The organism is Streptomyces curacoi, assembly GCF_001513975.1.
Lineage (GTDB): Bacteria > Actinomycetota > Actinomycetes > Streptomycetales > Streptomycetaceae > Streptomyces > Streptomyces curacoi.
Map to the genome: position 1 here is coordinate 417082 of NZ_KQ947990.1, position 56865 is coordinate 473946.

Below are 56865 nucleotides of genomic sequence, written 5' to 3' on the forward strand. Positions count from 1 at the left end.
ATCTTCGTGGTGTACGAAACCGTGTCGTTCGGAGTGGGAAGGTGAGTGACAGTGATGGCCGAGGCCGCAACCGCGCGTCGCAGTCGGATCACCCCTGAGCGCGAGGCCGAGTTGTACGAGGCCGTGCTCGACCTGCTCCGAGAGGTCGGCTACGACGCCCTCACCATGGACGCCGTGGCCGCGCGCACCCGGTCCAGCAAGGCGACGCTCTACCGCCAGTGGGGCGGCAAGGCCGAGCTGGTGGTGAAGGCCATCCGGCACAACAAGCCCGGCAAGGACGTCGGCAAGGTCGACACCGGGTCGCTCCGCGGCGACTTCCACGCGCTCATGGCGCATGCGGACGACGCCGAGATGGAGCAGAACAGCGCGCTGATGCGCGGGCTGGCCATGGCGATGCACGCGAACCCGGACCTCCACCGGGAGTTCCGGAGCCAGATCGTCGAACCGGAGATCGCGGAGTTCCGCCGTGTGCTGCAGCGCGCGGTCGACCGGGGCGAGGTCCGTCCGGACTGCCCGGCGCTGGACTTCGTGGTGCACATGATGCTCGGCGCCTTCGTGACCTGCACGATCCTCGACGAGAGGCCGCCGACGCGGGCCTTCCTCACCTCGTACATCGACGCCGTGGTCCTCCCCGCCCTCGGCGTGCCCGTCAACTGACGCATCCCCTGAGCAAGCCCTCCACCTGACGTATCCGCTCACGTCGTCGGGCTGATCATCCCTGCCCTGAAACAACCCCACGACTGACCGGGAGACGCCCTCGTGGCCACATTCCTGTACAAACTCGGCAGGCTCGCCTTCAGGCGACGCCATTTCGTCGCCCTGATATGGGTCGCCTTGCTCACTCTCGCCGGTGTGGGCGCGGCCAGCGCGCCCGCCGCGGGCACCACGTCCTTCTCGATCCCCGGCACCGAGGCGCAGAAGGCCTTCGACCTGCTGGAGCAGCGCTTCCCCGGCATGAGCGCCGACGGCGCCACCGCCCGGGTCGTCTTCAAGGCGCCGGACGGCCAGAAGATGACCGACGCCGCCAACAAGGCGACCGTCGAGGAGACCGTGAAGGAGCTGTCCGACGGCTCCGAGGTGGCCTCCGTCGCCGACCCGTACACCGCGCACGCCGTCAGCAAGGACGGCACGATCGCGTACGCGTCGGTGCGGTACGAGGTCTCCGGCATGGAGCTGGAGGACGCCTCCCGGGAGGCCCTTCAGGACGCCGCGCAGGACGCGCGGGACGCCGGGCTGACCGTGGAGGTCGGCGGTGACGCGCTCCAGGCGACGCCCGAGACCGGCACCACCGAGATCATCGGCATCGCGGTCGCCGCGGTCGTCCTCGTCATCACCTTCGGCTCGCTGATCGCGGCCGGGCTCCCGCTGCTGACCGCCCTGATCGGCGTCGGTATCGGCATCTCGACGATCACCGCCCTGGCCGGCGCCCTGGAGCTGGGTTCCACGACCTCCACGCTGGCGATGATGATCGGCCTCGCGGTCGGTATCGACTACGCCCTGTTCATCGTCTCCCGCTACCGCGTAGAGCTCGCCGAGGGCCGCGAGCGCGAGGAGGCGGCCGGCCGGGCCGTCGGCACCGCGGGCTCGGCGGTGGTCTTCGCCGGCCTGACCGTGGTGATCGCGCTGGTGGGCCTGTCGGTCGTCAACATCCCGATGCTCACGAAGATGGGCATCGCGGCGGCGGGCACGGTCGTGATCGCGGTGCTCATCGCGCTGACGATGGTCCCGGCCCTGCTCGGATACGCGGGGCGCAAGGTGCGGCCCGCCGGCAGGAAGAGCCGGTGGATGGGCGGCAACCGGGCCGAGAAGAAGACGGCTTCCGGTACGGCCAAGCCGAACATGGGCACCCGCTGGGCGAGCTTCGTCGTACGCCGTCCCGTGGCCGTCCTCCTCCTGGGCGTCGTCGGCCTCGGCGCGGCGGCCGTCCCGGCGGCCTCCCTGGAACTGGGCCTGCCCGACGACGGCTCGCAGCCGACGTCCACGACCCAGCGCCGGGCGTACGACCTCCTCTCCGAGGGCTTCGGCCCCGGCTTCAACGGCCCGCTGATGGTCGTGGTCGACGCCAAGGGCAGCGACGACCCGGACGCCGTGTTCAAGAACGTCGGTGACGACATCAAGGGCATCAAGAACGTCGTGACGGTGACGCCGCCGGCGCCCAACAAGGCGGGCGACACGGCGACGATCACGGTGATCCCGGACGCCAAGCCGTCCTCGGTGACGACCGAGAACCTCGTGCACGCCATCCGCGACAAGGGCGCGGAGGTGAAGGCCGAGACGGACGCGACCGTGCTGGTCACCGGCTCGACGGCGATGAACATCGACGTCTCCGAGAAGCTGAACGACGCGCTGCTGCCGTATCTCGCCCTGGTGGTCGGCCTGGCCTTCCTCCTGCTGATCGTGGTCTTCCGCTCGATCCTGGTCCCGCTGAAGGCGGCGCTCGGCTTCCTGCTCAGCGTGATGGCGGCGCTGGGCGCGGTGGTCGCGGTCTTCCAGTGGGGCTGGCTCGCGGGCCTCATGGGCGTGGAGGAGACCGGCCCGGTGATGTCCATGATGCCGATCTTCATGGTCGGCGTGGTCTTCGGCCTGGCGATGGACTACGAGGTGTTCCTCGTGACGCGGATGCGTGAGGCGTACGTCCACGGCGAGAAGGCGAACCAGGCCGTGGTGACCGGCTTCAGGCACGGTGCCCGGGTGGTCACGGCGGCCGCGGTGATCATGATGGCGGTGTTCGCCGGCTTCATCGGCTCCAGCGAGTCCATGGTCAAGATGATCGGCTTCGGCCTGGCGATCGCGGTCTTCTTCGACGCGTTCATCGTGCGGATGGCCATCGTCCCGGCGGTCCTCGCCCTGCTCGGCAAGAGGGCCTGGTGGCTGCCGAAGTGGCTGGACCGCGCCCTGCCGAACGTGGACGTGGAGGGCGAGGGCCTGCGCACGGACGCCGACGCCAAGAAGGACGCGGACCCGGACGAGGACCGCGCGCTGGCTCGCGTCTGACCGGCCGCCGACGCAAGCTGGCCGGCCGGTGAGGGCTCCCGTGGGGACGGGGTGCCCTCACCGGCTTCTTTCTGCGGGCGCCTTCGCACAAACCCAGTCGCATGCCCCGTACAACCACCGCTACCGTGCCCCGCATGACGACAGCCGCCACTGACGCCAAGGACGAGGGCTGCGCAGCCCACCCCCGTTTCGCCGAAGCCCTGCACGAGCTGGGGCTCGACGACCTGACCGCCCGGATCCGCCGCTTCCCGGACGCCACCCGTACCGCCGCCGAGGCCGCCGCGGCGATCGGGTGCGAGCTCAGCCAGATCTGCAAGTCGCTGATCTTCGCGGCGGACGGGGAGCCGGTGCTGGTCCTGATGGACGGGGCGTCGCGGGTCGACGTCGAGCTCGTCCGGGAGGAACTGGGCGTCCAGCAGGTCACGCGGGCCAAGGCGGACGTCGTACGGGAGACGACCGGCTATGCCATCGGGGGCGTACCGCCCTTCGGGCACCGTACGCGGACGCGGGTGCTCGCCGATCGGTCGCTGCTGGAGCACGACGTGGTGTGGGCCGCCGCGGGCACTCCGCACACCGTCTTCCCCATGGCGCCCGAGGCGCTCGTCGCCCACGCCGGCGGCACCCTGGTGGACGTGCGCGAGCGGACTTCGTGACCCCGCTGGTCACCGCCGCGGTCCTGCTCGCGGCCGTCACGCACGCCAGTTGGAACGCCATCGCCCACCAGATCACCGACAAGCTGGTCGGGTTCACGCTCATAGCGGGCGGCGGGGTGCTGATCGGGCTGGCCCTCGCGCCCTTCGCGGCGTTCCCGGCGGCGGAGGCGTGGCCGTATCTCCTCGCGTCGGCTCTCGTCCACGTGGTCTACTTCGCGCTGCTCATGAAGTCCTTCCGGCTGGGTGACTTCGGGCAGGCCTACCCGATCGCGCGCGGCACCGCTCCGCTCGTCGTCGCCGTACTCGCCGCCGTGTTCGCCCACGAGGTGCCCGACGGGTGGGCGGCGGCGGGAATCGCCCTGTCCTGCGCGGGACTTACCGGCGTCGCCCTCTGGGGCCTGCGCGGGCACCGGCCCAACTGGGCGGCGATCGGCGCCGCTTTGGCGACCGGGCTGAGCATCGCGGTGTACACCCTGCTCGACGGGCTGGGGGTACGCGCCTCCGGGACGTCCGTCGGCTACATCGCGTGGCTGATGGTGGTCGAGGGCCTCGCGATTCCGGCGTACGCGGTCTGGCGCTGGCGCCGGGAGACGGTCGCCGTGCTGCGGCCGTTCGCCGCTCTGGGGCTGCTGGGCGCGGCGCTGTCCGTCGCCGCGTACGGGCTCGTCCTGTGGGCGCAGACGAAGGCGGAGCTGGCGCCGATCGCCGCGCTGCGGGAGTCCTCGATCATCGTGGGGGCCGCCATCGGGGCCGTCTTCTTCAAGGAGCGCTTCGGGGCGCCCCGGATGGCGGCCGCGGCGCTCCTGGTCGTGGGGATCGGGATGATGCTGCACGCGAGTTAGCCGCGGGCAGGCTTTTCGTACCGGCCGGGCGGCCGGCCGTTCGCCGGCCGCCCGTGACCTTCGGTGCGTCAGAGGCGCTCGGTCAGAAGGCGCTGTTGCTGCAGCCCATCTTCGAGCCCAGGTGGTTGCTCTGGCTGCCCGCCGGACCCTCGCCGTTGAGCCCGTTGCCCAGCACGCCGTTGAGCACCCCGACGATGCCGAGGACGTCGATGTTCAGGTCGTGGGACTTGCACTGGGTGCTCTGCTGGACCTTGATGTCGTTGCCCCGGCCGTCGGCGTGGGCCGTGCCCGCGCCCAGGAGCCCTACACCGCTGAGGGCGGCGACCAGGACTGCGGCCTTGCGAAGCTTGTGCATGTCATCTCCGGTGGAGTGAGGTGGATGCGACGTGAAGCGTCGACTCCTTACGATTGAGGGAGATTAAGTAAGAATTGCCCCAAATCATCCTGCGGCGCGCCGAGTTTCGACGATCTTGCACCGGGATGATGCTGCGCCGGACCTGGTGTGAGCAGGTCAACGGCCCCTGAACGGTGCTATCCCCGCCGCGCGACGCCCGACAGGTCGTGCGCCGTCACGCTGTTGCGGTCGCTGACCGAGCGGCCCAGGGCGTGGTGGGGCCACAGCCCCGCGGCCACCCGGCGGCTGCGCTCGCTCCACTGGCGGGCCGCCAGGCCGCCGGCCTTGTAGTGGTTGAGGGCGTAGCCGCCGGAGTGGATGCGCAGCAGGGTGAAGCCGCCGGGGTACTCCTTGGCGGCGGCGACCTCCTGCTGCGTGACATGCGGGGCACGCGGCAGCACGGTGCGCTTGTTGCGGTGGGTGTGGCCCGCGTGATGGAGGAAGACGCCCGGCGCGGACGCGTAGGCGTCGAGGACGGCGCGGGCCTGGCGGCGGTCCAGGCACTGGCCGCGGGTCACCGGGAAGACCGAGTCCCGCACGGTCAGCGGATGGTGGCCGAACACCAGCGTCGGCTGGTCCGGCTGCTCCCGCAACCGCGCCCGGAACCATGACAGTTGCTCCGGCCCGAGCCCGCCCGAGTCGGCGCCGTTGCCGCTCTTGACGTAGGTGTCGAGGCCGATGACGCGCAGCCCGCCGAGGTCCTGGGCGAAGTAGCCGGGCCCGCGGCCGTCGAGGAAGGCGGTGTGGAAGGCGCCGTCCGGGGAGCGGTCGTGGTTGCCGCGTACGACGAAGTAGTCCCGCCCGTGGGTGCCGAACCCGTCCAGGATCCGCCGTGCCTCGTCGAGGTCACGGGCCGCGCCGCCCGCCGAGATGTCGCCCCCGGCCAGCAGCAGGTCCGCCCCGCGCCGCCGGGCCTCCTCGACCAGGGCACGGCTCATGACCTCCGGGTAGGGCGCGCGCCCCGGCTGCTGCGGCACCCCGCGCAGCAGGGGCAGACCGCCCACCAGACCGGCGGTGGTCTCGCCGAGGTGCAGGTCGTTGCAGAGCGCGACCGACAGCAGGTGCCGGCCGGGCGGGGGCTGCGGGGTGGTGAAGGAGTACGGCCCGCCGCGCGAACCGAGCCCGAACGCCGACGTGCCCACCGCGTTGCCGCGCACCAGGTGCAGCGGGGTGGGCGTGGCGGCCACGCCCCGTGAGCGGGCCTGGTAGTAGTACGTCTGCCCCGGCTCCAGATCCGTGAGCTCGACCTGGTGATGGGCGGTCGGCCCGTCCTCGGCCGCGACCCGGTTGAGCCGGGCGGGATGGGTGCCGTAGACGACCTCGCCCTCGGTGATCGCGGGGAGTGGATGGCCCAAGCCGTCGTCCGTGCCCGGTATCCCGGTGTACCAGGTGATGATCGCGCGGTCCTCGGTGAGGGTGACCAACTCCAGGTTCACCGCGGTCAGGTCGTCGGGGTGCGGTGAGCGCGCCCGCTGCACGGCGGCGGCCGTCCGCAGCAGGGCAGGGGCGAGACGGGCACCGGAACGCAGCACCTCGCAGGGGCCGGGCAGGGCCGACAGGGCCGACAGGGCCGCGAGGGCGGGGAGGTGGGCGGAGAAACAGCAGCGCATGTCCTCGATGTGGCCCGGGGCGGTTAACGGGGGAGGTGGCGGTGGCGGCGGGGCCAGGTCCGGTGCGCGACATCTCCACGGAACGCGACATCTCCATGGAAGCAGGGCGAAGGCGGTCACCGAAGCGAATGTGCCGAGTCTCACTGATCCCAAGTTGCGGTCTTTGCCCCCGCTGCGACCGTCTTCGCTCCGCCACTACGGCCGTTCCCGCTCTCCCACTACGATCAGGTGAGCGAGAGCACACCGAGGGGGCGGGTCAGTGACGGCGCTGAGCGAGGGGTCGGACACCGGAGTCGGCGGCGGGGCACCGCTGGAGCCCGACCGGATCAAGCATCTGGAGTTCATCCAGGCGACGATCACGCGGCTGGGGACCAACTCCTTCCTGGTGAAGGGCTGGGCGCTGACCCTGGCCGCCGGTCTGCTCGCCCTCTCCGCCAGCCGGCTGAGCTGGCACATCGCGACCGTCGGCGTGCTGCCGCTGCTCTGCTTCTGGTACCTGGACTGCTTCTTCCTGCGCCAGGAGAGGGCCTTCCGCCGGCTCTACGACGACGCCCGGCAGCCCGACAGCACGGTCGAGGTGCTGTCCATGAACGTGCGGCCGTACCTGGCGCAGATGCCCTGGCCGGAGGTCTGGGTGACGCCGACGCTGCTGCTGTTCTACGCGCCCCTGCTGCTCGCCGACCTCGCGCTGCTCGCGCTCGCCCTGTAGGGCCCCGGCCGCGAACTCACCGCCCCGGACGGCCGATCGCCGCGCAGACGCGGGCGGCGAGGGCGTCCGCCGCCGGGTCGTCCTCGTCCCGGAACCCGGCTCCCTTCGGGGGCCAGATGGGACCCATCGGGTCGCCGGGCCGGCGCGGTACGAGATGCACATGGGTGTGGAAGACGGACTGTGAGGCGGCCGCGCCCGCGGAGCTGATGACGTTCATGCCGTCGGGCCGGAGGACCGCGCGCAGCGCGCCGCCCACCAGCAGCACGGTGCGGAAGAGGTGCTGAGCCGCCGTCTCGTCCATCGCCCACAGGTCGGCTGAGTGCGCTCTGGGCACCACGAGGGTGTGCCCCCGGGTCGCGGGCGCCAGCGGGAAGAAGGCGAGGGTGTGCGCGTCCTCGTACACCACGCGCGCCCCGCCGGTGCCGGCGGCGATCTCGCAGAAGGCGCAAGCCTGTTCACGGGCGTCCATGGATCTTCCCTGTCGCTCTAGGGTGTGCGGCGTGGGCGGCATCTTCATCAACTACCGCAGGGGCGATCACGAAGACGTCGTGCGGGAACTGTACGACCGGCTCGAACAGTATTTCGGCGAGGACCAGGTGTTCCGGGATGTCGCGTCCATCGTGCCGGGGCAGCGGTACCCGGACACGCTGCGCGCGCGGGTGGCGGACTGCGAGGTCCTGCTCGTGGTGATCCACGAGGGCTGGACGGACACGCGGGACGAGTCGGGGACACGGCGGCTGGACCGCCCGGACGACTGGGTCCGCCAGGAGATCGAACAGGCCCTGGGCGCCGGCCGGACCGTCATCCCCCTCCTCCTCGACGACGCCGAACCGCCGAAGCCGACCGAACTCCCGTCCGGCGCCCGCGACCTGGCGCACCGCCAGGCCCAACGCCTGCGCGTGCGACGGTTCCGGCACGACCTGAACGAACTGGTCGCCGTACTGGAGTCCCGGGTGGCGCCGACCTGGCGGCCCGTCCCGGCACCACCGCAGCGCGCCGTCCCGGGCGGCGGCAGGTGGCCGACCGCCGGCACGGCGGTGCTCGCGGCCGGAATCCTCCTCGGCGTGCCCGCGATCGACTGGGGCGACGGCTGGGTGACGGCGGACGACCTTCCGTTCCCGCTGTACGCCGCCTCGTGGTCGCTGCTGCTGATGAGCGCGCCCCTGGTGGCGGTCGGCGTGGTCCACGGCCCGCTGTGCCGCCGTATCGACGCCTGGGAGCGCGAACTGCACAAGGTCAAGTACCGGACGTACCTGGGGCAGACCTGGCCGGTCGCCATGGCGGTGGCTCTCGTCTCGGTGATCGGCGGCCTCTCGGCGCAGGGCGAGGCGGGGGCCCTGGCGTCCTGGGGCGTGGTGCTGTGCGCGATGCTCGGCGTGGCTCGCGGGACCGCCACCCTCATCCGGCTCCAGCGGCGGGACAGGGACCTGTGGACGAGGTGGCCGCAGGAGCTTTCCAACCGGGTGTCCCGGCAGGAGCTGCGGCGGGCGGTCGTACGCCTGGAGGTCCGGATGAGCGGGTGGGCGCGACCGCTGTCGCGGGAGCAGCGGGAGAAGGCCGCGTGGGAACTCGCCGAGATCGGCCGTGCGTCGGGGCGGATGGCGCAGGAGGCCGCGCGGGCCCGCATGGGCTGGCTGGTCCAGGACCACCCCGTCCGGCTCGGCTGCTACGTCCTGTGGCTGACGCTGACCGCGGCGCTGTTCCTGGCGGCGGGGCTGGCCTACCGCGCGGCGGGCCTGGGCACGGTGCGGCTCTACGCCGCCATGGCCGGCGCGGTGCTGATCGGCGCCGCGATGTCGCTCGGCACCATGGAGATCTCCTACCGCCGGCAGCGCCGCACACGCACCGAACTGGTACGGGAAGTCGCCGAGCGGACCGGCCTGCTGGCCGGACGGCTGACCTCCCTGAGCTCGCCTGCCCGCACCCGGCCGTCCGCCCCCGCCCCGCGGCCCGAGGAGTTCGCCGAACCCGACTAGTCGGCGACGCCCTGCGAGGCGCACCCTGGAAGCAGAGATTCCGGAGGTGATCGTCATGATGCACACCGCAGTGGGATGGCATGTCGAGCTGGAGTTCCTGGAGGACGACCAGCACACGCGGGCGGTCGCGCTGGTGCGCCTGCCAGACGGCTCCGAGGTTCGGGCCCACGGACACGCCACTCGGCACCACACGGACGCGAATCAGCCAAGGGTCGGTGAGGAGATCGCCGGCGCCCGGGCACTGAACGAGCTGGCGATGCAGCTGCTCACCAAGGCGCACGGCGAGATCGACGCGGCGTCCGGGCGCACCTCGCACCCGATCCACGTGTGAGCCGGTACGCCCGGCCCGCCTAACCGTCGAGGGAGGCTCGCACCGCCCTTATCAGCCCCTGCGCCCTCGGATCCGCCGTCACCGTCTTGCGGAAGCCGTTCGTCACATAGCCGAACGCGATCCCCGCGTCCGGGTCGGCGAAGCCGAGGGCGCCGCCGCGGCCGGGATGGCCGAAGGAGCCCGGGCCCAGCAGGGGGGACGCGGTGCCGTGCAGCATGTAGCCGAGGCCGAAGCGGGTGCCCACGACCAGGACACGGTCCGGGCCCGCCGACTCCTCGGCCCGCGCCAGTTCCACCGTCGCCGGGTCGAAGAGCCGTACGCCGTCGACCTCGCCGATCAGCGCCGCGTAGAAGCGGGCCAGACCGTCGGCCGTCGCGATGCCGTTGGTCGCGGGGAGGGCGGCGGCGCGGTAGGCCGGGTCGTTCTGGTCGGGGAACGGGGTGATGGCGGCGAACGCGCGGCGGGTGAGGGAGTCCGGGTCGTCGTAGGCCGCGGTGACCGAGCGCTTCGGACGCGAGCGCAGCCCGCCCGCCGGCTCGGGCCCCTCGACCCGGCCGGTACGGCCCACCCGGCCCGCCTCCGACTCCGGCAGCCCCAGCCACAGGTCGGCGCCCAGCGGAGCGGCGATCTCGGCCGCGATCCACTCGCCGGCCCACCGCCCGGTCACCCGCCGCACCAGCTCGTCCAGCAGCCACCCGTAGGTCAGCGCGTGATAGCCGTGGTCGGTGCCCGGCTCCCACACGGGGGCCTGCGCGGCCACCGCCTCGGGTCCGCGGTGCGGGTCCAGCGCCTCCTCGGGCGTGAGCGGACGGTCGAGGACCGGCAGCCCGGCGCGGTGGTTCAGCACATGCCGCACCAGCAGCCGCTCCTTGCCGTGCGCCTTGAACTCCGGCCAGTACTCGCCCACCGGCGCGTCCAGGTCCAGCTCCCCGCGCTGGTGCAGCAGCAGGAGTACGGCCGCGGCGACGCCCTTGGTCGCCGAGCGCACGACCTGTGCGGTGCCCCTCAGCCACGGCTGCGTGCCGTCGACGTCCTTCGCGCCGGCCCACAGATCGACGACCCTGCGCCCGTCCCGGTACACGGCGAGGGCCGCGCCGCGCTCCCCGAGCGAGCTGAAGTTCCGTACGAACGCTTCCCTGACCGGCTCGAAGCCCTCGGCCACTGTGCCGTTCACGTCCACGCCCGTACTCCCTCCGCGACTGTCCCGTGCGCCTTCGACAGCCATCCCAACACGGCCGTACGGCCTTGGATTCCGTTGTGTGGCCGACGTCTCGCTAACCGAGCAGGATCGTGACGTCGATGTTGCCGCGGGTCGCGTTGGAGTACGGGCACACCTCGTGCGCCGCGTCCACCAGCTTGGCCGCCAGGTCCGCGTCCAGCACCGGCAGCGAGACGCTGAGGGCGACCGCGAGGCCGTAACCACGGTGCTTGTTGGGGCCGATGCCGACCTTCGCGGCGACCGTGGAGCCGGTGAGGTCGTAGCCCTCGCGGTTGCCGACCAGGATCAGCGCGTTGTGGAAGCAGGAGCTGTAGCCGGCGGCGAAGAGCTGCTCGGGGTTGGTGCCGTTGCCGTCGCCGCCCAGTTCCGGGGGCATCGCGACCTTCAGCTCGATCTGGCCGTCCTGGCTGGTGACATAGCCGTCCCGGCCGCCGTGCGCGGTGGCCTCGGCGACATACATGATCTTCGTCGGACGGGTGTCCGGCGCGGTGCCGTCGGCGGTCATGGCTGGCCCTCCCCCAGAAGCCGTATCAATGTGCGCCTCCGTCACGCGGGCGCACAAGTACATCGTGCACAAGGTACTTGCCGGTAACGAAGCTGCCGTTACCAGGGGGTGGAAACCGCGGGTAACCGGGTCAGCGGGCGCGGTGCGCGGCGGCTTCCGCCCGGTCCGCCAGCCGCCACAACTCCTCGCGCAACCGGGCGACCTCCGGCTCACCGAGCTGCGTCGCCGCGAGCAGCGCGCCGGGCACGCATGCCGCGCGCTCCCGCAGCTCCAGCCCGCGCTCCGTCGGCGCGACGAGCACCGACCGCTCGTCCCGCGCCGACCGCTCACGCCGTACCAGGCCCGTCGCCTCCAGCCGTTTGAGCAGCGGGGAGACGGTGCCGTAGTCCAGCCGCAGCGCCGCCGCCAGCTCCTTCACCGTCGTCTCGCCGCGCTCCCACAGCACCAGCAGGACCAGGTACTGCGGGTAGGTGAGCCCGAACTCGTCGAGGAGCGGGCGGTACGCGGCCGTCACCGCGCGGTGGGCGGCGTACAGCGCGAAGCACAGCTGCTCGTCCAGCAGCGGTGAAGCGCCCTCCTTCGCGGGCTTCTCGTTCGTCACGCGCCCATTGTCACGGAGCGTGGATCGAAGCCGAAGGGCAGCTCCAGGCGGTGGGCCCGCATCAGCCCGTCGTCGGAGAGCAGCTCGCCGGTGGGCCCGTCCGCGGCGATCGTGCCCTCGCTCAGGATCAGGGAGCGCGGGCACAGCTCCAGGGCGTACGGCAGGTCGTGCGTGACCATCAGGACGGTCACGTCCAACGAGCGCAGGATGTCGGCGAGTTCGCGCCGTGAGGCCGGGTCGAGGTTGGAGGACGGCTCGTCCAGCACGAGGATCTCCGGCTCCATCGCCAGCACGGTCGCCACCGCCACCCGGCGCCGCTGGCCGAAGGAGAGGTGGTGCGGGGGGCGGTCCTTGAATTCCTGCATGCCGACCTGCCCCAGAGCACGGTCGACACGCTCCTCCAGGTCGGTCCCCTTGATCCCGGCCGCCGCCGGCCCGAACGCCACGTCCTCGCGCACGGTCGGCATGAAGAGCTGGTCGTCCGGGTCCTGGAAGACGATGCCGACCTTGCGCCGGATCTCGGCCATGTTCTTCCGGTCCACGGGCAGCCCGGCCACCCGCACGCTGCCCACCCCGCCGCTCAGGATGCCGTTGAGGTGCAGCACGAGGGTCGTCTTGCCGGCGCCGTTCGGCCCGAGCAGCGCGACCCGCTCGCCGCGCGCGATGGAGAAGTCCACGCCGAACAGGGCCTGGTGGCCGTCGGGGTAGGCGAAGGCGAGGCCGGAGACCTCCAGGGAAGCGGAAGCAGTGCTCACAGGGTCCATCCCAACACGCAGACGACGAGGGCGGCGAAGGGCAGCGCGAGGGCGTACGACCACTGCGCCCGGGACGCGGTCACCTCGTCGATCACCGGCATCGAACCGGCGTACCCACGGCTGACCATCGCCAGATGCACGCGCTCGCCGCGCTCGTAGGACCGGATGAACAGCGCCCCCGCCGACTTGGCGAGCACGCCCCAGTGCCGGACGCCCTTCGCCTCGAAGCCGCGCGACTCACGGGCGATGCGCATCCGCCGCATCTCGTCGGTGATGACATCGCCGTACCGGATCATGAAGGACGCGATCTGCACGAGGAGCGGCGGCAGCTTCAACCGCTGGAGGCCGAGCAGCAGTTCACGCAGCTCGGTGGTGGAGGCGAGGAGGACGGAGGCGGCGACGCCGAGGGTGCCCTTGGCGAGCACGTTCCAGGCGCCCCACAGCCCGTTGACGCTCAGCGACATGCCCAGCACCTCGACCCGCTCGCCCTCCGCCACGAACGGCATCAGCACGGCGAACGCCACGAACGGCACCTCGATCAGCAGCCGCTTGAGCAGAAAGCCGGCGGGCACGCGCGCGGCGTACGCGACGAGCGCGAGCAGCACGGCGTACAGCCCGAACGCCCACATCGCCGCCCGCGGCGTCGACACCACGACCACCACGAACGCGAACGTGGCGGCGAGCTTGGCGTGCGGGGGCAGGGCGTGCACGGGCGAGTGCCCGTGCCGGTAGAGCCTGTGCGCGTGCCCGGCGCCCATGTCAGACGCCGGCGCTCGTGGGCGAGGTGTCGGCCCCCTCGTCCGTACGACGCCTGCGCACCGCCCAGAAGACCGCGCTGCCCGCGACGACCGTGACACCGACGCCGATCACGCCGGCGAGGCCGCCGGACAGACGGGCGTTGTCGATGTCCTTGACGCCGTAGTCGGCGAGCGGGGAGTCGGCGGTGGCGTGCTCCTCGGCGGACTCGGCGAAGCCCTTGTCCTCGGCGACCTTCTCCAGACCGTCGGGGCTGGCGGAGGCGTAGAAGCTGACGAACCCGGCGAGGACGAGGGAGGTGACCAGGCCGCCGATCCACAGGGTGCGGCGGGAGGCGCGGGCCGCGGCAGGCTGCCCGGCCGCGGGCGCCGGAGCGTCGACGAGTTCGTCGCCGACCCGCAGTTTCAGCGGCCGGCGCAGATCACGTGCGCCGTACACGAGGTCCGGCCGTACGGCGATGACGGCGCCGACCGTCAGCGCGGTGATCGCCGCCTCGCCGATGCCGATCAGCAGGTGGACGCCGACCATGGCGGTGGCGACCTTGCCGATCGACACGTCGGTGGTGCCGCCGATCCAGAACAGGAACGTGAACGCGAGCGCCGCGGCCGGCACCGACACGAGCGCGGCGACGAAGGAGGCGGCGGTGATCGACCCCCGCGTCCTCGGCAGGACCTTCACCAGGAGACGGAAGACGGCGTAGGCGACGACGACGCCGACGACCGCCATGTTGGTGATGTTCACGCCGAGCGCGGTGAGGCCGCCGTCCGCGAAGAGGACACCCTGCATGAGCAGGACGACGGAGATGCACAGCGCGCCGGTGTAGGGGCCCACGAGGATCGCGGCCAGGGCGCCGCCGAGCAGATGTCCGCTGGTCCCGGCCGCGACCGGGAAGTTCAGCATCTGTACCGCGAAGATGAACGCGGCGACCAGACCCGCCAGCGGCGCCGTCCGCTCGTCGAGCTCACGGCGCGCGCCGCGCAGGCTCACGGCGACGGCGGCCGCGGCGGCCACTCCGGTCGCGACCGAGGTGGGGGCGTCTATGAATCCGTCAGGTACGTGCACCGTTCGATGATAGTGGCTTAATGCGAACGGCTTGCAAGAGCGAGGAGCTTGTGTATCGCACAGGTGAGATACGCCGGTCCCGGGCGGCGCTTTCCGGAAGATATGCGACATTGGAGGGGGAGCGGAGGCACAGCTTTCGCATAGGTCACGCAGCGTAAGGGGCCTGCCGATGTCTGCAGTCGAACAGTACGCGCGAGCCCATATCGTCACGGACGCGGACATCCTGGCGGAGGAGCAGGACGCCGTGCCGGTCATCCTGCGCTACGACCCCGAGATCGACCCCCGCTCGGTGCGGGTGCGGTTGCCCGGCCGTGAGGCACACGAGTGGACGTTCTCGCGTTCCCTGCTGGAGCAGGGGCTGCGCGCCCCCGCGGGGAGCGGAGAGATACGGGTGTGGCCGTGCGGACGGGTGCAGGCCGTGGTGGAGTTCCACTCCGCGCAGGGGGTGTCGGTCGTGCAGTTCGAGACGAAGGCCTTGATGAGGTTCCTGCGGCGGACGTATCTGGCCGCCGCACCCGCGCGGCGCTGAGACTCAGCCGCCCGTCTTCAGCAGCGCCGCCACGATCGGCCCCGCCGTCTCCCCACCGTGGCCGGCCGCCTGGACCACACCGGCCGCCGCCAGGTCGCCCCGGTACGCGGTGAACCAGCCGTTCGGCTTCTTCTGGCCGTCGACCTCCGCCGAGCCGGTCTTCGCGCCGACGTCACCGGTGACCCCGGACATCGCCTCGGCCGCCGTACCGTAGGCCGCCGTGTAGGCCATCAGTTCCCGCAGCTGCGACAGCGTGGCCGTGGACATGGTGCGGGACGCCGTCGCCGGCTGCCGGCCGTCCACCTCCGGCGAGACCAGGTACGGCTGCTTGAAGATGCCCTCCTTGACCGTCGCCGAGACCGACGCCATGTTCAGCGGGTTCATCCGCACCCCGCCCTGGCCGATGAGCGAGGCCGCCATCTGGGCCTGCGACTGGACCGGGACGGAGCCGTCGAAGGTGGGGACGCCGACGGACCAGTTGTTCAGGGAGAGCCCGAAGACCTGCTGGGCCTGCTTGGTCAGGCTGTCGTTGTCCAGCTCGGGGGCCTGGCTGATGAAGGCCGTGTTGCAGGAGCGGGCGAAGCTCGCCTTGAACGTGCCGTCCTTGATCTCGAACTTGTCGTCGTTCTGGAACTTCCACCCGCCGTAGGTGAAGTACTTCGGGCAAGGGTGCTGCTTGTCCGCCGACGCCAGGCCCTTCTCGATCAGCAGCGAGGAGGTGATGACCTTCATCGTGGAGCCGGGCGCGAGGGAACCCTGGAAGGCGGTGTTGAAGCCCTTCGAGGAGTTGGCGACCGCAAGGATCTCGCCCGTCGACGGACGCAGCACGACCACCGACGCCCTCGACCTGGCGGCCACCTGCTTCTCCGCCACCGCCTGCAGCGTCGGGCTCAGCGTCGTCTTCAGCGTGCCCGATGTGCCCTTGCTCAGCTCCAGCAGGGTCTTGTCGGACAGCTCGGCCTTCCTGGACTGCTCGCCCCGGACCACCTGGAGCTCGACGCCCGCCTTGCCGCCGGCCTTCTCGCCGTACTTCTCGCGCAGCCCGTCCAGGACCGAGCCCAGCGACGGGTACTCGGCCTCGGTCAGGTCGCCGCCGTCCCGGTCGAGCGCCTTGACCGGCGGGGTGCCGGACTCACCGGTGACGAGCCTGTCGCCGTCCTTCAGGTCGGGGTGGACGACCGCGGAGTGCCACTCGACGAGCGGCTTGCCGTCCTCGGCCCGCCGGACGACGGTCAGCGCGCTGTCGTACGCGAGCGGCTTGCTGATGCCCTTGTAGGACACCGTGGCCGTCACGGAGAAGGGGACCTTGTCGCCGGTGCGGGTACCGGCGGTGAGGGTGACGTCCTTGATGTGGGCGTCCTTGGTGTAGCCGGTCAGCAGGGTCCGGGCGGCCTTCGCGTCGTCCGTGGCGGTGGCCGCCTCGGACACCTTGCCCTGCTGCCAGGCGGTGAGGAACGTCTCGGCCGCGGAGGTGACCTCCTTGGCCGACAGCGGGCCGGTCCTGACCTTCTTCGCCTTGTCGTCGGCGGAGGAGGCCGCCGTCTGCGTACGGTCCTCGGCCGCCGCTCCGCCGCCGTACAGGGTGTAGACGCCGAAGCCGGCGCCGCCGATGACCACGGCGATCATCCCGCCGAGCACGGCGGGGTTGGTCTTCCGTCGCTCGGCGACGCGCTTTCTGTTGCCCACTGCTTTCCGTTCCCTCGCGAAATCCCAGGGGTCCCCGCCGCCCCGCTGCCCTCACGCATAACGACGACGCCCACCCTAGAGTCCCGTCCTGTGGAGGGTGAGTTCAGCCGGACGCCCGTAGCACGTCTGCGACAATCGGCCCCGCCGCGTCGCCGCCGTGGCCGCCTCCCTGGGACATGGCAGCGGCCGCCACATCATTGCGGAAGCCGGTGAACCAGCTGTCGGAGGTCTTCTGTCCGTCGACCTCGGCGGACCCGGTCTTGGCGCCGATGTCGCCGGTGAGCCCGGCCATGGCGCGGGTGGCGGTGCCCTGGGGCTGGGTCGCGGTCAGCCGCATCATCTGCTTCAGCTGGGCGGCGGTGCTCGACCGCAGCCCCTGGGCGGTGGCCAGTTCCCGGTCGTCGAGGTCGGGCGAGACCAGATACGGCTGCCGGAACTGACCCGTGATCGCCGTGGCCGTCACCGAGGCCATGTTCAGCGGGTTCATCTGGACATCGCCCTGGCCGATGGCGTTGGCCGCGCGGTTGGGGCCGCCGGAGGCCGGGACGCTGCCGTCGAAGGAGGTGATGCCGGTCTTCCAGTTGTCCCCGCCCAGTCCGAACCGCTCCTCCGACTCGGCCGTGAGCGAGGCGTCCGAGAGCGGATCCTCGTCCACGAGCTTGATGAAGGCCGTGTTGCAGGAGCGCATGAAGCCGTTAGCGAGGGTGGCGCTCGCGGTCTCGTTCGGTTCCAGGCCCGGGAGGTTCCGGAAGGTCTGGCTCTGCCAGGTGGCGGTCGGCGGGCAGGGGGCGGGGCCGTTCATCGAGGTCACGCCGTTGTCGATGAGCATCGCCGCGGTGATGATCTTCATCGTGGAGCCCGGGGCGACCTTGCCCTCGAAGGCCGCGTTCCAGGTGTCGTCGCGGTGGTTCGCCACCGCCAGCACCTCGCCGGTGCTCGGCTTGAGGGCCACCACCGAGGACTGGGCGTACCGCTTCACCGCCTTCTCGGCCGCCGCCTGCACGCCCGCGCTGAGCGTGGTCTCCAGCTTGCCGGGCCGGCCCTCGGAGAGGGTCAGCAGCGAGGTGTCCGGCGACTCGTCGGCGTGCCGTACCGCCAGCTCGATGCCGGGCTCGCCGCCCGCCTTGGCGCCGTACTTCTCGCGCAGCCGGTCCAGGATCGGGCCGAGGGAGGGGTACTTCTCCTTCGTCAGCACGGTGCCGTCGCGGTCGACGGCCTCGATGGGCGGGCTCGCGGCCTCGCCGGTGACGAGGGTGTCGCCCTTCTTCAGCTGCGGGTGGAGCACGGTCGGCCGCCAGTCGACCAGGGCCCGCCCGGTGGTGAGCCCGCGCACCACCGTCAGCCTGCTCTCGTAGCTGAGCGCCTTGGACTTGCCGCCGTAGGACACCTTGGCGTCGACCTTGAAGGGCACGGTGGCGCCCTTGGCCGTGCCGGGCGTGATCTTCACGCCGGTGATGTGCGCCTGCTCGCGGTAGGACGTCAGCACCGACACGGCGGCCGCGTCGTTGTTCGTGTACGCCGCCGCCCGCGCCGACTCCCCCTTCTCCCAGGCCGCGAAGAACTTCTGCGTGGTCTCCTCGACCTCGTCACCGCTCGGCGGCCCGCTCTTCGGTGACGCCGCCCCCGTCGCCCCACCGCCGTTCAGCGCGGACACGATGTTGTACGCGCCGTACCCGGCACCGCCCACCATCACGGCGAACACGCCGCCTATGACGGCGACCTTGACCCCCTTGGACATGCGTCCCCTCCCCGTTTCGTCTCCCGCACTGTAAGTGGCATGAGGGAAACCTGTGGAAGGTGTTTTCTTTTTGTTGGCGGTTTGTGGGTGTGGGAGTGGCCGAGGAGTGCCCGCGGAGGCGATCGGACATGACTGAGCGCTGTGACCGGCCCGACCGGCCGGCCACAGCGCTCAGCGGAAGACGCCCCTCACACCCCTCAGAGGACGCCGAAGGGGTTGATGCCGAGGAGGGCGCTGGTGGGAGCCGCCACCGCCAAGGGGATGACCCCGGGCGGGTAGGCGCCCGCGTACGGGTACACCAGGTACTGCGTGCGCTGGGGAGTCGCGTCGCGGGCGTCGGCGGCGGCGACGGTGGAGGCCGACATGACCGCCGCACCGGCGAGGGCGATGACAGCAAGTGTCCGTTTAGTCAGGTTCATACCTGAATGAACGATCACTGACTCCACCTGTTACGCAGCTAGACCCAGGTGTCCAGCCACATCCGCGACCGCCACTGGTCGATGGGGATCGCCGTGCCCGTGTAGATCGGCCAGAAGTAGATGAAGTTCCAGGCGATCAGCAGCACCAGCACACCCGCGCCCGTGGCCCCCGCCACCCTGCGGGTGTCGCCGGCGCGCGGTGGGCCGATGATCGCGCCGAGGAACATGGCCACGGCCAGGCAGAGGAAGGGCAGGAAGACGATGGCGTAGAAGAAGAAGATCGTGCGCTCCTGGTACAGGAACCAGGGCAGATAGCCGGCCGCCACACCGCAGGCGATGGCCCCGGCCCGCCAGTCGCGGCGGAAGAACCAGCGCCACAGGACGTACAGGACCGCGAAGGCGGCCACCCACCACAGCAGCGGTGTGCCGATCGCCAGCACCTCGCGCGCGCACTTCTCGCCCGCGTCGACGGGGCAGCCGTCCTTGCCGGGCAGGGGCGACTCGTAGAAGTACGACACCGGGCGGCCGTCGACGATCCAGCTCCACGGGTTGGACTGGTAGGTGTGCGGGGAGGACAGGCCGACGTGGAACTCGTACACCTGGTGCTCGTAGTGCCACAGGCTGAGCCACCAGTCGGGGAACAGCCAGGACCAGTCACTGCTGCGGCCGTCGGCGGTCGCCCAGTTGCGGTAGTAGCCGCCGGTGCCGTCCGTGGGGGAGAGGATCCAGCCGGTCCAGGACGCGAGGTAGGTGACGATCGCCACCGGCACGGTCGCCAGGAAGGCGAGGCCCAGGTCGTGCTTGACCACCGCCGCGTACGGGCGGGAGGCGCCGGCGACCTTGCGGGCGCCGACGTCCCAGAGCACCGTCATCAGGCCGAAGGCGACCAGGAAGTACAGGCCGTTCCACTTGGTGCCGATGGCCAGGCCCAGCATCAGGCCGGCCAGCCAGCGCCAGGGGCGCCATCCGAGGGGCAGGGTGTCGCCGATGTGCGCGTCGGGGCGGACCCGGCCGTCGGGGTCGGCCGGCAGCGCGGCGGCGAGTTTCGCCCGCGCCCGGTCCCGGTCGATCACCAGGCAGCCGAACGCGGCCAGCACGAAGAACATCAGCACCCCGTCGAGCAGCGAGGTGCGGGCCATCACGAAGGCCAGCCCGTCCACCGCCATCAGCGTGCCCGCGAGACAGCCGAGGAAGGTGGAGCGGAAGATGCGGCGGCCGATGCGGCACAGCATCAGGACCGCGAGCGTGCCGAGCAGCGCCGTCATGAACCGCCAGCCGAACGGGTTGAACCCGAACATCAGCTCGCCGAGCCCGATGACGTACTTGCCGACCGGCGGATGCACGACGTACGCCGCGTCCGTCGGGATCTGGACCTGGTCGCCCAGCTTCAGGACCAGATCGTTGGCGTTCTTGTCCCAGCTGACCTCGAAGCCGCGGTGGACGAGCGCCCAGGCGTCCTTGGCGTAGTACGTCTCGTCGAATATCACCGCCTTCGGGCTGCCCAGGTTCCAGAACCGCAGCACCCCCGCCAGCAGCGTCACCAGCAGCGGCCCGCCCCAGCCCGACCAGCGCGTGATCCGCTCGGCGAGCGGGCGCGAGACGCCGAGGAACTGCCACATCCGCGGGCTGGGCCGGACGTACGGCGGCACGAGCCGGTCGCGTACGTCGCTTCCGGCCGCCGCCGTGTAGCCGAATCGGCGCAGCCGCTGCTGCCACGACGGCCGCTGCTCCTGCGGTGCCTGGTCCTGCCGGGTGTCCATGGAGGACGCGGTACTGGTCACCGCGCCATCGTAGGGAACACGTCTGTGGGAGTCCCGTGGATGCGCCCTGCGAGGATGGAAACGTGACAGGAACCCTTGTTTTGGCAGGCACCCCCATCGGCGACAGCGCGGACGCCCCGCCCCGGCTCGCCGAGGAACTGGCCGGTGCGGACGTCGTCGCCGCCGAGGACACCCGCAGGCTGCGGCGGTTGACGCAGGCGCTCGGGGTGACGCCCAGAGGGCGGATCGTGTCCTACTTCGAGGGCAACGAGTCGGCGCGGACGCCGGAGCTGGTGGCGGAGCTGCTCGGGGGCGCGCGGGTGCTGCTGGTGACGGACGCCGGGATGCCGTCCGTGTCCGACCCCGGGTACCGCCTGGTCGCCGCGGCTGTCGAGAAGGACATCCGGGTCACGGCCGTACCCGGCCCGTCCGCCGTGCTCACCGCGCTCGCGCTGTCCGGGCTGCCCGTCGACCGGTTCTGCTTCGAGGGGTTCCTGCCGCGGAAGGCCGGGGAGCGGCTGTCGCGGCTGCGGGAGGTCGCCGAGGAGCGGCGCACGCTCGTCTACTTCGAGGCACCGCACCGCCTCGACGACACGCTCGCCGCGATGGCCGAGGTGTTCGGCGCCGAGCGGCGGGCCGCCGTGTGCCGGGAGCTGACCAAGACGTACGAGGAGGTCAGGCGCGGCGGGCTCGGTGAGCTGGCCGCCTGGGCGGCCGAGGGGGTGCGCGGGGAGATCACCGTCGTGGTCGAGGGGGCGCCCGAGAAGGGGGCCGAGGAGATCGGCGCCGAGGAGCTCGTGCGGCGGGTGCGGGTGCGGGAGGAGGCGGGGGAGCGGCGCAAGGAGGCGATCGCTGCGGTGGCGGCGGCGGCCGGGGTGCCGAAGAGAGAGGTCTTCGACGCGGTGGTGGCCGCGAAGAACGCGGGGGCGTGAAGTGCCGTGTGAGCAGGGTGTATCTCGGCTGAGCGGGCGCCCCATGGCCGGGTAAAGCCGAGCGGCCGTTGCGGCAAGGAACGTTCAAATGGGCCCAAACACTCGACAGGTCACGTGCGTCGGCCCCGGCCGCGGAGTCCACTGGACGACGGGACGCAACCCGTTCCACCAGCGGACCACAGGAGCTGGCATGAGTGAGAACGCCAAGCAGAGCACCGGCCTTCGCAGCGCCGCGACCGCCGTCGTCCACGAGTCGTATTCCTTCGCCTGCATGCGGTGCGGGCACGGCTGGGAACAGTCGTACGAGATAGAGCACCACACCGACGGCGAGGGCCGTGAGTTCGTGATGTACGTGGCGGACGGCCAGGTGGTTCCGTCCCCGTTGAGCCGGCCCATGTGCCAGAACTGCGGCGGCCACATCGTGCGGATCATGCGTCCCGGGCAGGTGTCCTCCGTGCAGAACTCCCTGCACCGCCCCCGCCCCATCCCCAGCCAGCGCGAGCCGGAGCCGACGACGGCAGAGCCCCGCGACCACCACTGGCATCTCTCCGACCTCCTGCACGTCTTCCACCGCAAGGCGAGCTGAGCCGAGCGCCGGCTGAGCGGGCATGCCCCTTTCGTAGGATCGGGGCATGCCTTCGAACGCCTCCGACAAGCACGCGGCCCCGCCCCTCCCGGAACCGCTCCGGGCGCCGGTCGCCGACTCCCACACCCACCTCGACATGCAGTCCGGCACGGTGGAGGAGGCGCTCGCGAAGGCGGCGTCGGTGGGGGTGACCACGGTCGTGCAGGTGGGCTGCGACGTACGCGGCTCGCAGTGGGCGGCCGAGACGGCGGCGCGCTACGACGCCGTGCACGCGACCGTCGCGCTGCACCCGAACGAGGCCCCGCGGATCGTGCACGGGGACCCCGACGGCTGGTCGCGGCAGGGCGCGCGGGAGCCGGGCGGCGCGCGGGCGCTGGACGAGGCGCTCGCCGAGATCGACCGGCTGGCCGCGCTGCCCCAGGTCAAGGGCGTCGGCGAGACCGGCCTCGACTACTTCCGCACCGGGCCCGAGGGCAAGGAGGCACAGGAGGCGTCCTTCCGCGCCCACATCGAGATCGCCAAACGGCACGGCAAGGCCCTCGTCATCCACGACCGCGACGCCCACGCGGACGTCCTGCGCGTCCTGAAGGAGGAGGGGGCGCCCGAGCGGACGGTGTTCCACTGCTACTCGGGGGACGCCGAGATGGCCCGGGTGTGCGCCGCCGCCGGCTACTACATGTCCTTCGCCGGCAACGTCACCTTCAAGAACGCCCAGAACCTGCGGGACGCGGTGGCCGTGGCCCCGCTGGAGCTGCTCCTGGTGGAGACCGACGCCCCCTTCCTCACGCCGGTCCCGTACCGCGGACGGCCCAACGCCCCGTATCTCATTCCGGTCACGGTGCGTGCCATGGCCGCCGTGCGCGGCATCGACGAGGACACGCTGGCGGCGGCCCTCGGGTCGAACACGGCACGTGCCTTCGGTTACTGACGGATAACCGCCGGATAACGCTCGCCGGGTTCCCCTCACTCCGTTTCGACACGCTGAGTAATCGGGTGACTTTGGAGAGTAATCACCGCTCCGCTAGGTTCTGTGGGCCCGAAACGGACCCCTCCGCTGGAGCGTGTCGTCGTGAGCAACGCGCAGTTCGAGACATATGGCCCGAGTCGGGCCCACGAGCCCCCGGAGTACGGCGGCTTCGACCCGTACAGCGCAAAGACGCTGGGCTACGGGGTGCCGGGGGCGTACGACACACGCTCCGGGCTGTACGAGACGCGGACGGAGACGTACGAGACGCGCACGAACACATATGCGACGGGCACGTACGGGACCGGCCGGGAGGCATACGAGGACACCTACCGGCCCGCGTACGAGGTGGCCGAAGGGGCGCGCCGGCCCGGCGGGCGCTCCGGAGCCCGGCGGCGGGCCGCGCCCCGGCACAAGGCGCGGTCCGCCGAGCGGGCGGACGGGCCCATGCGCCGGCTCGTCCCGCAGGCGCTGGTCGTCGCGTTCCTCGCGGGCGGAACGACCGCCTTCGTCGCGAAGGACAAGGCGGTCGAGCTGAGCGTCGACGGCAAGCAGCGCACCCTGCACACCTTCGCGGACGACGTCACGGAACTGCTGGCCGAGGAGGGCGTCGAGGTGGGGGCGCACGATGTGGTGGCGCCCGCCCCGGGCGCGGTGCTCAGCAACGGTGACGAGGTCGCCGTGCGCTACGGGCGGCCCGTACGGCTCACGCTCGACGGTCAGCGACGCCAGGTGTGGACGACGGCGCACACGGTGGAGGCCGCGCTCAAGCAGCTGGGGGTGCGGGCGGAGGGGGCGTATCTGTCGACGGCGCGCTCCCGGCGCATCGGGCGCGAAGGCCTCGCTCTGGACGTGCGCACCGAGCGCACGGTGACGATCATGGCGGACGGCCTGGCCCGCACCATCCGAACGAACGCGGCGACCGTGCGCGAAGTCGTGGAACAGGCCGGTATCACCCTGCACGGACAGGACACCACGTCCGTCGAGCCCGAGAGCTTCCCGCGGGACGGTCAGACCATCACGGTCCTCAGGATCACCGGCAGGAAGGAGATCCGCGACGAGGCGATCCCGTTCGCGGTGGAGCGGGTCGACGATCCCTCGGTCTTCCGGGGCACGGAGGTCGTCGAGCGGGCGGGGCAGCCCGGCCTGCGGCGGATCACGTACTCGCTGCGCACGGTCAACGGTGTCCGGCAGAAGCCGCGGCGGATCAAGTCCGAGGTGGTGCGGGAGCCGCAGACCCAGGTGGTGAAGGTGGGCACGAAGCCGCTGCCGACGTCCGTGCGCGGTGCGGATCACCTGAACTGGCAGGGGCTGGCCGCGTGCGAGTCCGGGGGGCAGCCGGACGCGGTGGACTCCTCGGGGACGTACGGGGGGCTGTACCAGTTCGACGCGCAGACCTGGCGGAGCCTCGGGGGGAAGGGCCGGCCGCAGGATGCTCCGGCGGCGGAGCAGACGATGCGCGCGAAGAAGCTGTTCGTGCGGCAGGGGGCCAGCCCCTGGCCGCACTGCGGGGCGCGGTTGCACGGGTGACCCCGGCCGCTCGCTCGCCCGGCGTCGGTGCCGACGCCGGGGCGGTGCGCAGCCCGGCGGCACGGGGGTGTGTCCTGGCCGCGGGACGGGAGCCGACCCGGCGGCGCGACCAGCGGCAGGCCACGGCTGCACGGCGGGGTCCTGCCGCCCCGTACCCTTGTCGCCGTGAGCAGCAGCCCCACCCCCGACGCCCTTCTGGGCCCCGCCGACGTCCGAGAACTCGCGGCCGCCCTGGGCGTACGCCCCACCAAACAGCGCGGCCAGAACTTCGTGATCGACGCGAACACGGTCCGCCGTATCGTCCGCACCGCGGAGGTCCGCCCCGACGACGTGGTCGTCGAGGTCGGTCCGGGGCTCGGCTCCCTGACCCTGGCCCTGCTGGAGGTCGCCGACCGCGTCACCGCCGTCGAGATCGACGACGTGCTGGCCGCCGCGCTCCCCGCCACCATCGCGGCCCGCATGCCCGAGCGCGCCGACCGTTTCGCGCTGGTGCACTCCGACGCGATGCAGGTCGCCGAGCTGCCGGGCCCGCCGCCCACGGCCCTCGTCGCCAACCTCCCCTACAACGTGGCCGTCCCGGTCCTCCTGCACATGCTGGAGACCTTCCCGAGCATCGAACGCACCCTGGTCATGGTGCAGTCGGAGGTCGCCGACCGCCTGGCCGCCGGACCCGGCTCCAAGGTGTACGGCGTGCCGTCCGTGAAGGCCAACTGGTACGCCGAGGTCAAGCGGGCCGGTGCCATCGGGCGCAACGTCTTCTGGCCGGCGCCGAACGTCGACAGCGGACTGGTGTCCCTGACCCGGCGCGCCGAGCCGATCAAGACCACCGCCTCCAGGCGCGAGGTGTTCGCCGTCGTCGACGCCGCCTTCGCCCAGCGCCGCAAGACGCTGCGGGCCGCGCTCGCCGGGTGGGCGGGCTCGGCGGCGGCCGCCGAGGCGGCGCTCGTCGCGGCCGGGGTCTCGCCGCAGGCGCGCGGAGAGGCCCTGACCGTCGAGGAGTTCGTGCGTATCGCGGAGCACAAGCAGCACCGCAGGGAAGACGACAAGGAGTCGGGTCAGCAGTGAGCGTCACCGTCCGCGTCCCCGCCAAGGTCAATGTCCAGCTCGCGGTGGGCGCCGCCCGCCCCGACGGCTTCCATGACCTCGCCAATGTCTTTCTCGCCGTGGGCCTGTACGACGAGGTCACCGTGACCCCGGCCGACGAGCTGCGCGTGACCTGCGAGGGGCCGGACGCCGACCAGGTCCCGCTCGACGTCACGAACCTGGCGGCGCGGGCGGCGATCGCTCTCGCCGAGCGCCGTGGGATCGACCCCGCCGTCCACCTCCACATCGCCAAGGACATCCCGGTCGCCGGCGGCATGGCGGGCGGCAGCGCGGACGGCGCGGGCGCGCTCCTCGCCTGCGACGCGCTGTGGGGCGCGAACGCCTCCCGCGAGGAACTCCTCGATATCTGCGCCCAGTTGGGCAGCGACGTGCCGTTCAGCCTGGTCGGCGGGGCGGCCCTCGGCACCGGGCGGGGCGAGAAGCTGCGGGCGCTGGAGGTGGGCGGCACCTTCCACTGGGTGTTCGCGATGGCCGGCCGCGGGCTGTCGACGCCCGCCGTCTTCCGGGAGTTCGACCGGCTCGGCGAGGGCGCGGACATCCCCGCGCCCGTCGCCTCCGAGCCGCTCCTCGACGCCCTCGCGAAGGGCGACCCCGACGCGCTCGCCGCCGCCGTCTCCAACGACCTCCAGCCTGCCGCCCTCTCCCTCTTCCCGGAGCTCGCCGACACCCTCGCCGCCGGCCGTGCCGCGGGCGCGCTCACGGCGCTCGTCTCCGGCTCGGGGCCGACCACCGCGTTCCTCGCCCGCGACGCCGAGTCGGCGGCGGCGGTGGCCGAGACGCTGCGGTCGTCCGGCATGTGTCGCGCGGTGCGCACGGCGTCGGGGCCCGCGCCGGGGGCCACTGTCGTGCGTGCCGCCGGAGCGTGACGCCGTACTCACAAGTAGGCGTTCTTCGCTCGATCTCCACACGGAAGTACTGCACCGGCAGTACGCGGGGGACAGGTGGGGCGGTTAGGGTCGGTTGACGTTTCAAGCGTCGGCCCGGGCGTTGAGCCCGTGTGCGCCGACGCCCGTCACATGCACTTCTGGAAGGCGTACTTCCGTGTCCGAATCCCCCACCCCCACCCAGCTGTCTCACCGTAGAAAGCGCTCCCTGTCCCGGCGCGGCGTGATCGCCGCCGGCGGGGCGGTGGCCGCCGGGGCCGCGCTCACGCCGATGGTGTTCGCGTCCACCGACTCCGGCGCGACGGACAACTCCGGCTCCGGCTCCGGCGACTCCGGTACGACGCCGGAGAAGTTCCCCGCCACCCGGACCGAAGCCGCCACCGGCACTGGCAAGGCCACCACCGCCTTCGCCGCCTCCTACGTCGCCCTGCGCTGGAGCGGCACGCAGGACGGCGCCGGTATCCGGTTCTCCGACGGTGACGCCGCCCCGGGCACCTGGCAGCAGCTGACCGCCGGCTGCGCGACCGTCGACGGCGGCGGAACGGCCCTGGTCGCCGCCGGCAACGCCACCGCGTACCAGCTGAAGACCCCCGCCGGGGCCAGCGGCGTGCACTCCCTGGCGATCGACACCACCGACGGCCCGAACCGCACCTTCAAGGTGCCGAGCGAGCCGACACGCGTGCGTGGCGTGCGCTACCTCTCCCGCCCCGCCTGGGGCGCCGACGAGTCCAAGCGCTACAAGGACGGCCAGGTCAACTCGCCGGAGAAGTACTACGCGCTGCAGACCATCACGGTCCACCACACCGCCACGCCCAACGACGACCCGGACCCGGCGGCGACCATCCGGGGCATCTACGAGTACCACGCGGTCAGCCTGGACTGGGGCGACATCGGCTACCACTTCCTCATCGACGAGGCGGGCAACGTCTACGAGGGCCGCTACTCCGGCGACGACGGCATCCCCGCCTTCAACCCGGACGGCGACCTCGTCACCGCCTTCCACACCGCCGGCTTCAACTCGGGCAACCTCGGCATCGCCCTCCTCGGCACCCTGAACGACCGCGGGCCGACGGACGCGGCCAAGGCCTCGCTGATCCGGCTGATCAAGGTGATCTCCCGCTTCAAGGGCCTCGACCCCGCGGGAAGGACCACCTTCGTCAACCCGGTCAACGGCGTCACCAAGGACGTCGACACGGTCAGCGGCCACCGCGACTGGCTGGAGACGGAGTGCCCCGGCCAGACGATGTACGACCTCCTCGCCGAGGTCCGCACGGCGGCCGCCCGCCGCTGACCTGTGCGGGGATCGGTCACCGACCGGCGCACATTACGCTGGGAGGCTGACCGATCCCCCGGGGCAGGAGAAAAATGGCCGTCAACCTGGTCAATGTCGAGAACGTCAGCAAGGTGTACGGCACCCGTGCCCTGCTCGACGGTGTGTCGCTCGGCGTCTCCGAGGGGGACCGCATCGGTGTCGTCGGGCGCAACGGCGACGGCAAGACGACCCTGATCCGGATGCTGGCCAAGCTGGAGGAGGCAGACACCGGCCGGGTCACCCACTCCGGCGGACTGCGGCTCGGAGTGCTCACCCAGCACGACTCGCTCGACCCCGAGGCGACCGTCCGGCACGAGGTCATCCGGGACCTGGCCGACCACGAGTGGGCCGGGAACGCCAAGATCCGGGACGTGCTCACCGGGCTCTTCGGCGGGCTCGACCTGCCGGGCTTCCCGCAGGGCCTCGACACCGTGATCGGCCCGCTCTCCGGCGGCGAGCGGCGGCGCATCGCGCTCGCCAAGCTGCTCATCGAGGAACAGGACCTGATCGTCCTCGACGAGCCCACCAACCACCTCGACGTCGAGGGCATCGCCTGGCTCGCCCAGCACCTGCGGGAGAGGCGGTCGGCGCTCGTGTGCGTCACGCACGACCGGTGGTTCCTCGACCAGGTCTGCACCCGCATGTGGGATGTCCAGCGCGGCGACGTCTACGAGTACGAGGGCGGCTACTCCGACTACGTCTTCGCCCGCGCCGAACGCGAGCGCATCGCCGCCACCGAAGAGGTCAAGCGGCAGAACCTCGTCCGCAAGGAGCTGGCCTGGCTGCGGCGCGGCGCCCCTGCCCGTACCTCCAAGCCGCGCTTCCGGGTCGAGGCGGCCAACGAACTCATCAGGGACGTCCCGCCGCCCCGGGACAGCAGCGAGCTGATGAAGTTCGCCTCGTCCAGGCTCGGCAAGACGGTCTTCGACCTGGAGGACGTCACCGTCCAGGCCGGTCCCAAGGTGCTGCTCAAGCATGTGACCTGGCAGCTCGGGCCCGGTGACCGGATCGGCCTCGTCGGCGTCAACGGAGCGGGCAAGACCTCGCTCCTGCGGGCGATGGCCGACGCGGCGCTGACCGAGGGCGAGGCACAGCCGGCCGGCGGGCGGATCGCCGTCGGAAAGACCGTCAAGCTCGCCTACCTCTCCCAGGAGGTCGCCGAGCTCGACCCCGACTGGCGTGTCCTGGAAGCCGTTCAGCGGGTGCGCGAGCGCGTCGACCTCGGCAAGGGGCGCGAGATGACCGCCGGGCAGCTGTGCGAGACGTTCGGCTTCAGCAAGGAGAAGCAGTGGACGCCGGTCGGTGACCTGTCCGGTGGTGAGCGGCGCCGCCTGCAGCTGCTGCGGCTGCTCATGGACGAGCCGAACGTCCTCTTCCTCGACGAGCCCACCAACGACCTCGACATCGAGACCCTCACCCAGCTGGAGGACCTCCTCGACGGCTGGCCGGGCTCGATGATCGTCATCTCCCACGACCGGTTCTTCGTCGAGCGCACCACGGACCGCGTGTTCGCCCTGCTCGGCGACGCCACCCTGCGGATGCTGCCGCGCGGCATCGACGAGTACCTGGAGCGCCGCCACCGCATGGAGGCCCGGGTCGCCGCCGCGGCCACCCCCGCCCCGGCCGCCGACAAGGCCGTACCGGAGAAGAGCGCCGCCGATCTGCGCGCCGCCAAGAAGGAGTTGCAGAAGATCGAGCGGCAGCTCGACAAGATCTCCGAGAAGGAGACCAAGCTGCATGCGCAGATCGCGGAGAACGCCACCGACTTCGCGAAGGTCGCCGAACTCGACGCGGAGCTGCGGGACTTGGCCGGTCAGCGGGACGAGCTGGAGCTGCGCTGGCTGGAACTCGCCGAGGACGCGTAGCGCGACAGCCTCCCCGCGCACGGCGCTCAGGGGGGTGCTCCCCAGGGGCGAACTCGCGCCCCGTGAAGGGCGCGTGAAGGCGGATAACGAGGGCATCACGGGCCGGTCCTCCCTTGGGAACAGGGGAGGACGCGGCCCGGTGCGCTGTCGGTGGCGGGTGATAGAAAGGTCCGCCTGAGAACAGTCTGAGAGACGGCTGGTGTGGCGGAAACGCGACGGCACAGGACGTAGCACCACACCGGCACAAGGGGGAACCGCTCATGAGCCAGCCGCCCAACCAACCGCCGCAGGGCGGCTTCGGCGCACCGCAGGATCCGCGGCAGGGCGGCTTCGGAGCACCGCAGCCCCCGCAGCCGGGCACCCCGCAGCCCCCGCCCCCGCCGCAGGGCAACCCGCAGGCACCCCCGCCGCCCCAGGGCCCGCCGCAGACTCCGCCGCCTCCGCAGACCCCGCCGTCCGGCGCCCCGCAGCCCGGCTACGGCTACCCGCAGCAGCAGCCGGGCCAGCCCGGCCCCTACGGCCAGCCGGGCCCGTACGCCGCCGGTCCCTACGCCCAGCCGCAGCAGCAGCCGGGACCGTACGGCCATCCGCAGCAGCCCGGCCCTTATGGCCAGCAGCCCGCCCAGGGGTACGGCTACCCGTCCCAGCCGCAGTTCCCGGGCGCACCCGGCATCCCGCCGGGCGGCTCCCGCAACCCCTTCAAGGGAAAGCCCGCCCTCGTCATCGGCGCGGCCGTGGCGGCGCTGGCCGTCATCGGCGGCACCGTCTTCGCGGTGACCCGCGGCGGCGACGACGACCCGAAGAAGCCGGTCGCGCAGGGGAGCGACGACCCCAAGGGCTCCGAGGCGCCGTCCACGCCCGCCGGCGGCGGCGCCGGCGGTGCCGACCCGGAGAACCTCAACGGCGGCCGCCAGCCCGGCGAAGCCAAGGTGCTCTGGTACAAGCAGGCGCCAGACGCGCCCAAGTCCGGCGCCGACGCCCCCGGCATGTGGATCACCGACAGGACCGCGGTGAAGGCGGCGTACAAGCAGGTCTTCGCCTACAACGTCACTGACGGCGAAGCCACTTGGGAGCCGATCGGCTTCCCCGAGAAGATCTGCGCGGTCACCCCGCAGAAGTCGTCCGACGACAAGGTCGTCGTGGCGTACATGAACGGCAGCAGCAGCCGCGCCAAGTGCAACCAGCTCCAGCAGATCGACCTCAACACCGGTGACAAGGGCTGGAAGAGCACGGTCGCCAACGGCGAGCTGTTCGACAGCACACTCGACGTCGAGCTGTCCATCACCGGCAGGACGCTGATGGTGGGCCGCTCGCAGTCCGGCACGGCGTACGACGTCAACACCGGCGAGAAGCTGTGGGACAAGAAGAGGTTCGGCGACAAGTGCTTCCCGGACGCCTTCGCGGGCGGTGCGAAGCTGATCGCCGTGGCCTCCTGCGACGCCACCGGCACCAACGAGCACGACGAGATCCAGGAGCTCGACCCGGCCACCGGCAAGGTCAAGTGGACCCAGAAGATGGACAAGGGCTGGAAGATCTCGCGCGTCTTCTCCCTCGACCCGCTGGTCGTCTACAGCACCAACGAGGACAAGAAGGCGTGGAACATCTCCACCTTCACCGCCGGCGGCAAGTTCCGCTCGCAGGTCGGCGTGGACCTCGACATCGGCGTCGAGTGCGGCTGGGCCATCCTCCAGCGTGATCTCGGCGGCTGCAGCGGCGTGGCCGCCGACGCCGACACGCTCTACGTGCCCACCAAGGAACTCACCAGCGCCAACGAGATCGTCGCGATCAACCTCGCCAACGGCAAGGAGAAGTGGCGGGTGAAGTCCCCCGCGGACAAGCCGATGCTGCCGATCAAGGTCGAGGACGGCAAGCTCATCGCCTACGTCAAGGCGTCGTACGACACGGGCGGCCAGGTCGTGTCGATCCCGGTCACCGGCAGCGGCCACCAGCCGGCGAAGCTGCTGCAGAACCCGGCGGGCGCCGCGGACATCGAGAACGGCTTCTTCTCAAGGGCGTTCGACTGGGTCGACGGGCGTTTCTTCCTGTCGAGCACCCGGCTGAGCGGCAACGACGAAGCGAAGGAGAAGCTGATGCTCGCCTTCGGCAAGTGAGGCGTGCGCCAGGTTCGCCCTTCGCCGTAGCCCGCCCCCGCGTGTCCGCCGCTCCGCCGCTCCCGTCCCCCGAGGTACCCACGCCATGACCCAGCCGCCGCCTCCGCCCCCGCACCAGCCTCCCCAGCAACCGCCGCAGGTGCCGGGGCAGCCTCCGCAGCAGCCGCCGCAGCCGGGTTACGGCTACCCGCAGCCGCCTCAGGCGCCCCAGCCCGGGCCGCCGCAGCCGGGGTACGGCCATCACCAGGCGCCCCAGGCGCCCCAGGCACCCCAGGCACCCCAGGGAGGCCCCCAGACCCCTCCGCCCGCGTACGGTCAGCCGGGCCAGCAGCCCGGAGCGTACGGCCAGCAGCCCGGGGCGTACGGCCAGCCGACGAACCCGTACGGGCAGCCGCAGAACCCCTACGGTCAGCAGCCCGGCTACGGCTATCCGCAGCCGACCGTGCCGCTGCACCCCCAGCCCGGCGGGCCGGGCGGTGGCGGGGGCCGGTTCAACGCGCAGCTGGCCGTCATCGTGACGGCGGCCGTCGTGGTGATCGCGCTGATCATCGGCGGTGTCGTGTGGTACACGAACTCCGGTGATCCGGGCGGCAAGAACGACACCGCCGGCTCCAGCGGCGGCACCGGCGGCGGGGACAACGGCAAGGGCGGCGGCGGTACCACCTCCCCGGGCACGGAGAAGGTGCCCGCCGACGCCAACTCCCGGGTCCTCTTCCAGGTCGCGGCGCCCGATGTCGAGGACGACACCAGCCTCTCCGTCGCCGGTTCGTGGCTGACCGACAAGGCGTACGTCAAGAGCGGCGTCGCCGAGATCGTCGGCTACGACCCCGACAAGGGCACCAAGCTGTGGAAGATCCCGCTGCCGGGGCCGGTCTGCCGGGCCAGCAAGCACACCACCGAGGACAACCTGACGGCCGTCGTCTTCGAGCCCGCGATGCCGACCAAGGCGAAGCCGTCGCACGGCTGCACCCAGGTCGCGGCGATCGACCTCGCGGCCGGCAAGAAGCTGTGGACGAAGACCACCCAGGTCGAGGGCCGGCTGCTGCGGTACGAGAACGTCACCGTCAGCGGCGGGACGGTCGCCGCCGGCGGCACCAGCGGCGGCGCCGCGTTCGACCTGCGGTCCGGCAAGCCGCTGTGGATCCCGAAGGCCGACGACAGCTGCTACGACCTCGGGTACGCCGGCGGCAAGAAGCTCGTCGCGGTCCGCAAGTGCGGCTCCTACAACCAGCCGCAGCTGCACATCGAGACCATCGACCCGAAGACCGGGAAGGTGATCTCCGAGTACGAGATGGCCGAGGGCATCGAGTACGCCAGCGTGGTCTCCACGGAGCCGCTCGTGGTGGCCGCCGAGCTCGGGCAGTCCCCGGACGCCGTCGGCATCACGGACGTCTTCTCCATCGACAACAAGACCGGCAAGCTGCGCATCCGTATCTCCGTGCCGGGCGACCGGTTCGCGGCCCGCTGCTCCGGCGTCACCACCATCGAGGCCTGCACGGGAATCGTGGTCGGCAACGACCGGCTCTATGTGGAGACCGAGCAGCACCCCGGCGGCGGCGAGTACGGCCGGACCAACGAGATCGTCTCCTTCGACCTGGCCACCGGCAAGCAGACCGGGCAGCGTGCGGACGCGGGCGACAGGTACACGATCACGCCGCTGCGCATGGACGGCGGCAATGTGATCGCGTACAAGCGTCCGCCGTACGACAAGGGCGGGCAGATCGTCAGCATCGACGGCGGGAGCTTCAAGGAGACGAAGCTGCTGGAGAACCCGGCCGCGAAGTCGGTGCGGGACATCGAGACCCGGATGCTTCCGGAGTACGCCGAGATCATCTACTCCCAGGGGCATCTGTACATGTCCGCTGTGTACGCGAGCGAGCTGGGGAGCTCGGTCGGCAGGAAGTACCACGTGATCGCGTTCGGCACGAGCGGTTGACGTACGTGACGCCTGACGCGTGAGGCGTGTCGGCTGAGGAAAGCGGCCCCGTCCCTGTTCAGGGGCGGGGCCGTGCTCGTACCGCCCACTCACCGGCGAATGCGAGGAAAGCCAGAAATTCCGCCGTTCCGGGGCACTTCTCACCGGTAGGGGGCGCGCAACGTCGAACAAGCGTGTAGCTTCCGGGGGCATGAAGGGCGGGGGAGCCGGGAGGGGGCTTCTGTCCGCGCGGACCAGTGGACATCCATAGTGGGCCATCCGGACTGGCGCAGCTGGTCCTGGGTATTGATGGGGATCCATTGGGGGGACTGGGGGGTTGCTCGATGGGAGTTCGGCTCATGGTGGTCGACGACCACCGATTGCTCGCCGAGGCGCTGGCCTCGGCACTGAAGCTGCGGGGGCACCGGGTGCTGGCCGCGGCGGCGCCTGCCGCGGGGGCGGCGGAACTGGTGATCACGCGGGCGCCGGAGGTGTGCCTGCTGGGTACGGCGACGCCGGCGGAGCCGGGGATGTTCGACCCGGTGGTGCGGATCAAGAGGGAGCGGCCGCAGGTGGCGGTGCTCGTGCTGGGGCCGGTGCCGAGCCCGCGGGGGATCGCGGCGGCGTTCGCGGCGGGGGCGTCGGGTTATGTACGGCATGACGAGCGCATCGAGGGGGTCGAGCGGGCGATCATGAAGGCGCGGGCGGGGGAGGCGGCGGTGGCGCCGCAGCTTCTGCAGGGCGCGTTCAGCGAGTTGCTCAACCCCGCGGCCCAACCGGACGACGAGGGGCAGCGGTTGCTGCAGATGCTCACCCCGCGAGAGGTCGAGGTCCTGGTCCGCGTCGCCGACGGCGAGGACACCCGCCTGATCGCGGCCGGCATGGGCATCGCACCGTCGACGGCGCGCACGCATGTCCAGCGCGTCCTGATGAAGCTGGGCGTCGGTTCCCGCCTGGAGGCGGCGGCGTTGGCGGCCCGGACGGGGCTGCTGGACCGGGCGGGGCCGGTGGGGTCGTCCGTGCCGGATGGCGAGCCGTGACCGGTGCGATGCCTGCGGCGGCCTGCGCGGCTTCGGTGGGGGTGCGCGTAGCGCCTGCGGTTCGGTGGGTGGGTCGGGGCCGCGCCGGGGGGTGTCCGTCCTCGGACCGGCGGCTGGGGTGGGCCAGGAGGTGCCGCGTGTTGACGCCGGCCACTGCGGGCGGACACCCCCCGACACGTCCCCTTCCCGCCGTGGGCGACTGCGGCACCGCGGGGGTACGCGCCCCATCGACGCCGGTCGGCAGCCAGTGGCGGTTACTTTCCCGGCGTCGGCCGCATCATCCAGCTCGTCTGGTGTTTTCGAGGGTGAGGTCGTGCCGTCCCTAGCTCCCGCCCGCCCGGTAGGGGCCTGCATACCGGTGGTGGTTGCTTCGTGGCGTCGGACGGTGTCTTTCGGCTCGTCTGGTGTTTTCGAGGATGAGGTCGTGCCAGGGGGCCTGCATACCGGTGGCGGTCACTTCCCGGCGCCAGCCGTGTCTTTCAGCCCGTCCGGCGTTTGAGGACGAGGCCCGTTCAGGGCCGAAGCGGGGGTCCGGGGGGCGGCAGCCCCCTGGCGGGGTTGAAGGGGCGGAGCCCCTGGAGGTGGGACGGGTAGGGGCGGCGGGGGCGAGGGAATCCCGCGGCTCGCCCCCGTCGGCGTCAGCCCTTGGCCTCGTCCCCCGTCGTGGCATCCGGCGGCGGAGCCATGGGCCGCAGCTTGAGCCAGGTCAGGAAGAACAGGCCGAGGAGCAGCATGCCCAGGCCGGTCCAGAGGTTGATGTTGACGCCCTCGGCCTTGTCGATCGCGGCGTCGTCGTCGGTCAGCCCGGCGATCGTGACGATGACGCCGTAGATCACGAAGAGGCCGCCGATGATGCGCCGGATGTCGAAGAGCCGGGCGGCTGTCGCGGACTTCTCCTCCAGTTCGGAGACTTCCCGCAGGACGTCCCGCTCGGAGTACTCGGAGTGGTCGCTCATGGTCTCTCAACCTCCGGTCGTCAGAAGGAGAACGGGACGTAACAGACGGCCGCCAGCACCACCGCACCCCAGCCCAGCAACGCCGGCTTGCGGTACCACGCCTCGTCACCGGGCGCCGGCGGCTCGGCCATGCCGGGGGAGCGGGTGCCGTAGACCAGCCCTTGGAGCTCCTCCTCCGGCTTCGGCGCCGTGAACAGCGATACGGCGACCATGACCACCGCGCCCGCCACGAAGCCCGCGATCGCCGACACGAAGTTCGCGCCCTGGTCGGAGGGGATGGAGATGATGTCCTGCTTGTAGAAGACGAAGTAGTTCACCATCGCCGCTGTCGTGCCCGCCAGCAGACCCCAGAAGCCCGACTTCATCGACGCCCGCTTCCAGAACATGCCGACGATGAACACCACGAACATCGGCACGTTGAAGAAGGAGAACAGGGTCTGGAGGTAGCTCATGATGTTGGAGAACGACGAGGCCAGGAACGCCGTGCCGATCGACGCCAGCACGCCGATCGCCGTGATCAGTCGGCCGAAGCGGACGTAGTACGTGTCCTCACGGCCCTTCACCACGTACCGCGCCCAGATGTCGTTCGTGAACACCGTGTTGAAGCTCGACACGTTCGCCGCCATGCCCGCCATGAAGGCGGCGAGCAGGCCGGTCACCGCGATGCCCAGCACGCCGTTGGGCAGGAGCTGTTCCATCAGGTAGGGGATCGCGTCGTTGTACTGGAGGTCCGAGCCCGCTGTGCCGATCCTGGGGACCAGGACCGCCGCCGCCAGGCCCGGGATCATCACCAGGAAAACGATGAAGATCTTCGGGAAGGCGGCGATCAGCGGGGTGCGCTGGGCCGCCGACAGGTTCTTCGCGGAGAGCGCGCGCTGGACCTCGGCGAAGTTCGTCGTCCAGTAGCCGAAGGAGAGGACGAAGCCGAGGCCGAGGACGATCGTCAGCCAGTTCGCGCCGAGGGGGTTGGCCTGGCCGATGCCGGTCCCGCCCCATGCCGTGACGAAGTCGTCGCCGTGGGTCCTGGTGAGGGAGTCCGTCAGACCGTCCCAGCCGCCCACCTTCTTCAGTGCCAGCACCGTGATCGGGATGAGAGCCGCGAGGATCACGAAGAACTGCAGGACCTCATTGTAGATCGCCGAGGACAGGCCGCCCAGGGTGATGTACGCCAGGACGAAGAAACCGGCGACCACGATCGCCACCCACTGCGGCCAGCCGAGCAGGGCCTCGACGACGATCGCCAGGGCGTACAGGTTCACCCCGGCGATGAGGATGGCCGCGAAGGCGAACAGGATCGAGCTGAGCAGGTGTGCCCACTTGTCGAAGCGCAGGAGCAGGAACTCCGGGACCGAGCGGACCTTGCTGCCGTAGTAGAAGGGCATCATCACCAGGCCGAGGAAGACCATGGCCGGGATGGCGCCGATCCAGTACCAGTGCACGGTGTAGGCGCCGTACTGCGCGCTGTTCGCGGCCATGCCGAGGATCTCGGTGGCGGCCAGGTTGGCCGAGATGAAGGCGAGACCCGTGACCCAGGCGGGCAGTGAGCGGCCGGAGAGGAAGAAGTCGAGGCTGGTCTTCACCGAGCGGCGGGCGGCGAAGCCGATGCCCAGGACGACGACGAAGTAGATGCCGAGGATCGTGTAGTCGAGCCAGTTTGTGGGGAGCCGTAGCTCGGCGGCGAGGTAGGTGGGGGATTCTGTGGGGGTTTGCATAAGTACTCGCTTCGTTGCGCGAACCGATACAGAGCGGAACCTACGCCCCTGCGTTCAGTGATTGAACACCGCCGGTGATGCTCTTTGTTTGATTGTGATGTTGACTGTCGTGGGGGGTTGTGTTTCTCTGTGTTTAGTTCTGTTTGATGAAGACTCGGTAGACCTGAGTGGCTCGAATGGAGTCCGCCGTGAAGAAGACCTCGACCCAGTTGGCCGACGGTCGTGAGCTCATTTACTACGACCTTCGCGACGACACCGTGCGGGACGCCGTCGACCGCCGTCCGCTGGACCGGACGGTCACGACGTCCGAGGTCCGCCACGACGTGCTGCTCGGCGACTCCGTCGCCATCGCCTCGCACCGGCAGGGGCGGACGTACCACCCGCCGGCCGACGAGTGTCCGCTGTGCCCCTCGGAGGGCGACCGCCTGAGCGAGATCCCGGACTCCTCCTACGACGTCGTCGTCTTCGAGAACCGCTTCCCCTCGCTCGCCGGTGACTCCGGGCGCTGCGAGGTCGTCTGCTTCACCTCCGACCACAACGCGTCCTTCGCCGACCTGTCCGAGGAGCAGGCGCGGCTCGTGCTGGAGGCGTGGACGGACCGGACCTCGGAGCTGTCATCGCTGCCCTCCGTCGAGCAGGTGTTCTGTTTCGAGAACCGCGGCGCCGAGATCGGTGTGACGCTGCAGCACCCGCACGGGCAGATCTACGCCTACCCCTTCACCACCCCGCGCACCGCCCTGATGCTGCGCTCCGTCGCGGCCCACAAGGACGCGACCGGCGGGGAGAACCTCTTCGACGCCGTCCTGGAGCGTGAACTCGCCGACGACCGGGTCGTCCTGGAGGGTGAACACTGGGTGGCCTTCGTGCCGTACGCCGCGCACTGGCCGTACGAGGTCCACCTGTACCCGAAGCGCCGGGTGCCGGATCTGCTCGCGCTCGACGAGGAGGCGCGCACAGAGTTCCCCAAGGTGTATCTGGAACTCTTGAGGCGCTTCGACCGGATCTTCGACAGGGGGGACGGAGGGGAGAACTTGGCGGGTGAGCCTCCGACGCCGTACATCGCCGCCTGGCACCAGGCGCCGTTCGGTGCGCTGGAGGACTTCGAGGGCGTCGTCCGCGAGGACTTCGCTCTCCACCTCGAGCTTTTCACCATCCGCCGCACTTCCGGCAAGCTGAAGTTCCTCGCGGGTTCCGAATCCGGCATGAACGTGTTCATCAACGACGTGCCGCCGGAGCGCGCGGCCGAGCGACTGCGAGAGGTAGCGAGTTCATGAGCGGGAAGTATCTGGTCACCGGTGGCGCGGGCTACGTCGGCAGCGTGGTCGCGCAGCACCTGATCGAGGCGGGTGGGGAGGTCGTCGTCCTCGACAACCTCTCGACCGGCTTCCGCGCGGGTGTGCCGTCCGGGGCGTCCTTCGCCGAGGGCGACATCCGCGACGCCGCCAAGTGGCTGGACTCCTCCTTCGACGCCGTGCTGCACTTCGCCGCGTTCTCGCAGGTCGGCGAGTCGGTCGTGAAGCCCGAGAAGTACTGGGACAACAACGTCGGCGGCACCATGGCACTGCTCGCCGCCATGCGCGAGGCGGGCGTGCGCAAGCTGGTCTTCTCCTCCACGGCCGCCACGTACGGCGAGCCGAAGGAGGTGCCGATCGTCGAGTCGGCGCCGACGCAGCCGACGAACCCGTACGGCGCCTCCAAGCTCGCCGTCGACCACATGATCACCGGCGAGGCGGCGGCCCACGGCCTCGGTGCCGTGTCCCTGCGCTACTTCAACGTGGCCGGTGCCTACGGCGAATACGGCGAGCGCCACGACCCCGAGTCGCACCTCATCCCGCTCGTCCTCCAGGTCGCCCAGGGCAGGCGCGACGCGATCAACGTCTTCGGCGACGACTACCCGACGCCGGACGGCACCTGCGTGCGCGACTACATCCACGTCGCCGACCTGGCCGAGGCCCACCTGCTGGCGCTCAGGGCCGCCAAGCCCGGTGAGCACCTCATCTGCAACCTCGGCAACGGCAACGGCTTCTCCGTCCGCGAGGTCATCGAGACCGTCCGCCAGGTCACCGGGCACCCGATCCCCGAGGTCGTGGCCCCGCGCCGCGGCGGCGACCCGGCGGTCCTGGTCGCCTCGGCCGACACCGCCCGCGAGCGGCTCGGCTGGAACCCGTCCCGCGCGGACCTCGCGGGGATCGTCGCGGACGCGTGGGAGTTCGCGCAGCGGCGCGCAGGTTAAGGTCTACGGCCGGTACGGACGGCCGTAAGTTCCACGGCTGTTCGGCCGGTCAACTCACCGGCCGCTGCGGCCGGTTCAGCAGGGAAGGTCAGGGTCAGGGGATGAGCGTCGACACGGCAGCCGCGGTCGCCGAGCGGTTCAGGGAGCTGTACGGGGCCGAGCCGGAAGGGGTGTGGGCCGCGCCGGGACGGGTCAACCTGATCGGCGAGCACACCGACTACAACGACGGCTTCGTCATGCCGTTCGCGCTGCCGCACACCGCGGTCGTGGCGGTCTCGCGGCGCGACGACGGCGTACTGCGCCTGCACTCGTCGGACGTCGAGGGCGGCGTCGTCGAACTGCGCGTCGACGAGCTGGCGCCCGAGTCGGACCGCGGCTGGACGGCGTACCCGTCGGGCGTGGTCTGGGCGCTGCGCCAGGCCGGCCACGCGGTGACCGGCGCCGACATCCACCTCGCCTCGACGGTCCCGGCGGGCGCGGGCCTGTCGTCGTCGGCGGCGCTGGAGGTCGTCGTCGCACTCGCCCTGAACGACCTCTACGAACTCGGCCAGAAGGGCTGGCAGCTGGCCCGCCTGTGCCAGCGCGCCGAGAACGTGTACGTCGGCGCCCCGGTCGGGATCATGGACCAGACGGCGTCGGCGTGCTGCCAGGCCGGCCACGCCCTGTTCCTGGACACCCGGGACCTCTCCCAGAAGCAGATCCCCTTCGACCTGGCCGCCGAGGGTATGCGCCTGCTGGTCGTCGACACCCAGGTCAAGCACTCCCACAGCGAGGGCGAGTACGGCAAGCGGCGCGCGGGCTGCGAGAAGGGCGCGGCGCTGCTGGGCGTGGACGCGCTCAGGGACATCGCCTACGACGACCTGGACGGGGCCCTCGAACGCCTCGGCGACGAGGAGGAGGTCCGCCGCCTGGTGCGCCACGTCGTCACCGAGGACCAGCGCGTCGAGCGGGTCGTCTCCCTGCTGGAGTCGGGCGAGACCCGCGCGATCGGCCCGGTCCTGACCGAGGGCCACGCCTCCCTCCGTGACGACTTCCGCATCTCCTGCCCGGAACTGGACCTCGTCGTCGACACCGCCCTGGCCGGCGGCGCCCTGGGCGCCCGCATGACGGGCGGCGGCTTCGGCGGCTCGGCCATCGTGCTGGCCGAGGCGGCCGACGTCGAAACCATCACCAAGGCCGTAGAAGCGGCCTTCGCCGCCGCGGGCTTCACGGCCCCGCGCGTGTTCGAGGCGGTGCCGGCGGCGGGGGCGCGGCGGGTGAGCTGACACCCGGCGGGTGAGGCGACCCCCTGGCTCACCCCAGCCGCTTGGTGAGCGTGTACTCCGTGATCCCCGGCGGGTAGTCGGGGATCACGCACACCACCTCGTACCCCTGCTTCCGGTAGAACTCCGGTGCCTGGAAGTCCCATGTCTCCAGGCGCACGGAAGCACAGCCGCGCTCGTCACGTGCGACGCGCTCCGCGTGTGCGAGCAATCGCGAACCGAGGCCGGTGCCGCGGTGGCGTTCGTCGACCCAGAGGTAGGTGACGTGGAGCCAGGTGGTCCAGGTGTGCCCGACCAGTCCGCCGGCCAGGGCGCCGGCGGGGTCCAGGGCCCAGACCTGGAGCGGAAGTCCGCGTTCACCTGGGGTTCCGCGCAGGGCGCGGAGGATCGGGGAGGCCGCGGTGTTGGTGTCCCGCAGCCGTCGGCGGAGCAGATCCTGCCGTGATTTGTCGACTTCTGTCTCCAGACGAAACATGCGGCTCACCATAAACGTGCTGGACAGCCAGTTCTGCAAATTACCTTCCGCTCCTGCCCCCCGGCCGTACCCTGATGAACAGCACCGGTGGGGGCCGGTGCTGATCAGGGGGCGAGACAGTCGGGTTCGGCGCCCGAAGTGGGGGTAGCAGTTCTTGCACGGCGGCGGCCGTGCGGCCCAACGTGCTTCGGGCGTCGTACCCGCGACCGTGTTCGTCTCCCGGTGTCGTCCTCATGACGATGGGGTATCCCCTGCTCTTCGAGAGCTTGGGGAAGGGGGTTTCGTGGTTCGCATCCGAGTCCTGGTCGTCGACGACCATCGCATCTTCGCCGAGTCGCTCGCCGCCGCACTGGCGGCCGAGCCCGACGTCGACGTCTCCGCCGCGGGCAGCGGTCCGGCCGCGCTGCGCAGTCTGGAGCGCGCGGCCGCCGAGGGGCGCCGGTTCGACGTGCTGCTCGTCGACGCCGACCTGGGCGGCAGCGTGCCGGGCGTCCGGCCGGCGGTGCCCGTTCAGGAGGTGGGCGAGGACGGGCTCGTCGACGGCATCTCGCTGGTCGCCGGGGTCCGCTCCGCGCAGCCGGCCGTACGGATCGTGGTCCTCGCCGAGAAGGACGATCCGCGCCGGGCCGCGCTCGCCCTGCAGGCCGGGGCCTCGGGATGGGTGGCCAAGGACTGCTCGCTGTCCCGGCTGCTCACCGTCATCCGCGGGGTGCTGCGCGACGAGACCCATCTGCCGCCCGCCCTGCTCACCGGGGTGCTGCGGGAGCTGACCGCCGCCCGCAAGCACCGCACCGAGAGCGAGCGGCTGGTGGAGTCGCTCACCCCGCGCGAGCGGGAGGTGCTGCGCTGCATGGTGGCCGGCCTGGGCCGCAAGGCGGTCGCCGAACGCCTGTTCCTGTCCCCGCACACCGTCCGCACCCATATGCAGAACGTCCTCGGCAAGCTGGGCGTCCACTCCACCCTCGCCGCCGTCGCCCTCGCACGCCGTGCCGGGGTCGGGCCCGTCGATCTGGCCGGGGATGTCGTCGAACGGGGCGGGCAGCTGGCGTAGCGGTGCGGTGGGCGCCTGGTCGGCGGCGTTGAAGGCCTCGTCGGTGAGCCGGACCAGTGCGCCGCGTCGGCCGTCGTCGGCCCCGCGCGCCGTGCCGGGTGGCCCGTCGGTCTAGCCGGGGATGTTGTCGAACGGCGCGGTCAGCTGGCGCAGCAGCCCGGCGAGTTCGCCGCGTTGGGCGCGGGAGAGCTCGGCGAGGATCGCGCGCTCCTGGTCCAGCAGTCCGGCGAGCGCCTGGTCGGCGCGGTCGCGGCCCTCGTCGGTGAGGCGGACGAGTACGCCGCGCCGGTCGCTGGGGTCGGGCAGGCGCTCCACCAGGCCCTTCTTGGCCAGGCGGTCGATGCGGTTCGTCATCGTGCCCGAGGTGACCAGGGTCTGTGTCAGCAGCTGGCCGGGGGAGAGCTGGTACGGCGTTCCCGCGCGCCGGAGCGCGGTCAGGACGTCGAACTCCCAGGGCTCCAGGTTGTGTTCGGAGAAGGCCAGCCGGCGTGCACGGTCCAGGTGCCGGGCCAGTCTGCTGACCCGGCTGAGCACCTCGAGCGGTTCCACGTCGAGGTCCGGGCGCTCCCGGCGCCACGCTGCGACCAGCCGATCGACCTCGTCCTCCATGGCGATCAGTGTAGTGGTTGTGTCGACGTGAAGTCTCTTGACGTCAAGATATCTCGGAGGCAGGCTGAGGGTGAGAGACAGGAGGCCCTGCCATGTCCGCTGCCGCCGCCCCCACCTGGGACCCCGCCCAGTACCTGCGCCACGCCGGCCACCGTGCCCGCCCCTTCACCGACCTCCTCGCCCGCGTCCCCGACCTGCCCGGCGAACGGCCCCGGATCGCCGACCTCGGCTGCGGCCCCGGCAACGTCACCGCCCTGCTCGCGCGGCGCTGGCCCACCGCGCACATCACCGGCCACGACAACTCCGCCGAGATGCTGGACAAGGCCCACGTCGAGCACGAGGGCCCGACCGAGGGCGGCGGCCGCCTCGACTTCGCGCACGCCGACGTACGGACCTGGACGCCCGACGAGCCGTACGACCTCATCGTCAGCAATGCCACGCTGCAGTGGGTGCCCGGCCATGTGGAACGGTTCGCGGACTGGATCGGCGGCCTGCGCCCCGGCGGCACCTTCGCCTTCCAGGTCCCCGGCAACTTCGACGCCCCGAGCCACCGCCTGATGCGCGAGCTAGCCCACGGCTACGGCCTCGCCGACAGCCTGCGCCACACCGACGCCGTGCTCGCCCCGCAGGACTACCTGGCCCGCCTGACCGACCTGGGCTGCACGGCGGACGTGTGGGAGACGACGTACATCCACCTGCTGGCCGGCGAGGACCCCGTCCTGGACTGGGTGAAGGGCACGGGACTGCGCCCCGTCCTCACCGCCCTCGCCGACACCCCCGAGCGGCGGGAGGCCTTCCTGCGCGACTACCGGGCGGCCCTGCGTACGGCCTATCCGCCCGGTGCGCACGGCACCCCCTTCCCGTTCCGCCGGATCTTCGCCGTGGCCCGCAGGGAGGCGTGACGACCCCTGTTTGAGCGGTGCTCAGACGGGTCACCCGCCAGGTGACACCGACGTCGAACCTCGCTGGGAGTGAGGAACGTGGCGAAGGAAGAGAAGACCCGGGCCAAGAAGGAACAGGCCAAGGGCAAGGCCAAGGAAGCGATGGGCCGTATGGTCGGCAACGAGCGGATGACCGCCGAAGGCAAGGCCGACCAGGTGAAGGGCGACGCACGCCAGGCGAAGGAGAAGGGCAAGGACACCTTCAAGCACTGAGCGCGCACCAGCGGCGGGCGCCTCGCGCATGCGGCGCGGGGCGCCCCCGTGCGTGCGGTGACGAGGCGGGCGCCCCCGTGCGTGCGGTCCGAGTCGGGCGCCAGCTCTTGGGCGGCGTCAGCTCTTGCGGCGCCCTATCAGGTGCGGCTTCGCCTCCAGCCCGTCCAGCCCGTGCCAGGCCAGATTCACCAGATGGGCCGCCACCTCCGCCTTCTTCGGGCGGCGGACGTCCAGCCACCACTGGCCGGTCAGGGCGACCATCCCGACCAGGGCCTGCGCGTACAGCGGGGCCAGCTTGGGGTCGAAGCCGCGGCTCTTGAACTCGCGGCCCAGGATGTCCTCCACCTGGGTCGCGATGTCCGAGATCAGCGAGGCGAAGGAACCCGTCGACTGCGGGATGGGCGAGTCACGGACCAGGATGCGGAAACCGTCCGTGTACTCCTCGATGTAGTCCAGCAGCGCGAACGCCGCCTGCTCGCACAGCTCACGCGGATGACCGGCGGTGAGCGAACTGGTCACCATGTCCAGCAGCCGGCGCATCTCCCGGTCCACCACGACGGCGTACAGCCCCTCCTTGCCGCCGAAATGCTCGTACACCACCGGCTTGGACACCCCGGCCTTCGCCGCGATCTCCTCCACCGACGTGCCCTCGAAGCCCTTCGCGGCGAAGAGGGTGCGACCGATCTCCAGCAGCTGCTGGCGGCGCTCCGCACCGGTCATCCGGGTACGGCGTACTCGCCGCGGCTTGTCGTTGCTGGGGGTGCTGCTCGAGTCGGTCGCCACAGCGACCATCATGCCGCCTTGACGGGCTCCTTCCCGTGCCGGGAGCCGCCTTCCCCGGTGTTACGGCGTGAATCGATACGCGAGCGTGACGGCCAGCGCACGTCGTACGCCCAGCCGAGCATCTCGAACCAGCGGATCAGGCGCGCGCTCGAATCGAGCTGGCCGCGCATCACACCGTGCCGGGCGGACGTCGGGTCGGCGTGGTGCAGGTTGTGCCACGACTCGCCGCACGACAGCACGGCCAGCCACCACACGTTGCCCGAACGGTCACGCGACTTGAAGGGGCGCTTGCCGACCGCGTGGCAGATCGAGTTGATCGACCAGGTCACGTGGTGCAGCAGGGCCACCCGGACAAGCGAACCCCAGAAGAACCCGGTGAAGGCGCCCCACCAGGACATCGTGACCAGACCGCCGATCAGCGGCGGCAGCGCCAGGGACACCACCGTCCACAGCACGAACTGCCGGGAGATCGTGCGCAGCGTCTTGTCCTTGATCAGGTCCGGGGCGTACTTCTCCTGCGGCGTCTGCTCCTCGTCGAACATCCATCCGATGTGCGCCCACCACAGGCCCTTCATCAGGGCCGGAAGCGTCTCGCCGAACCGCCACGGCGAGTGCGGGTCGCCCTCCGCGTCGGAGAACTTGTGGTGCTTGCGGTGATCGGCCACCCAGCGCACCAGCGGACCTTCGACCGCCATGGACCCCGCGATCGCCAGCGCGATCTTCAGGGGCCGCTTGGCCTTGAACGAACCGTGAGTGAAGTGGCGGTGGAAGCCGATCGTGATGCCGTGGCAGCCCAGGTAGTAGAAGAAGACCAGCAGACCGAGGTCCAGCCAGCTCACGCCCCAGCCCCACGCCAGCGGCACGGCCGCCAGCAGCGCGAGGAACGGGACGGTGATGAAGAGGAGGAGGGCGATCTGCTCGATGGAGCGCTTCTGCTCGCCGCCCAGCGTGGCGGAAGCCGCTGCGGCGTCGGTGTCCTGGCCGGGCACCTTCGGGGCGTTTTCGATCACGTCGGAACTACTGGTCATACGCGTCCCTTGGAGGGTATGTGGATGGAGAGCGGGTAGCCGGGCCACGGAACCCGTGCAGTGTTCCCTACGGTTCCGTAACCTACGGCATCGTAAGTATGGCAGTGCGCCGCCCGGCGGCAAGAGCCCCAGAGCCTGCGCGTCCCGGCCGACACCTATCCTGGTGTCGGTCGGACAGCGCGGTCCGCTCTGATTTCTTCCCGGACGTCCGGCTCCGTAAGCGGCGCCCGCCGCGCGAGACGCCGTCCGGGTTCCCCTCCCAGACGAGCTTCAACACTGCAAGGAGCCGCACCTGTGAGCAGTGCCGACGACCAGACGACGACCAGCAGCGAGCTGCGCGCCGACATCCGCCGACTGGGTGACCTCCTCGGTGAGACCCTCGTCCGGCAGGAGGGCCCCGAGCTCCTCGACCTCGTCGAAAAGGTCCGCCGCCTCACCCGAGAGGACGGCGAGGCCGCCGCCGAGCTGCTGCGTGGCACGGAGCTGGAGACCGCGGCCAAGCTGGTCCGCGCCTTCTCCACCTACTTCCACCTCGCCAACGTCACCGAGCAGGTCCACCGCGGCCGCGAGCTGCGCGCCAAGCGCGCCGCCGAGGGCGGCCTCCTCGCCCGGACGGCCGACCGCCTCAAGGACGCAGACCCCGAACACCTGCGCCAGACGGTCCAGCACCTCAACGTCCGCCCCGTCTTCACGGCCCACCCCACCGAGGCCGCCCGCCGCTCGGTCCTCAACAAGCTCCGCCGTATCGCCGCACTCCTGGAGGAGCCGGTCCTCGAAGGCGACCGCCGCCGCCACGACACCCGACTGGCCGAGAACATCGACCTCGTCTGGCAGACCGACGAACTGCGCGTCGTCCGCCCCGAGCCCGCCGACGAGGCCCGCAACGCCATCTACTACCTCGACGAACTCCACGCCGGCGCCGTCGGCGACGTCCTGGAGGACCTCACCGCCGAACTCGAACGCGTCGGCCACAAGCTCCCCGACGACACCCGCCCCCTCACCTTCGGCACCTGGATCGGCGGCGACCGCGACGGCAACCCCAACGTCACCCCCCAGGTGACCTGGGACGTCCTCATCCTCCAGCACGAACACGGCATCAACGACGCCCTGGAGATGATCGACGAACTGCGCGGCTTCCTGTCGAACTCCATCCGCTACACCGGCGCCACCGAGGAACTCCTGGAATCCCTCCAGGCCGACCTCGAACTCCTCCCCGAGATCAGCCCCCGCTACAAGCGCCTCAACGCCGAGGAGCCCTACCGGCTCAAGGCCACCTGCATCCGGCAGAAGCTGGAGAACACCAAGCAGCGCCTCGCCAAGGGCACCCCGCACGAGCCCGGCCGCGACTACCTCGGCACCAGCGAGCTCCTGCACGACCTCAAGCTGATCCAGACCTCCCTGCGCGCACACCGCGGCGGCCTCTTCGCCGACGGCCGCATGGACCGCACCATCCGCACCCTGTCCGCGTTCGGCCTCCAGCTCGCCACCATGGACGTACGCGAACACGCGGACGCCCACCACCACGCCCTCGGCCAGCTCTTCGACCGCCTCGGCGAGGAATCCTGGCGCTACGCCGACATGCCCCGCGACTACCGCGCCAAGCTCCTCGCCAAGGAACTCCGCTCGCGTCGCCCCCTCGCGCCCACCCCGGCGCCCGTGGACGCGGCCGGCGAGAAGACCCTCGGCGTGTTCCAGACCGTCAAGCGGGCCCTGGAGATCTTCGGACCCGAGGTCATCGAGTCGTACATCATCTCCATGTGCCAGGGCGCCGACGACGTCTTCGCCGCCGCCGTCCTCGCCCGCGAGGCAGGCCTCATCGACCTGCACGCCGGCTGGGCCAAGATCGGCATCGTCCCCCTCCTGGAGACCACCGACGAGCTCAAGGCCGCCGACACCATCCTGGAGGACATGCTCTCCGACCCGTCGTACCGCAGGCTCGTGGCACTGCGGGGCGACGTCCAGGAGGTCATGCTCGGCTACTCCGACTCCTCCAAGTTCGGCGGCATCACCACCAGCCAGTGGGAGATCCACCGCGCCCAGCGCCGCCTGCGCGACGTCGCCCACCGCTACGGCGTGCGCCTGCGCCTCTTCCACGGCCGCGGCGGCACCGTCGGCCGCGGCGGCGGCCCCTCCCACGACGCCATCCTCGCCCAGCCCTGGGGCACCCTCGAAGGCGAGATCAAGGTCACCGAACAGGGCGAGGTCATCTCCGACAAGTACCTCGTGCCCTCGCTGGCCCGCGAGAACCTGGAGCTGACCGTCGCGGCGACGCTGCAGGCCTCCGCGCTGCACACCGCCCCGCGCCAGTCGGTCGAGGCGCTCGCCCGCTGGGACGCCGCGATGGACGTCGTGTCCGACGCCGCCCACGCCGCCTACCGCAAGCTCGTCGAAGACCCCGACCTGCCGACGTACTTCCTCGCCTCCACGCCGGTCGACCAGCTCGCCGACCTGCACCTGGGCTCGCGGCCCTCCCGCCGCCCCGGCTCGGGCGTCTCGCTCGACGGGCTGCGCGCCATCCCGTGGGTCTTCGGCTGGACCCAGTCCCGGCAGATCGTCCCCGGCTGGTTCGGCGTGGGATCGGGGCTGAAGGCGCTGCGCGGGGCCGGCCTCGACACCGTGCTCGACGAGATGCACGAACAGTGGCACTTCTTCCGCAACTTCATCTCCAACGTCGAGATGACGCTCGCCAAGACCGATCTGCGGATCGCCGCCCACTACGTCGACACGCTGGTGCCGGACGAGCTCAAGCACGTCTTCGACACCATCCGCGCCGAACACGATCTGACCGTCGCCGAGGTCCTCAAGGTCACCGGCGAGCAGGAACTCCTCGACGCCCAGCCGGTCCTCAAGCAGACCTTCGCCATCCGCGACGCCTACCTCGACCCCATCTCCTACCTCCAGGTCGCCCTCCTCAAGCGCCAGCGCGACGCGGCAGCCGCCGGCGAGGAACCCGACCCGCTGCTGTCCCGAGCCCTGCTGCTCACGGTCAACGGCGTGGCGGCCGGCCTGCGCAACACCGGCTGACCAGCCAAAAAAAGGAGGGTGCCCCCCGTGCTGCTCACGAGCACGGGGGGCACCCTTTCACGTCCTGTACGCCGACCTGTACGAGCTTGTACGACCTGGTACGACGGTCTACGTCAGGCCTTACGGCGGCGCAGCACCAGGTAGCCACCCGCTGCCAGCAGCGCGGCCGCAGCCGCCGACAGCAGACCCACCGGAGCACCGTTACCGGTCTCGGCGAGGTCACCCTCACCGCCCTGCCCCGACGGGGACGACGAAGGGGCGGCCGCGTCGGACGTGGACGGGCTCGCGGACGGCTCGGTGGTCGAGTCGTCGCCCGGCGCGGAGGGGGACGCCGAGGCGGACGGCGTAGCGGACGGCGTGGCCGTGCCGCCGCCGCCCTCCTCCTCGTCCTCGCAGTCCGTCCAGAACACCTTGTGCTTGGCCGAGCCGTGCTCGCCGTCGAAGTTCCAGAACAGCTTGTAGTGCCCGTCGGCCAGCGTCATGTCCTCCGTACGGCCGTGGCCCTGGTCGTCCAGCGTGATCGCGCCGGACTTCACGGTCTCGCCCTTGGCGCCGGCCGTCGGAGCCCACGCCTCGATGTGCCAGTCGACCTGCTGAAGGCTGTCGAAACCGAACGCGTCCAAGTAGAACTCGCACACGTGTGGCTCGTTCTTGCGCAGCTCCTCGCCGGTAGTGGCGTCATGGATCTTGACGGTGCCGTTGTCACCTGGCGGGGTGGCGTGGGCGGCGACCGGAGCGGACAGCAACGCGGCCGCGGCGACGGCGGACAGGGCACCGACGCGGGTGAGGGTTCGCATGAGGCAGTAGTCCATCTTCGTGAAACGAACGGGAAGATGTGGAGGGGGCGGCTAAGCATCCAGCCGGAACTGACCCCAGGTCAATCACGAACAGACAACAGCTTGATCCCCCACAGAACCGGAGAACGACGCAGACCATCAGATCGTCACGAAAGCCGCCGTGAGCAGCGCGATCCCCGCCCCCGCCAGCACCCAGGCCGGCCGCGTCCGCCGCATCCCGCCCGCCACCACCACCGACGCCAGCAGCAGCGCACCACCGAACGGAACCCACGAGTACAGCACCCCCGCAGGCCCCGACCGGACCACGTCATCACTGCCCGGCTTCACCACGACCGTGTACGTCTGCCCCTGGCGCACGGCCACGTTCTTCTCGATGACCACCGACCCGCGCGGCTGCGACCCCGCCGAGATCGGCGAGTACGGCCCACTGCAGGTGTCCGCACCACACCGCGTCACCTCGATCGTGCCGCTCTCCCGCCCCTTCGTGAGCATCACATGCTGAGCACTGCCCCACGACGCCCACACACCCGCGATCAGAATCAGCACCGCGACCGTACCCATCACCGCGACCCGTCCGAACCGCAGCACCACAAGAGCGCCCTGACTTGAAGTGACGGCAGAAGGCATGGCCGCGATCCTTGGCCATGCCCCTGCACCCGGTCAACTTCGGCCCGCCCCCGTGGGCGGACAAGTCACGAGTTGTACGTGCTTTGCGCCCGCTCCAGCCCATCGATCACCAGACACTCCACCGCGTCCGCCGCCCGGTCCACGAAGTAGTCCAGCTCCTTGCGCTCGGCCGAGGAGAAGTCCATCAGAACGAAGTCCGCCACCGGCATCCGCCCCGGCGGCCGCCCGATCCCGAACCGCACCCGGTGATAGTCCGAACCCATCGCCTTCGTCATCGACTTCAGCCCGTTGTGCCCGTTGTCACCCCCACCGAGCTTCAGCCGCAACGCGCCGAAGTCGATGTCCAACTCGTCATGCACGGCAACGATGTTGCCCACCGGCACCTTGTAGAAATCCCGAAGCGCACCGACCGGCCCACCGGACAGATTCATGTACGACATCGGCTTCGCCAGAATCACCCGCCGGTTCAACGGCCCCGGCGGCCCGATCCGCCCCTCGACGACCTGTGCCTGAGCCTTACCGGCCCGCTTGAACTTCCCCCCGATCCGCTCCGCCAGCAGATCCACCACCATGAACCCGACGTTGTGCCGGTTCCTGGCGTAGTCGGGTCCCGGATTGCCGAGGCCGGCGATCAGCCAAGGGGCACTCGGGTCGGTCGTCACGTCCATGTCTCCTTGATACGCGCCAGCCGCTGCCCCCAACGGGAACAGCGGCTGACGAACCGATGACAGAGCCGACGATCACGCCTCTGCCAGAGCTGAGGATCAGGCCTCCGCGGCCTCTTCACCCTCGGCGGCCTCGCCCTCCGGGGCCTCCTCGGCCTGCGCGGCCAGCACCTGAAGGACGACAGCGTCCTCCTCGACGGCCAGCGTGGTGCCCTTCGGCAGCGTGATGTCCTTGGCCAGGACGGAGGCACCGGCCGACAGGCCCTCGACGGACACGGTGACGGCCTCGGGGATGTGCGTGGCCTCGGTCTCGACCGGCAGCGCGTTCAGAACGTGCTCCAGCAGGTTGCCACCGGCAGCCAGCTCGCCCTCGGTGTGCACCGGGATCTCGACCGTGACCGTCTCGCCGCGCTTCACCAGCTGCAGATCCACGTGCTCCAGGAAGCCCTTCAGCGGGTCACGCTGCACAGCCTTCGGAATCGCCAGCTCGTTGGTCTTGCCGTCGATGTCCAGGGAGATCAGAACGTTCGGCGTACGCAGCGCCAGCAGCAGGTCGTGGCCCGGCAGGGTCAGGTGCAGCGGGTCGGAACCGTGCCCGTACAGGACACCCGGAACCTTGCTCTCGCGGCGGATACGACGCGCGGCACCCTTACCGAACTCGGTGCGCGTCTCGGCGGTGAGCTTCACCTCGGACATATTGATCACTCCTCGTAGGAACTAGGAACGGACGTGGTCACCCGGCCACGAACGGCCTGCTACGAAGAGCGCGTCGATAACGGACCGCCGACCCCTGTCACGGGAACGGCCTCCCTCGCCGAGCAACTGCAGCAGTCTACTCGGACACGGAGGCCGCACCCAAAAGGATCTCTACCGCTCGGATCTCTACTGCTCGTCGAACAGGCTCGTCACCGAACCGTCCTCGAACACCTCACGCACCGCACTCGCGATCGTCGGCGCGATCGACAGCACCGTCAGCTTGTCCAGATCACGGCTCAGCTCACCCGGCGTCGGCAGCGTGTTCGTGAACACGAACTCACTCACCCGCGAGTTCTTCAGCCGGTCGGCGGCAGGCCCGGAGAGCACACCGTGGGTCGCCGTCACGATCACGTCCTCGGCACCGTGCGCGAACAACGCGTCCGCCGCCGCACAGATCGTGCCACCCGTGTCGATCATGTCGTCGACCAGGACACACACCCGGCCCTTGACCTCACCCACGACCTCATGGACGGTCACCTGGTTCGCCACGTCCTTGTCCCGCCGCTTGTGCACGATCGCGAGCGGAGCACCGAGCCGGTCACACCAGCGGTCGGCCACCCGCACACGACCGGCGTCCGGGGACACGACCGTCAGCTTCTCCCTGTCGACCTTGTCCCCCACATAGTCCGCGAGCAGCGGAAGGGCGAAGAGGTGGTCGACGGGCCCGTCGAAGAAACCCTGGATCTGGTCGGTGTGCAGATCCACGGTCAGGAGCCGGTCCGCACCGGCCGTCTTCATCAGATCAGCGATCAGACGCGCCGAAATCGGTTCACGCCCCCGGTGCTTCTTGTCCTGCCGCGCGTAACCGTAGAACGGCACGATGACCGTGATGGAGCGAGCCGACGCACGCTTCAGCGCATCGATCATGATCAACTGCTCCATGATCCACTGATTGATCGGAGCCGTGTGGCTCTGGATCACAAAGCAGTCCGCACCACGCGCCGACTCCTGATAACGGACATAGATCTCACCGTTGGCGAAATCGAAGGCCTTCGTCGGGACAACCCCGACACCCAACTGCTGGGCGACCTCCTCGGCAAGCTCGGGGTGGGCGCGGCCGGAGAAGAACATCAACTTCTTCTCGCCGGTCGTCTTGATCCCGGTCACAGCACTGTCTCCTCAGAGGTGTCGCAGCTGGGTGTCGAGCACGCCGTCCCGGCTGGGTGCGGGAAGCCGTCTCAGCTGGTGGGGTGCGGGTGTGCACTTATCACGGTACGCCGTGTTTGACGCACCGGTTTCCGGTCAGTCCGCACGCTCTCCCCGACGGGAGGCCGCCTCGGCCGCCTTCGCGGCCGCACTGCCCGGACGCTTACGAGCCACCCAGCCCTCGATATTCCGCTGCTGACCACGGGCCACGGCCAGCGAACCGGGCGGCACATCCTTCGTGATCACAGAGCCAGCCGCGGTGTACGCGCCGTCCCCGATAGTGACAGGAGCCACAAGCATGTTGTCCGCGCCGGTACGGCAGTGCGAACCGACAGTGGTGTGGTGTTTGTCCTGTCCGTCGTAGTTCACGAAGACACTCGCGGCACCGATGTTCGTGTGGTCACCGATGGTCGCGTCACCGACATAGGAGAGGTGGGGCACCTTCGTCCCCTCACCGATCGAGGCGTTCTTCGTCTCGACATACGTACCGATCTTGCCCTTCGCACCCAGCCGCGTACCGGGCCGGAGGTACGCGTACGGCCCCACGGACGCGTCCGGCCCCACATGGGCACCGTCCGCCACCGTGTTGTCCACCCGCGCACCGGCATCGACCCGCGTGTCCCTGAGCCGGCAGTTCGGCCCGACCTCCGCGCCCTCGCCGAGATGGGTGGCACCCTGCAACTGGGTGCCCGGGTGGACGATCGCGTCCTGCTCGAAGGTGACCGTGACATCGACCCAGGTGGTCGCGGGGTCCACGACGGTCACGCCGTCGAGCATGGCGCGGGTCAGAAGCCGGTCGTTGAGAATGCGACGGGCCTCCGCCAGCTGCACCCGGTTGTTGATCCCGGCGATCTCACGGTGATCGGCGGCGACCGAGGCGCCGACACGGTGACCGGCCTCGCGGAGAATCCCGAGCACGTCGGTCAGGTACTCCTCGCCCTGGCTGTTGTCCGTACGCACCTTCCCCAGCGCGTCCGCCAGCAGCTGCCCGTCGAACGCGAACACCCCGGAGTTGATCTCCCGGATCGCCCGCTGCGACTCGGACGCGTCCTTGTGCTCGACGATGGCCGTCACGGCACCGGACACCCCGTCGCGCACGATCCGCCCGTACCCGGTCGCGTCCGGGACCTCGGCGGTCAGCACGGTGACGGCGTTGCCGTCGGCGGAGTGGGTGGCGGCGAGGCGGGTCAGGGTCTCGCCGGTCAGGAGGGGCGTGTCGCCGCACACGACGACCACGGTCCCGTCGACGGAACCGCCGAGCTCCTCCAGGGCCATGCGTACGGCGTGCCCGGTGCCGTTCTGCTCGGCCTGTACGGCGGTCCGCACGCCGGGGTCGATCTCGGCGAGATGCGCGGTGACCTTCTCGCGCGCGTGCCCCACGACCACGACGAGGTTCTCGGGCTGCAACTCGCGCGCGGCGGCGAGCACATGGCCCACGAGGCTGCGTCCGCAGAGCTCGTGCAGGACCTTGGGTGTGGCCGACTTCATACGGGTGCCCTCACCCGCTGCGAGAACGACGACGGCTGCCGGGCGAATGGCGCTCACGGGATGCCCTTCGGCTGTGGAGGGGGTGGGGTGACATCCGCAGGATACCGGGGCGTTTTGTGGGGGGGCATGAGAGCGGGCCCTGACTTGGTTGTCAGGGCCCGAACCGAGGTCTTGTGTGCTGTGGCTCCCCCGCAAGGATTCGAACCTTGTCCTGCTAGATCCAAAATCTAGTGTGCTGCCAGTTACACCACGGGGGACAGCGCTTCAGACCTTACCGGAGACCTGCCTGGGACTGGGTCACGATTCCCTCCCACCAGCCCTCGATGCGGTTGTAGAGATCGGCGCTTCTCGCCACTGTGACGACCAGGCAGCCGTGGTAGTCGTCGCCGGTGTTCTTGCGAACGGTCTTCGGGTTGTGCCTTTTGAGCGTCGGCTTGGCGAAGATCGAGCCGTCCACGTCGGCGATGTCTGCCCAATAGCGGGTGGCCGCAGCCACGTCAGCGGATTCGTGAATGAGCACACGAAAGCCCAGACGCTCCCGGTCCACGTCGAGCAGATCGAGCCACGCGAGGTAGACCTTGATCACACCAGGGTCGCTGTTGACGAAGACGACCCGCTCGCGTCGGTCGTAAGGCTTGCTCTTGGACCCTTCGGCCCAATACAGCGCGACCCCCGTCAGGAACAGGTCTCGATCTGTCAGCTCGCCGATGTCCCTGCAGGCTGCGAGCTTGGTCCTCCTGCGCCCCTCGTTCTCCGCGGCGCGGCGCTTTGCCAGGCCTTCCTGCATCAGGGCCAGTTGTTCCTCGGGTGTGTAGCGGGGCTCAGGCCTTGGCAGATCCCGCACCCAAAGCGATACCGAGCTCCTCGAACAACCCAGCTCTGCCTCGATCTGGTCGTACGTCCAGCCCTGCAGTCGCAGCTCCCGTGCCTTCGCGCGCAGGTCGTCCTTCGCGTTCGGTCGCTTCGTCCACTCCGGCGGCGGCTCCCCCTTCACCAGCTGGTTGAGGATGTCGTTGTTGAAGATCTTCAGCTCGTCGCGGATCTGCCGAAGGCTGTAGCCCCTGCGCCGTAGCGCAATCGCCCGCTCCCGGAGCCCCTCGAAGTCGGCGTATTTGCCTTGTGGATGTGCCATAGGCATACCGTCCGGCCGGAATGATCGGTTCCGGGGTCGAACGGTGAGCGATTCAGCAGTTCGAGGGATATCGGATGGTTTCGCTTACGTTCGGTTACGCGGTGTGGTGTAGGCCAGTCCGTGAAACTCGCCGGAAAACCCGGGTCGGCCGCCCGTAGGCTGGAGGCATGACCACGACGGGGGAAGCCCACACAGAGGTGCCGCCACCGGGGGCGGGGCCGTGGTGGTGGGGCAGGGTGCGTAGTGCGGTGCTGGACGTGAGTCTGGCTGTTGTGTCCGCGCTGGAGTGCGGGGGCGAGGGGGTCCGGTTCGCGCGGGACGCGGGGGTTCCGGAGGCCGCGGGGGTGATCTTCGGCCTGCTGGCCGGTTCGGTGCTGGTGCTGCGGCGGCGGTGGCCCATCGCCGTCGTGCTCGTGTCGATCGCTGTCATGCCCGCGCAGATGGGCTTCCTGATGGGCATAGTCGGCCTGTACACGCTCGCCGCGTCCGAGTTGCCCCGGCGGATCATCGCCTCGCTCGCGGGGATGTCGTTCGTCGGCATGCTGATCGTGACGTACGTGTGGGTGCGGCAGGGTGTGGCGCGGGGGAGTCTGACGTTCGGGGAGTGGGTTGTTCCTCTCGCGTCTCTCACCACCGCTCTCGGGGTGACCGCGCCTCCTCTGCTGCTGGGGCTGTATGTGGGGGCTCGGCGGCGGCTGATGGAGAGTCTGCGGGAGCGGGCCGACAGCCTGGAGCGGGAGCTTCAGTTGCTGGCCGAGCGGGCGGAGGAGCGGGCCGAGTGGGCGCGGGGTGAGGAGCGGACGCGGATCGCGCGGGAGATGCATGACGTCGTCGCGCATCGGGTGAGCTTGATGGTGGTGCATGCGGCGGCGTTGCAGGCCGTTGCGCGCAAGGATCCCGAGAAGGTGGTGAGGAATGCCGCGTTGGTGGGGGACATGGGGCGGCAGGCGTTGACCGAGTTGCGGGAGATGCTCGGGGTGCTGCGCAGTGGGGGCGTCCATGAGGACCGGCCTCGGGGGGCCGTCGTTCCGCTTGCTGCGGTGGGGGCTGCTGTGGCTGCCGCGGCCGATCGGGAGCAGGGCGGTGGTGACGAGGGGGCTGCTGAGGGGCCTTGTCTGTCCGAGTTGGACGAGTTGATCGGGCAGTCGGCTGCTGCGGGGATGGTCGTGGATCTGTCCGTGGAGG

The 56865-nt window shown here is 70.7% G+C and carries 53 protein-coding genes and 1 tRNA gene (1 of these 54 only partly in view); 27 read left to right on the forward strand and 27 right to left on the reverse strand.

Going from position 1 to position 56865, the window contains the following annotated elements:
* The first annotated feature begins 54 nt into the window (after positions 1-54).
* The 4 genes from AQI70_RS25075 (at position 55) to AQI70_RS25090 (ending at position 4489) form a co-directional block, all read left to right on the forward strand.
* Positions 55-657: a TetR/AcrR family transcriptional regulator gene (locus AQI70_RS25075; protein WP_062153822.1), complete on the forward strand. Its 603-nt coding sequence runs from the start codon at positions 55-57 to the stop codon at positions 655-657.
* A gap of 102 nt (positions 658-759) precedes the next feature.
* Positions 760-2994: an MMPL family transporter gene (locus tag AQI70_RS25080; protein ID WP_062153824.1), complete on the forward strand. Its 2235-nt coding sequence runs from the start codon at positions 760-762 to the stop codon at positions 2992-2994.
* Positions 2995-3128: 134 nt separating this feature from the next.
* Positions 3129-3647: a YbaK/EbsC family protein gene (locus tag AQI70_RS25085; protein WP_062153826.1), complete on the forward strand. Its 519-nt coding sequence runs from the start codon at positions 3129-3131 to the stop codon at positions 3645-3647.
* The gene (locus AQI70_RS25090; protein WP_062153828.1) at positions 3644-4489 is read left to right on the forward strand and encodes a DMT family transporter; all 846 of its coding nucleotides are present in this window, start codon (positions 3644-3646) and stop codon (positions 4487-4489) included. Before AQI70_RS25085 ends, AQI70_RS25090 begins: the two co-directional genes overlap by 4 nt.
* A gap of 82 nt (positions 4490-4571) precedes the next feature.
* On the opposite strand, the gene AQI70_RS25095 is transcribed toward AQI70_RS25090, so the two are convergent.
* Both AQI70_RS25095 and AQI70_RS25100 read right to left on the reverse strand, forming a co-directional pair.
* Complete coding sequence (locus AQI70_RS25095) at positions 4572-4844, reverse strand: hypothetical protein (RefSeq protein WP_062153830.1); 273 nt, start codon at positions 4842-4844, stop codon at positions 4572-4574.
* A gap of 176 nt (positions 4845-5020) precedes the next feature.
* Positions 5021-6493 (reverse strand): purple acid phosphatase family protein, encoded by a 1473-nt coding sequence (locus AQI70_RS25100; RefSeq protein ID WP_062153832.1) that lies wholly within the window; start codon positions 6491-6493, stop codon positions 5021-5023.
* A 259-nt stretch (positions 6494-6752) separates the two neighbouring features.
* Here AQI70_RS25100 and AQI70_RS25105 point away from each other — a divergent pair, with 259 nt between their 5' ends.
* Positions 6753-7202, forward strand: a complete 450-nt coding sequence (locus tag AQI70_RS25105) for a hypothetical protein (protein WP_062153834.1) — start codon at positions 6753-6755, stop codon at positions 7200-7202.
* 16 nt (positions 7203-7218) lie between these two features.
* On the opposite strand, the gene AQI70_RS25110 is transcribed toward AQI70_RS25105, so the two are convergent.
* On the reverse strand, positions 7219-7671 hold the full coding sequence (locus AQI70_RS25110; protein WP_079051464.1) for an HIT family protein: 453 nt from the start codon (positions 7669-7671) through the stop codon (positions 7219-7221).
* A gap of 31 nt (positions 7672-7702) precedes the next feature.
* On the opposite strand from AQI70_RS25110, the gene AQI70_RS25115 reads away from it, so the two are divergent.
* On the forward strand, positions 7703-9178 hold the full coding sequence (locus AQI70_RS25115) for a toll/interleukin-1 receptor domain-containing protein (protein WP_062153836.1): 1476 nt from the start codon (positions 7703-7705) through the stop codon (positions 9176-9178).
* A 55-nt stretch (positions 9179-9233) separates the two neighbouring features.
* Positions 9234-9509 (forward strand): DUF1876 domain-containing protein, encoded by a 276-nt coding sequence (locus AQI70_RS25120; RefSeq protein ID WP_062154150.1) that lies wholly within the window; start codon positions 9234-9236, stop codon positions 9507-9509.
* Between the two features lie 19 nt (positions 9510-9528).
* On the opposite strand, the gene AQI70_RS25125 is transcribed toward AQI70_RS25120, so the two are convergent.
* The 6 genes from AQI70_RS25125 to AQI70_RS25150 all read right to left on the reverse strand — a co-directional run bounded on the left by AQI70_RS25125 (position 9529) and on the right by AQI70_RS25150 (position 14407).
* Positions 9529-10689: a serine hydrolase domain-containing protein gene (locus tag AQI70_RS25125; RefSeq protein ID WP_062153838.1), complete on the reverse strand. Its 1161-nt coding sequence runs from the start codon at positions 10687-10689 to the stop codon at positions 9529-9531.
* Positions 10690-10783: 94 nt separating this feature from the next.
* On the reverse strand, positions 10784-11233 hold the full coding sequence (locus tag AQI70_RS25130) for an organic hydroperoxide resistance protein (RefSeq protein WP_062153840.1): 450 nt from the start codon (positions 11231-11233) through the stop codon (positions 10784-10786).
* Between the two features lie 130 nt (positions 11234-11363).
* Entirely contained in the window at positions 11364-11834 is a 471-nt protein-coding gene (locus AQI70_RS25135; protein WP_062153842.1) for a MarR family winged helix-turn-helix transcriptional regulator, read from the reverse strand.
* On the reverse strand, positions 11831-12598 hold the full coding sequence (locus AQI70_RS25140; RefSeq protein WP_062153844.1) for an energy-coupling factor ABC transporter ATP-binding protein: 768 nt from the start codon (positions 12596-12598) through the stop codon (positions 11831-11833). The genes AQI70_RS25135 and AQI70_RS25140 overlap by 4 nt, the downstream gene beginning before the upstream one ends.
* Entirely contained in the window at positions 12586-13347 is a 762-nt protein-coding gene (gene cbiQ / locus AQI70_RS25145; RefSeq protein ID WP_004000537.1) for a cobalt ECF transporter T component CbiQ, read from the reverse strand. Before cbiQ ends, AQI70_RS25140 begins: the two co-directional genes overlap by 13 nt.
* 1 nt (position 13348) lies before the next feature.
* On the reverse strand, positions 13349-14407 hold the full coding sequence (locus AQI70_RS25150) for an energy-coupling factor ABC transporter permease (protein ID WP_062153846.1): 1059 nt from the start codon (positions 14405-14407) through the stop codon (positions 13349-13351).
* 169 nt (positions 14408-14576) lie between these two features.
* Between AQI70_RS25150 and AQI70_RS25155 the strand changes: the two genes are divergently transcribed.
* Positions 14577-14936: an SsgA family sporulation/cell division regulator gene (locus AQI70_RS25155; RefSeq protein ID WP_062153848.1), complete on the forward strand. Its 360-nt coding sequence runs from the start codon at positions 14577-14579 to the stop codon at positions 14934-14936.
* A gap of 3 nt (positions 14937-14939) precedes the next feature.
* Here the strand turns inward: AQI70_RS25155 and AQI70_RS25160 are convergent, their stop codons facing one another.
* The 4 genes from AQI70_RS25160 to AQI70_RS25170 form a co-directional block, all read right to left on the reverse strand.
* Complete coding sequence (locus AQI70_RS25160) at positions 14940-16622, reverse strand: penicillin-binding transpeptidase domain-containing protein (RefSeq protein ID WP_062153850.1); 1683 nt, start codon at positions 16620-16622, stop codon at positions 14940-14942.
* A 103-nt stretch (positions 16623-16725) separates the two neighbouring features.
* Positions 16726-18360 (reverse strand): penicillin-binding transpeptidase domain-containing protein, encoded by a 1635-nt coding sequence (locus AQI70_RS25165; RefSeq protein WP_062153852.1) that lies wholly within the window; start codon positions 18358-18360, stop codon positions 16726-16728.
* 197 nt (positions 18361-18557) lie between these two features.
* Positions 18558-18779 carry a hypothetical protein gene (locus AQI70_RS39255; RefSeq protein ID WP_159042702.1) on the reverse strand — a complete coding sequence of 74 codons (222 nt, stop codon included), beginning with the start codon at positions 18777-18779 and terminating at the stop codon, positions 18558-18560.
* 38 nt (positions 18780-18817) lie between these two features.
* Entirely contained in the window at positions 18818-20560 is a 1743-nt protein-coding gene (locus AQI70_RS25170; RefSeq protein ID WP_062153854.1) for a dolichyl-phosphate-mannose--protein mannosyltransferase, read from the reverse strand.
* Positions 20561-20622: 62 nt separating this feature from the next.
* Between AQI70_RS25170 and rsmI the strand changes: the two genes are divergently transcribed.
* The 11 genes from rsmI to AQI70_RS25225 all read left to right on the forward strand — a co-directional run bounded on the left by rsmI (position 20623) and on the right by AQI70_RS25225 (position 34782).
* A complete protein-coding gene (gene rsmI, locus AQI70_RS25175; RefSeq protein WP_079051466.1) occupies positions 20623-21471 on the forward strand; it encodes a 16S rRNA (cytidine(1402)-2'-O)-methyltransferase in 849 nt (282 codons plus the stop codon).
* Positions 21472-21661: 190 nt separating this feature from the next.
* A complete protein-coding gene (locus AQI70_RS25180; protein WP_062153858.1) occupies positions 21662-22057 on the forward strand; it encodes a hypothetical protein in 396 nt (131 codons plus the stop codon).
* Between the two features lie 46 nt (positions 22058-22103).
* A complete protein-coding gene (locus tag AQI70_RS25185) occupies positions 22104-22985 on the forward strand; it encodes a TatD family hydrolase (RefSeq protein ID WP_062153861.1) in 882 nt (293 codons plus the stop codon).
* A gap of 141 nt (positions 22986-23126) precedes the next feature.
* Positions 23127-24551: a resuscitation-promoting factor gene (locus tag AQI70_RS25190; RefSeq protein ID WP_062153862.1), complete on the forward strand. Its 1425-nt coding sequence runs from the start codon at positions 23127-23129 to the stop codon at positions 24549-24551.
* Positions 24552-24716: 165 nt separating this feature from the next.
* Positions 24717-25616 carry a 16S rRNA (adenine(1518)-N(6)/adenine(1519)-N(6))-dimethyltransferase RsmA gene (gene rsmA / locus AQI70_RS25195; RefSeq protein ID WP_062153864.1) on the forward strand — a complete coding sequence of 300 codons (900 nt, stop codon included), beginning with the start codon at positions 24717-24719 and terminating at the stop codon, positions 25614-25616.
* On the forward strand, positions 25613-26521 hold the full coding sequence (locus tag AQI70_RS25200; protein WP_062153867.1) for a 4-(cytidine 5'-diphospho)-2-C-methyl-D-erythritol kinase: 909 nt from the start codon (positions 25613-25615) through the stop codon (positions 26519-26521). The genes rsmA and AQI70_RS25200 overlap by 4 nt, the downstream gene beginning before the upstream one ends.
* A 175-nt stretch (positions 26522-26696) precedes the next feature.
* On the forward strand, positions 26697-27830 hold the full coding sequence (locus AQI70_RS25205) for a peptidoglycan recognition protein family protein (RefSeq protein WP_341845964.1): 1134 nt from the start codon (positions 26697-26699) through the stop codon (positions 27828-27830).
* Between the two features lie 74 nt (positions 27831-27904).
* On the forward strand, positions 27905-29716 hold the full coding sequence (locus tag AQI70_RS25210; RefSeq protein ID WP_062153871.1) for an ABC-F family ATP-binding cassette domain-containing protein: 1812 nt from the start codon (positions 27905-27907) through the stop codon (positions 29714-29716).
* Positions 29717-29976: 260 nt separating this feature from the next.
* Complete coding sequence (locus tag AQI70_RS25215; RefSeq protein ID WP_062153873.1) at positions 29977-31827, forward strand: outer membrane protein assembly factor BamB family protein; 1851 nt, start codon at positions 29977-29979, stop codon at positions 31825-31827.
* A gap of 85 nt (positions 31828-31912) precedes the next feature.
* A complete protein-coding gene (locus AQI70_RS25220) occupies positions 31913-33763 on the forward strand; it encodes an outer membrane protein assembly factor BamB family protein (RefSeq protein ID WP_062153875.1) in 1851 nt (616 codons plus the stop codon).
* Between the two features lie 323 nt (positions 33764-34086).
* On the forward strand, positions 34087-34782 hold the full coding sequence (locus AQI70_RS25225; RefSeq protein ID WP_078504208.1) for a helix-turn-helix transcriptional regulator: 696 nt from the start codon (positions 34087-34089) through the stop codon (positions 34780-34782).
* Between the two features lie 638 nt (positions 34783-35420).
* Here the strand turns inward: AQI70_RS25225 and AQI70_RS25230 are convergent.
* Complete coding sequence (locus AQI70_RS25230) at positions 35421-35738, reverse strand: hypothetical protein (RefSeq protein WP_062153877.1); 318 nt, start codon at positions 35736-35738, stop codon at positions 35421-35423.
* Between the two features lie 20 nt (positions 35739-35758).
* The gene (locus AQI70_RS25235; RefSeq protein ID WP_062153879.1) at positions 35759-37450 is read right to left on the reverse strand and encodes a sodium:solute symporter family protein; all 1692 of its coding nucleotides are present in this window, start codon (positions 37448-37450) and stop codon (positions 35759-35761) included.
* 188 nt (positions 37451-37638) lie between these two features.
* Between AQI70_RS25235 and galT the strand changes: the two genes are divergently transcribed.
* The 3 genes from galT (at position 37639) to galK (ending at position 40948) form a co-directional block, all read left to right on the forward strand.
* On the forward strand, positions 37639-38724 hold the full coding sequence (gene galT / locus AQI70_RS25240; RefSeq protein ID WP_062154152.1) for a galactose-1-phosphate uridylyltransferase: 1086 nt from the start codon (positions 37639-37641) through the stop codon (positions 38722-38724).
* Entirely contained in the window at positions 38721-39683 is a 963-nt protein-coding gene (gene galE / locus AQI70_RS25245; RefSeq protein WP_062153880.1) for a UDP-glucose 4-epimerase GalE, read from the forward strand. Before galT ends, galE begins: the two co-directional genes overlap by 4 nt.
* Positions 39684-39784: 101 nt before the next feature.
* A complete protein-coding gene (gene galK, locus AQI70_RS25250; RefSeq protein ID WP_062153883.1) occupies positions 39785-40948 on the forward strand; it encodes a galactokinase in 1164 nt (387 codons plus the stop codon).
* 28 nt (positions 40949-40976) lie between these two features.
* On the opposite strand, the gene AQI70_RS25255 is transcribed toward galK, so the two are convergent.
* Positions 40977-41432, reverse strand: coding sequence for a GNAT family N-acetyltransferase (locus AQI70_RS25255; RefSeq protein WP_079051467.1), 456 nt, complete (start codon positions 41430-41432; stop codon positions 40977-40979).
* A 271-nt stretch (positions 41433-41703) separates the two neighbouring features.
* Here AQI70_RS25255 and AQI70_RS25260 point away from each other — a divergent pair, with 271 nt between their 5' ends.
* Positions 41704-42471, forward strand: coding sequence for a LuxR C-terminal-related transcriptional regulator (locus AQI70_RS25260; protein ID WP_004000570.1), 768 nt, complete (start codon positions 41704-41706; stop codon positions 42469-42471).
* 111 nt (positions 42472-42582) lie between these two features.
* Here the strand turns inward: AQI70_RS25260 and tamR are convergent, their stop codons facing one another.
* Positions 42583-43080: a MarR family transcriptional regulator TamR gene (gene tamR, locus AQI70_RS25265; protein WP_004000571.1), complete on the reverse strand. Its 498-nt coding sequence runs from the start codon at positions 43078-43080 to the stop codon at positions 42583-42585.
* Positions 43081-43172: 92 nt separating this feature from the next.
* Between tamR and AQI70_RS25270 the strand changes: the two genes are divergently transcribed.
* Together AQI70_RS25270 and AQI70_RS37720 are read left to right on the forward strand one after the other, a co-directional pair.
* Positions 43173-43982: a trans-aconitate 2-methyltransferase gene (locus AQI70_RS25270; RefSeq protein WP_062153885.1), complete on the forward strand. Its 810-nt coding sequence runs from the start codon at positions 43173-43175 to the stop codon at positions 43980-43982.
* 78 nt (positions 43983-44060) lie between these two features.
* Positions 44061-44234: a CsbD family protein gene (locus tag AQI70_RS37720; protein WP_079051468.1), complete on the forward strand. Its 174-nt coding sequence runs from the start codon at positions 44061-44063 to the stop codon at positions 44232-44234.
* 117 nt (positions 44235-44351) lie between these two features.
* Here AQI70_RS37720 and AQI70_RS25275 read toward each other — a convergent pair whose 3' ends face one another.
* Both AQI70_RS25275 and AQI70_RS25280 read right to left on the reverse strand, forming a co-directional pair.
* Entirely contained in the window at positions 44352-45029 is a 678-nt protein-coding gene (locus AQI70_RS25275) for a TetR/AcrR family transcriptional regulator (RefSeq protein ID WP_004000575.1), read from the reverse strand.
* On the reverse strand, positions 45026-46045 hold the full coding sequence (locus AQI70_RS25280; protein WP_062153887.1) for an acyl-CoA desaturase: 1020 nt from the start codon (positions 46043-46045) through the stop codon (positions 45026-45028). The genes AQI70_RS25275 and AQI70_RS25280 overlap by 4 nt, the downstream gene beginning before the upstream one ends.
* Before the next feature lie 294 nt (positions 46046-46339).
* Between AQI70_RS25280 and ppc the strand changes: the two genes are divergently transcribed.
* Positions 46340-49069, forward strand: coding sequence for a phosphoenolpyruvate carboxylase (ppc, locus tag AQI70_RS25285; protein WP_062153888.1), 2730 nt, complete (start codon positions 46340-46342; stop codon positions 49067-49069).
* Positions 49070-49182: 113 nt separating this feature from the next.
* On the opposite strand, the gene AQI70_RS25290 is transcribed toward ppc, so the two are convergent.
* The 8 genes from AQI70_RS25290 to AQI70_RS25325 form a co-directional block, all read right to left on the reverse strand.
* A complete protein-coding gene (locus AQI70_RS25290; RefSeq protein ID WP_062154156.1) occupies positions 49183-49866 on the reverse strand; it encodes an LPXTG cell wall anchor domain-containing protein in 684 nt (227 codons plus the stop codon).
* A gap of 138 nt (positions 49867-50004) precedes the next feature.
* On the reverse strand, positions 50005-50493 hold the full coding sequence (locus tag AQI70_RS25295; RefSeq protein ID WP_062153890.1) for a hypothetical protein: 489 nt from the start codon (positions 50491-50493) through the stop codon (positions 50005-50007).
* 65 nt (positions 50494-50558) lie between these two features.
* The gene (pth, locus tag AQI70_RS25300) at positions 50559-51161 is read right to left on the reverse strand and encodes an aminoacyl-tRNA hydrolase (protein WP_062153892.1); all 603 of its coding nucleotides are present in this window, start codon (positions 51159-51161) and stop codon (positions 50559-50561) included.
* A gap of 96 nt (positions 51162-51257) precedes the next feature.
* Positions 51258-51854 carry a 50S ribosomal protein L25/general stress protein Ctc gene (locus AQI70_RS25305; RefSeq protein WP_062153894.1) on the reverse strand — a complete coding sequence of 199 codons (597 nt, stop codon included), beginning with the start codon at positions 51852-51854 and terminating at the stop codon, positions 51258-51260.
* 186 nt (positions 51855-52040) lie between these two features.
* Entirely contained in the window at positions 52041-53021 is a 981-nt protein-coding gene (locus tag AQI70_RS25310) for a ribose-phosphate diphosphokinase (protein WP_062153896.1), read from the reverse strand.
* Positions 53022-53156: 135 nt separating this feature from the next.
* Complete coding sequence (gene glmU, locus AQI70_RS25315; protein ID WP_079051469.1) at positions 53157-54605, reverse strand: bifunctional UDP-N-acetylglucosamine diphosphorylase/glucosamine-1-phosphate N-acetyltransferase GlmU; 1449 nt, start codon at positions 54603-54605, stop codon at positions 53157-53159.
* 124 nt (positions 54606-54729) lie between these two features.
* A tRNA-Gln gene (locus AQI70_RS25320) sits at positions 54730-54805 on the reverse strand.
* Positions 54806-54819: 14 nt separating this feature from the next.
* Positions 54820-55680, reverse strand: a complete 861-nt coding sequence (locus tag AQI70_RS25325; protein ID WP_062153900.1) for a helix-turn-helix domain-containing protein — start codon at positions 55678-55680, stop codon at positions 54820-54822.
* A gap of 167 nt (positions 55681-55847) precedes the next feature.
* On the opposite strand from AQI70_RS25325, the gene AQI70_RS25330 reads away from it, so the two are divergent.
* A protein-coding gene (locus tag AQI70_RS25330; protein ID WP_062153902.1) for a sensor histidine kinase crosses the window boundary here: on the forward strand, positions 55848-56865 show its 5' portion. It continues 317 nt past the right edge of the window; the window shows 1018 of its 1335 coding nt (coding positions 1-1018); its start codon is at positions 55848-55850; its stop codon lies beyond the right edge, outside the window.

Excerpts from the sequence above, each read along its gene's own strand:
- AQI70_RS25075 (WP_062153822.1), top strand. The coding sequence starts at position 55 with ATGGCCGAGGCCGCAACCGCGCGTCGCAGTCGGATCACCCCTGAGCGC.
- AQI70_RS25085 (WP_062153826.1), top strand. The coding sequence starts at position 3,129 with ATGACGACAGCCGCCACTGACGCCAAGGACGAGGGCTGCGCAGCCCAC.
- AQI70_RS25095 (WP_062153830.1), bottom strand. The coding sequence starts at position 4,844 with ATGCACAAGCTTCGCAAGGCCGCAGTCCTGGTCGCCGCCCTCAGCGGT.
- AQI70_RS25100 (WP_062153832.1), bottom strand. The coding sequence starts at position 6,493 with ATGCGCTGCTGTTTCTCCGCCCACCTCCCCGCCCTCGCGGCCCTGTCG.
- AQI70_RS25110 (WP_079051464.1), bottom strand. The coding sequence starts at position 7,671 with ATGGACGCCCGTGAACAGGCTTGCGCCTTCTGCGAGATCGCCGCCGGC.
- AQI70_RS25120 (WP_062154150.1), top strand. The coding sequence starts at position 9,234 with ATGATGCACACCGCAGTGGGATGGCATGTCGAGCTGGAGTTCCTGGAG.
- AQI70_RS25130 (WP_062153840.1), bottom strand. The coding sequence starts at position 11,233 with ATGACCGCCGACGGCACCGCGCCGGACACCCGTCCGACGAAGATCATG.
- AQI70_RS25140 (WP_062153844.1), bottom strand. The coding sequence starts at position 12,598 with ATGGACCCTGTGAGCACTGCTTCCGCTTCCCTGGAGGTCTCCGGCCTC.
- cbiQ (WP_004000537.1), bottom strand. The coding sequence starts at position 13,347 with ATGGGCGCCGGGCACGCGCACAGGCTCTACCGGCACGGGCACTCGCCC.
- AQI70_RS25155 (WP_062153848.1), top strand. The coding sequence starts at position 14,577 with ATGTCTGCAGTCGAACAGTACGCGCGAGCCCATATCGTCACGGACGCG.
- AQI70_RS25165 (WP_062153852.1), bottom strand. The coding sequence starts at position 18,360 with ATGTCCAAGGGGGTCAAGGTCGCCGTCATAGGCGGCGTGTTCGCCGTG.
- AQI70_RS39255 (WP_159042702.1), bottom strand. The coding sequence starts at position 18,779 with ATGAACCTGACTAAACGGACACTTGCTGTCATCGCCCTCGCCGGTGCG.
- AQI70_RS25180 (WP_062153858.1), top strand. The coding sequence starts at position 21,662 with ATGAGTGAGAACGCCAAGCAGAGCACCGGCCTTCGCAGCGCCGCGACC.
- AQI70_RS25185 (WP_062153861.1), top strand. The coding sequence starts at position 22,104 with ATGCCTTCGAACGCCTCCGACAAGCACGCGGCCCCGCCCCTCCCGGAA.
- AQI70_RS25210 (WP_062153871.1), top strand. The coding sequence starts at position 27,905 with ATGGCCGTCAACCTGGTCAATGTCGAGAACGTCAGCAAGGTGTACGGC.
- AQI70_RS25215 (WP_062153873.1), top strand. The coding sequence starts at position 29,977 with ATGAGCCAGCCGCCCAACCAACCGCCGCAGGGCGGCTTCGGCGCACCG.
- AQI70_RS25220 (WP_062153875.1), top strand. The coding sequence starts at position 31,913 with ATGACCCAGCCGCCGCCTCCGCCCCCGCACCAGCCTCCCCAGCAACCG.
- AQI70_RS25225 (WP_078504208.1), top strand. The coding sequence starts at position 34,087 with ATGGGAGTTCGGCTCATGGTGGTCGACGACCACCGATTGCTCGCCGAG.
- AQI70_RS25230 (WP_062153877.1), bottom strand. The coding sequence starts at position 35,738 with ATGAGCGACCACTCCGAGTACTCCGAGCGGGACGTCCTGCGGGAAGTC.
- AQI70_RS25235 (WP_062153879.1), bottom strand. The coding sequence starts at position 37,450 with ATGCAAACCCCCACAGAATCCCCCACCTACCTCGCCGCCGAGCTACGG.
- galE (WP_062153880.1), top strand. The coding sequence starts at position 38,721 with ATGAGCGGGAAGTATCTGGTCACCGGTGGCGCGGGCTACGTCGGCAGC.
- galK (WP_062153883.1), top strand. The coding sequence starts at position 39,785 with ATGAGCGTCGACACGGCAGCCGCGGTCGCCGAGCGGTTCAGGGAGCTG.
- AQI70_RS25255 (WP_079051467.1), bottom strand. The coding sequence starts at position 41,432 with ATGGTGAGCCGCATGTTTCGTCTGGAGACAGAAGTCGACAAATCACGG.
- tamR (WP_004000571.1), bottom strand. The coding sequence starts at position 43,080 with ATGGAGGACGAGGTCGATCGGCTGGTCGCAGCGTGGCGCCGGGAGCGC.
- AQI70_RS25270 (WP_062153885.1), top strand. The coding sequence starts at position 43,173 with ATGTCCGCTGCCGCCGCCCCCACCTGGGACCCCGCCCAGTACCTGCGC.
- AQI70_RS25275 (WP_004000575.1), bottom strand. The coding sequence starts at position 45,029 with ATGATGGTCGCTGTGGCGACCGACTCGAGCAGCACCCCCAGCAACGAC.
- AQI70_RS25280 (WP_062153887.1), bottom strand. The coding sequence starts at position 46,045 with ATGACCAGTAGTTCCGACGTGATCGAAAACGCCCCGAAGGTGCCCGGC.
- AQI70_RS25290 (WP_062154156.1), bottom strand. The coding sequence starts at position 49,866 with ATGCGAACCCTCACCCGCGTCGGTGCCCTGTCCGCCGTCGCCGCGGCC.
- AQI70_RS25295 (WP_062153890.1), bottom strand. The coding sequence starts at position 50,493 with ATGCCTTCTGCCGTCACTTCAAGTCAGGGCGCTCTTGTGGTGCTGCGG.
- pth (WP_062153892.1), bottom strand. The coding sequence starts at position 51,161 with ATGGACGTGACGACCGACCCGAGTGCCCCTTGGCTGATCGCCGGCCTC.
- AQI70_RS25305 (WP_062153894.1), bottom strand. The coding sequence starts at position 51,854 with ATGTCCGAGGTGAAGCTCACCGCCGAGACGCGCACCGAGTTCGGTAAG.
- AQI70_RS25325 (WP_062153900.1), bottom strand. The coding sequence starts at position 55,680 with ATGGCACATCCACAAGGCAAATACGCCGACTTCGAGGGGCTCCGGGAG.